Source organism: Citrobacter sp. CK191 (assembly GCF_030333435.1).
GTDB lineage: Bacteria > Pseudomonadota > Gammaproteobacteria > Enterobacterales > Enterobacteriaceae > Citrobacter_B > Citrobacter_B koseri.
Genome location: NZ_JAOWFX010000031.1, coordinates 230686 through 287845, shown reverse-complemented (window position 1 = coordinate 287845; position 57160 = coordinate 230686). Strand labels below are relative to the sequence as shown.

Annotated in this window: 54 protein-coding genes, 1 pseudogene and 1 riboswitch (2 of these 56 running past the window's edge); of the genes and pseudogenes, 20 read left to right on the top strand and 35 right to left on the bottom strand. The window is 53.7% G+C overall.

Annotated features, from left to right (window positions below):
• Together OGV82_RS12935 and OGV82_RS12930 are read left to right on the top strand one after the other, a co-directional pair.
• On the top strand, window positions 1-332 hold the end of the coding sequence (locus OGV82_RS12935; protein ID WP_072025321.1) for an SDR family oxidoreductase. Its footprint begins 418 nt before the window's first position; the window shows 332 of its 750 coding nt (coding positions 419-750); the start codon falls outside the window, past its left edge; its stop codon occupies window positions 330-332.
• An 11-nt stretch (window positions 333-343) separates the two neighbouring features.
• Window positions 344-1951, top strand: a complete 1608-nt coding sequence (locus tag OGV82_RS12930; protein ID WP_047462561.1) for an FGGY family pentulose kinase — start codon at window positions 344-346, stop codon at window positions 1949-1951.
• 61 nt (window positions 1952-2012) lie between these two features.
• On the opposite strand, the gene fbaB is transcribed toward OGV82_RS12930, so the two are convergent.
• Window positions 2013-3065 (bottom strand): class I fructose-bisphosphate aldolase, encoded by a 1053-nt coding sequence (gene fbaB, locus OGV82_RS12925; protein ID WP_012131665.1) that lies wholly within the window; start codon window positions 3063-3065, stop codon window positions 2013-2015.
• A 252-nt stretch (window positions 3066-3317) separates the two neighbouring features.
• On the opposite strand from fbaB, the gene OGV82_RS12920 reads away from it, so the two are divergent.
• Genes OGV82_RS12920 through OGV82_RS12910 form a run of 3 tightly spaced genes read left to right on the top strand, consistent with a single transcriptional unit; the run spans window position 3318 to window position 6558 of the window.
• A complete protein-coding gene (locus OGV82_RS12920) occupies window positions 3318-4595 on the top strand; it encodes a nucleoside permease (RefSeq protein WP_047462559.1) in 1278 nt (425 codons plus the stop codon).
• Entirely contained in the window at window positions 4592-5596 is a 1005-nt protein-coding gene (locus tag OGV82_RS12915; RefSeq protein ID WP_047462557.1) for an ADP-ribosylglycohydrolase family protein, read from the top strand. The genes OGV82_RS12920 and OGV82_RS12915 overlap by 4 nt, the downstream gene beginning before the upstream one ends.
• A complete protein-coding gene (locus tag OGV82_RS12910; RefSeq protein ID WP_047462555.1) occupies window positions 5593-6558 on the top strand; it encodes a PfkB family carbohydrate kinase in 966 nt (321 codons plus the stop codon). Before OGV82_RS12915 ends, OGV82_RS12910 begins: the two co-directional genes overlap by 4 nt.
• Here the strand turns inward: OGV82_RS12910 and OGV82_RS12905 are convergent.
• The 3 genes from OGV82_RS12905 to thiM are packed head-to-tail and all read right to left on the bottom strand — an operon-like array spanning window position 6532 to window position 8908.
• The gene (locus OGV82_RS12905; protein ID WP_012131660.1) at window positions 6532-7278 is read right to left on the bottom strand and encodes a GntR family transcriptional regulator; all 747 of its coding nucleotides are present in this window, start codon (window positions 7276-7278) and stop codon (window positions 6532-6534) included. The two genes, OGV82_RS12910 and OGV82_RS12905, sit on opposite strands and share 27 nt — an antisense overlap.
• 44 nt (window positions 7279-7322) lie before the next feature.
• Complete coding sequence (gene thiD / locus OGV82_RS12900) at window positions 7323-8123, bottom strand: bifunctional hydroxymethylpyrimidine kinase/phosphomethylpyrimidine kinase (protein ID WP_101744016.1); 801 nt, start codon at window positions 8121-8123, stop codon at window positions 7323-7325.
• Complete coding sequence (thiM, locus tag OGV82_RS12895) at window positions 8120-8908, bottom strand: hydroxyethylthiazole kinase (protein WP_101744017.1); 789 nt, start codon at window positions 8906-8908, stop codon at window positions 8120-8122. The genes thiD and thiM overlap by 4 nt, the downstream gene beginning before the upstream one ends.
• 31 nt (window positions 8909-8939) lie before the next feature.
• Window positions 8940-9037, bottom strand: a riboswitch (TPP riboswitch).
• Between the two features lie 281 nt (window positions 9038-9318).
• On the opposite strand from thiM, the gene rcnB reads away from it, so the two are divergent.
• Window positions 9319-9639: a Ni(II)/Co(II) efflux transporter accessory subunit RcnB gene (gene rcnB / locus OGV82_RS12890; protein WP_024130186.1), complete on the top strand. Its 321-nt coding sequence runs from the start codon at window positions 9319-9321 to the stop codon at window positions 9637-9639.
• 73 nt (window positions 9640-9712) lie between these two features.
• On the opposite strand, the gene OGV82_RS12885 is transcribed toward rcnB, so the two are convergent.
• The 6 genes and pseudogenes from OGV82_RS12885 to apbC all read right to left on the bottom strand — a co-directional run bounded on the left by OGV82_RS12885 (window position 9713) and on the right by apbC (window position 16429).
• Window positions 9713-10693, bottom strand: a complete 981-nt coding sequence (locus OGV82_RS12885) for a fimbrial protein (RefSeq protein ID WP_101744018.1) — start codon at window positions 10691-10693, stop codon at window positions 9713-9715.
• A gap of 12 nt (window positions 10694-10705) precedes the next feature.
• Window positions 10706-13192, bottom strand: a pseudogene (locus tag OGV82_RS12880) (fimbrial biogenesis outer membrane usher protein).
• 14 nt (window positions 13193-13206) lie between these two features.
• The gene (locus tag OGV82_RS12875; protein WP_012131654.1) at window positions 13207-13887 is read right to left on the bottom strand and encodes a fimbrial assembly chaperone; all 681 of its coding nucleotides are present in this window, start codon (window positions 13885-13887) and stop codon (window positions 13207-13209) included.
• A gap of 64 nt (window positions 13888-13951) precedes the next feature.
• The gene (gene yehD, locus OGV82_RS12870; protein ID WP_101744019.1) at window positions 13952-14485 is read right to left on the bottom strand and encodes a fimbrial protein YehD; all 534 of its coding nucleotides are present in this window, start codon (window positions 14483-14485) and stop codon (window positions 13952-13954) included.
• A 278-nt stretch (window positions 14486-14763) separates the two neighbouring features.
• Window positions 14764-15045: a YehE family protein gene (locus tag OGV82_RS12865; protein ID WP_112001919.1), complete on the bottom strand. Its 282-nt coding sequence runs from the start codon at window positions 15043-15045 to the stop codon at window positions 14764-14766.
• A gap of 274 nt (window positions 15046-15319) precedes the next feature.
• Window positions 15320-16429, bottom strand: a complete 1110-nt coding sequence (gene apbC / locus OGV82_RS12860; RefSeq protein WP_012131650.1) for an iron-sulfur cluster carrier protein ApbC — start codon at window positions 16427-16429, stop codon at window positions 15320-15322.
• Between the two features lie 165 nt (window positions 16430-16594).
• Here apbC and metG point away from each other — a divergent pair, with 165 nt between their 5' ends.
• Complete coding sequence (gene metG, locus OGV82_RS12855) at window positions 16595-18628, top strand: methionine--tRNA ligase (RefSeq protein WP_101744021.1); 2034 nt, start codon at window positions 16595-16597, stop codon at window positions 18626-18628.
• Window positions 18629-18769: 141 nt separating this feature from the next.
• On the opposite strand, the gene OGV82_RS12850 is transcribed toward metG, so the two are convergent.
• The 3 genes from OGV82_RS12850 to OGV82_RS12840 are packed head-to-tail and all read right to left on the bottom strand — an operon-like array spanning window position 18770 to window position 21688.
• Window positions 18770-19240: a YehS family protein gene (locus tag OGV82_RS12850; RefSeq protein ID WP_012131648.1), complete on the bottom strand. Its 471-nt coding sequence runs from the start codon at window positions 19238-19240 to the stop codon at window positions 18770-18772.
• A gap of 46 nt (window positions 19241-19286) precedes the next feature.
• Entirely contained in the window at window positions 19287-20006 is a 720-nt protein-coding gene (gene btsR, locus OGV82_RS12845; RefSeq protein WP_012131647.1) for a two-component system response regulator BtsR, read from the bottom strand.
• The gene (locus OGV82_RS12840; RefSeq protein WP_012131646.1) at window positions 20003-21688 is read right to left on the bottom strand and encodes a sensor histidine kinase; all 1686 of its coding nucleotides are present in this window, start codon (window positions 21686-21688) and stop codon (window positions 20003-20005) included. Before OGV82_RS12840 ends, btsR begins: the two co-directional genes overlap by 4 nt.
• Window positions 21689-21910: 222 nt before the next feature.
• Here OGV82_RS12840 and mlrA point away from each other — a divergent pair, with 222 nt between their 5' ends.
• Window positions 21911-22642, top strand: coding sequence for an HTH-type transcriptional regulator MlrA (gene mlrA, locus OGV82_RS12835; protein ID WP_012131645.1), 732 nt, complete (start codon window positions 21911-21913; stop codon window positions 22640-22642).
• 109 nt (window positions 22643-22751) lie between these two features.
• Window positions 22752-22859 (top strand): protein YohO, encoded by a 108-nt coding sequence (locus OGV82_RS12830; RefSeq protein WP_047462533.1) that lies wholly within the window; start codon window positions 22752-22754, stop codon window positions 22857-22859.
• On the opposite strand, the gene OGV82_RS12825 is transcribed toward OGV82_RS12830, so the two are convergent.
• From OGV82_RS12825 to bglX, 5 genes are all read right to left on the bottom strand, one after another.
• Window positions 22840-23571, bottom strand: coding sequence for an ABC transporter permease (locus OGV82_RS12825; RefSeq protein ID WP_047462530.1), 732 nt, complete (start codon window positions 23569-23571; stop codon window positions 22840-22842). The two genes, OGV82_RS12830 and OGV82_RS12825, sit on opposite strands and share 20 nt — an antisense overlap.
• Window positions 23555-24502, bottom strand: a complete 948-nt coding sequence (locus OGV82_RS12820; protein ID WP_047463981.1) for an ABC transporter ATP-binding protein — start codon at window positions 24500-24502, stop codon at window positions 23555-23557. The genes OGV82_RS12825 and OGV82_RS12820 overlap by 17 nt, the downstream gene beginning before the upstream one ends.
• On the bottom strand, window positions 24495-25652 hold the full coding sequence (locus OGV82_RS12815; protein WP_047463980.1) for an ABC transporter permease: 1158 nt from the start codon (window positions 25650-25652) through the stop codon (window positions 24495-24497). The genes OGV82_RS12820 and OGV82_RS12815 overlap by 8 nt, the downstream gene beginning before the upstream one ends.
• A gap of 24 nt (window positions 25653-25676) precedes the next feature.
• Window positions 25677-26594 carry a glycine betaine ABC transporter substrate-binding protein OsmF gene (gene osmF, locus OGV82_RS12810; protein ID WP_012131641.1) on the bottom strand — a complete coding sequence of 306 codons (918 nt, stop codon included), beginning with the start codon at window positions 26592-26594 and terminating at the stop codon, window positions 25677-25679.
• Window positions 26595-26795: 201 nt separating this feature from the next.
• Window positions 26796-29093, bottom strand: coding sequence for a beta-glucosidase BglX (bglX, locus tag OGV82_RS12805; protein WP_047462528.1), 2298 nt, complete (start codon window positions 29091-29093; stop codon window positions 26796-26798).
• Window positions 29094-29344: 251 nt separating this feature from the next.
• Between bglX and dld the strand changes: the two genes are divergently transcribed.
• Window positions 29345-31075, top strand: a complete 1731-nt coding sequence (gene dld, locus OGV82_RS12800; RefSeq protein WP_047462524.1) for a D-lactate dehydrogenase — start codon at window positions 29345-29347, stop codon at window positions 31073-31075.
• Between the two features lie 124 nt (window positions 31076-31199).
• On the opposite strand, the gene pbpG is transcribed toward dld, so the two are convergent.
• Window positions 31200-32135: a D-alanyl-D-alanine endopeptidase gene (gene pbpG, locus OGV82_RS12795; protein ID WP_012131638.1), complete on the bottom strand. Its 936-nt coding sequence runs from the start codon at window positions 32133-32135 to the stop codon at window positions 31200-31202.
• A 230-nt stretch (window positions 32136-32365) separates the two neighbouring features.
• Entirely contained in the window at window positions 32366-32953 is a 588-nt protein-coding gene (locus tag OGV82_RS12790; RefSeq protein WP_012131637.1) for a Yip1 family protein, read from the bottom strand.
• A gap of 163 nt (window positions 32954-33116) precedes the next feature.
• On the opposite strand from OGV82_RS12790, the gene OGV82_RS12785 reads away from it, so the two are divergent.
• Window positions 33117-33686, top strand: coding sequence for a DedA family protein (locus tag OGV82_RS12785; protein WP_047462521.1), 570 nt, complete (start codon window positions 33117-33119; stop codon window positions 33684-33686).
• 68 nt (window positions 33687-33754) lie between these two features.
• Here the strand turns inward: OGV82_RS12785 and mdtQ are convergent, their stop codons facing one another.
• The 7 genes from mdtQ to mhbT all read right to left on the bottom strand — a co-directional run bounded on the left by mdtQ (window position 33755) and on the right by mhbT (window position 41470).
• Complete coding sequence (gene mdtQ, locus OGV82_RS12780; protein ID WP_101744022.1) at window positions 33755-35191, bottom strand: multidrug resistance outer membrane protein MdtQ; 1437 nt, start codon at window positions 35189-35191, stop codon at window positions 33755-33757.
• 288 nt (window positions 35192-35479) lie between these two features.
• Window positions 35480-36418 carry a tRNA dihydrouridine(16) synthase DusC gene (dusC, locus tag OGV82_RS12775; protein ID WP_101744023.1) on the bottom strand — a complete coding sequence of 313 codons (939 nt, stop codon included), beginning with the start codon at window positions 36416-36418 and terminating at the stop codon, window positions 35480-35482.
• Window positions 36419-36484: 66 nt separating this feature from the next.
• Window positions 36485-37678, bottom strand: coding sequence for a 3-hydroxybenzoate 6-monooxygenase (locus tag OGV82_RS12770; protein ID WP_047462515.1), 1194 nt, complete (start codon window positions 37676-37678; stop codon window positions 36485-36487).
• Between the two features lie 14 nt (window positions 37679-37692).
• Window positions 37693-38337 carry a maleylacetoacetate isomerase gene (maiA, locus tag OGV82_RS12765; protein WP_024130180.1) on the bottom strand — a complete coding sequence of 215 codons (645 nt, stop codon included), beginning with the start codon at window positions 38335-38337 and terminating at the stop codon, window positions 37693-37695.
• A gap of 8 nt (window positions 38338-38345) precedes the next feature.
• On the bottom strand, window positions 38346-39047 hold the full coding sequence (locus tag OGV82_RS12760) for a fumarylacetoacetate hydrolase family protein (RefSeq protein ID WP_012131630.1): 702 nt from the start codon (window positions 39045-39047) through the stop codon (window positions 38346-38348).
• Window positions 39048-39062: 15 nt separating this feature from the next.
• The gene (gtdA, locus tag OGV82_RS12755; RefSeq protein ID WP_047462513.1) at window positions 39063-40100 is read right to left on the bottom strand and encodes a gentisate 1,2-dioxygenase; all 1038 of its coding nucleotides are present in this window, start codon (window positions 40098-40100) and stop codon (window positions 39063-39065) included.
• An 11-nt stretch (window positions 40101-40111) separates the two neighbouring features.
• On the bottom strand, window positions 40112-41470 hold the full coding sequence (gene mhbT, locus OGV82_RS12750) for a 3-hydroxybenzoate transporter MhbT (RefSeq protein ID WP_101744024.1): 1359 nt from the start codon (window positions 41468-41470) through the stop codon (window positions 40112-40114).
• 126 nt (window positions 41471-41596) lie between these two features.
• Here mhbT and OGV82_RS12745 point away from each other — a divergent pair, with 126 nt between their 5' ends.
• From OGV82_RS12745 to OGV82_RS12720, 6 genes are all read left to right on the top strand, one after another.
• Entirely contained in the window at window positions 41597-42505 is a 909-nt protein-coding gene (locus OGV82_RS12745) for a LysR substrate-binding domain-containing protein (RefSeq protein ID WP_024130178.1), read from the top strand.
• A 129-nt stretch (window positions 42506-42634) separates the two neighbouring features.
• Window positions 42635-43033 (top strand): CidA/LrgA family protein, encoded by a 399-nt coding sequence (locus OGV82_RS12740; protein ID WP_047462508.1) that lies wholly within the window; start codon window positions 42635-42637, stop codon window positions 43031-43033.
• Window positions 43030-43725 (top strand): CidB/LrgB family autolysis modulator, encoded by a 696-nt coding sequence (locus OGV82_RS12735; protein WP_012131625.1) that lies wholly within the window; start codon window positions 43030-43032, stop codon window positions 43723-43725. The genes OGV82_RS12740 and OGV82_RS12735 overlap by 4 nt, the downstream gene beginning before the upstream one ends.
• Before the next feature lie 129 nt (window positions 43726-43854).
• A complete protein-coding gene (gene cdd / locus OGV82_RS12730; protein ID WP_047462505.1) occupies window positions 43855-44739 on the top strand; it encodes a cytidine deaminase in 885 nt (294 codons plus the stop codon).
• 166 nt (window positions 44740-44905) lie between these two features.
• Entirely contained in the window at window positions 44906-45625 is a 720-nt protein-coding gene (gene sanA / locus OGV82_RS12725; RefSeq protein ID WP_012131623.1) for an outer membrane permeability protein SanA, read from the top strand.
• 2 nt (window positions 45626-45627) lie between these two features.
• Window positions 45628-45867, top strand: coding sequence for a DUF2542 family protein (locus tag OGV82_RS12720; RefSeq protein ID WP_012131622.1), 240 nt, complete (start codon window positions 45628-45630; stop codon window positions 45865-45867).
• A gap of 59 nt (window positions 45868-45926) precedes the next feature.
• Here OGV82_RS12720 and mglC read toward each other — a convergent pair whose 3' ends face one another.
• The 6 genes from mglC to folE all read right to left on the bottom strand — a co-directional run bounded on the left by mglC (window position 45927) and on the right by folE (window position 52863).
• Entirely contained in the window at window positions 45927-46937 is a 1011-nt protein-coding gene (gene mglC / locus OGV82_RS12715) for a galactose/methyl galactoside ABC transporter permease MglC (protein ID WP_012131621.1), read from the bottom strand.
• 15 nt (window positions 46938-46952) lie between these two features.
• Entirely contained in the window at window positions 46953-48473 is a 1521-nt protein-coding gene (mglA, locus tag OGV82_RS12710; protein ID WP_047462502.1) for a galactose/methyl galactoside ABC transporter ATP-binding protein MglA, read from the bottom strand.
• A gap of 78 nt (window positions 48474-48551) precedes the next feature.
• On the bottom strand, window positions 48552-49550 hold the full coding sequence (gene mglB / locus OGV82_RS12705; protein ID WP_012131619.1) for a galactose/glucose ABC transporter substrate-binding protein MglB: 999 nt from the start codon (window positions 49548-49550) through the stop codon (window positions 48552-48554).
• 279 nt (window positions 49551-49829) lie between these two features.
• A complete protein-coding gene (gene galS, locus OGV82_RS12700) occupies window positions 49830-50870 on the bottom strand; it encodes an HTH-type transcriptional regulator GalS (RefSeq protein ID WP_012131618.1) in 1041 nt (346 codons plus the stop codon).
• Between the two features lie 152 nt (window positions 50871-51022).
• Window positions 51023-52180 carry a DUF418 domain-containing protein YeiB gene (yeiB, locus tag OGV82_RS12695; protein WP_047462500.1) on the bottom strand — a complete coding sequence of 386 codons (1158 nt, stop codon included), beginning with the start codon at window positions 52178-52180 and terminating at the stop codon, window positions 51023-51025.
• Window positions 52181-52194: 14 nt separating this feature from the next.
• Entirely contained in the window at window positions 52195-52863 is a 669-nt protein-coding gene (gene folE / locus OGV82_RS12690) for a GTP cyclohydrolase I FolE (RefSeq protein ID WP_047462497.1), read from the bottom strand.
• A gap of 337 nt (window positions 52864-53200) precedes the next feature.
• On the opposite strand from folE, the gene fghA reads away from it, so the two are divergent.
• Window positions 53201-54037: an S-formylglutathione hydrolase gene (gene fghA, locus OGV82_RS12685; protein WP_047462493.1), complete on the top strand. Its 837-nt coding sequence runs from the start codon at window positions 53201-53203 to the stop codon at window positions 54035-54037.
• Here fghA and OGV82_RS12680 read toward each other — a convergent pair whose 3' ends face one another.
• Together OGV82_RS12680 and OGV82_RS12675 are read right to left on the bottom strand one after the other, a co-directional pair.
• On the bottom strand, window positions 54038-54415 hold the full coding sequence (locus OGV82_RS12680; protein ID WP_024130176.1) for a helix-turn-helix transcriptional regulator: 378 nt from the start codon (window positions 54413-54415) through the stop codon (window positions 54038-54040).
• A 4-nt stretch (window positions 54416-54419) separates the two neighbouring features.
• Entirely contained in the window at window positions 54420-55787 is a 1368-nt protein-coding gene (locus OGV82_RS12675) for an L-serine ammonia-lyase (RefSeq protein ID WP_072025320.1), read from the bottom strand.
• A gap of 216 nt (window positions 55788-56003) precedes the next feature.
• On the opposite strand from OGV82_RS12675, the gene serB reads away from it, so the two are divergent.
• Together serB and OGV82_RS12665 are read left to right on the top strand one after the other, a co-directional pair.
• Window positions 56004-56891: a phosphoserine phosphatase SerB gene (serB, locus tag OGV82_RS12670; RefSeq protein ID WP_047462487.1), complete on the top strand. Its 888-nt coding sequence runs from the start codon at window positions 56004-56006 to the stop codon at window positions 56889-56891.
• Window positions 56892-56923: 32 nt separating this feature from the next.
• On the top strand, window positions 56924-57160 hold the 5' portion of the coding sequence (locus OGV82_RS12665) for an MFS transporter (RefSeq protein ID WP_012131609.1). 1086 nt of this gene lie beyond the right edge of the window; only the first 237 of its 1323 coding nucleotides appear in the window; its start codon is at window positions 56924-56926; its stop codon lies beyond the right edge, outside the window.

Genomic DNA, 57160 nt, shown 5'->3' with positions numbered 1-57160 from the left:
GCGATATCATTTTCACCAGTTCTATCGCTGGCGTTGTACCGGTCATCTGGGAACCTATTTACACGGCCTCCAAATTTGCCGTTCAGGCCTTTGTCCATACGACCCGCCGTCAGGTGTCCGAACATGGCGTACGCGTCGGAGCGGTGCTGCCGGGGCCGGTAGTGACCGCGCTGCTGGACGACTGGCCGCAGGCGAAAATGGAAGAAGCGCTGGCAAATGGCAGCCTGATGCAGCCGATCGAAGTCGCAGAATCGGTACTGTTTATGGTCACTCGTTCGAAAAACGTCACTGTTCGCGATCTGGTTATCCTCCCCAACAGCGTTGATCTGTGAGGAAAAGCGCCATGAACAGCTTACAGAAAACCGTTATCGGCGTGGATGTTGGTTCAGGCAGCGTCCGCGCAGGCATCTTCGACCTGAGCGGCACGCTGCTCTCTCATGTTACGCAAAAAATCACGACCACTCACCGGAGCGGCAGTCGCGTGGAGCAGTCCAGCCAGGAGATCTGGCAGGCCGTTTGTCACTGCATCCGGGAAGCGCTCAGGCAGTCCGGCGCGGCGCCGGAAAGCGTGGCGGGGATCGGTTTCGACGCCACCTGCTCGCTGGTGGTTCTGGATAAAAACGGCGCGCCGCTCCCCGTGAGCGCCGAAGGCGATGCGGCGCAAAACATCATCGTCTGGATGGACCATCGCGCGACTGAACAGGCTGAACGCATTAACGCCAGCCAACATCCGGTGCTGAACTATGTCGGCGGGAAAATCTCACCGGAAATGGAAACGCCTAAGATTTTATGGCTGAAGGAAAATCGCCGCGAGGTGTACGAAAACGCATGGCAATTTTTCGACCTTGCAGACTTCCTGACCTGGCGCGCCACCGGCGACCTTGCCCGCTCCATCTGTACAGTCACCTGCAAATGGACCTGGCTTGCTCATGAAAACCGCTGGGACCCGGACTATTTCCGCACGATCGGGCTGGCAGAACTGGCTGATGACGAGTTTGCCCGCATCGGACAGCGCATCGTGCCACCGGGTACGCCCTGTGGCGACGGCTTAACCGCACAGGCGGCGCAGGAGATGGGCCTGCCTGCGGGCACGCCGGTCGCCGTGGGTCTGATTGACGCCCATGCGGGCGGCATCGGGACTGTCGGCGTTGAAGGCGGCGCCCTCAATAATATGGCATATGTGTTTGGCACCTCATCCTGCACCATGACTTCAACGAACGATCCCGTTTTCGTTCCCGGCGTCTGGGGGCCGTATTACAGCGCGATGGTGCCAGGGCTCTGGCTTGTTGAGGGAGGGCAAAGCGCCGCGGGCGCGGCTATCGATCAGCTATTGGCGTTTCATCCCGCCGCCGAAGACGCGCGGAAACTGGCGCAGGAGGCAGGATTACCGCTGCCGGTTTATCTTGCCGATCGGGTGTCAGAAAAAGCGCCGCAGGCGTCGGACGCCGTCACGCTGGCGGCGGGTATCCATGTTGTACCGGAGTTTTTAGGCAACCGCGCGCCGTTTGCCGACCCGCACGCACGCGCCGTTATTTGCGGATTGGGTATGGAACGCGACCTGGACAATTTACTGGCGTTGTATGTGGCGGGACTGTGCGGTATCGGTTACGGTTTACGGCAAATTATTGATGCGCAGAATGCCTGCGGCGTACGGAATAAAAATATCGTGATTAGCGGCGGCGCGGGTCAGCACCCTCTGGTGCGGCAACTATTAGCCGATACCTGCGGACTTCCGGTATTAACCACCCAGTGCAGCGAGCCCGTTTTATTAGGTTCCGCAATCCTTGGCGCCGTCGCCGGAAATATTTCCCCCTCGGTTGCCGAGGCCATGACGCAGTTTACGCATGTGGATACCTGTTATTACCCACAGACAGCGTATCAGCCATTACATCATCGTCGTTACGAGGCCTATAAGCAGTTGCAACACATGGCGAAAATGCTCAGAGAGTGATTTTTGCGCCGTCCTGATAACCAATACCCCTCCCCGAAAACCTGGGGAGGGGTACGTGACATCAGGCAATCGTCACTTTATTGTCCAGGTAGACGTCCTGCACGGCGTTAATCAGTTTCACGCCATCCGCCATTGTTTTCTTGAAGGCTTTACGCCCCAGAATCAGGCCCATGCCGCCCGCGCGTTTGTTGATAACCGCAGTACGCACAGCGTCGCTGAGATCGGTCTCACCGCCCGCCGCGCCGCCGGAGTTAATCAGCCCCGCGCGCCCCATATAGCAGTTGGCTAACTGGTAACGCACCAGATCGATAGGGTTATCGCTGGTCAGCTTGCTGTAAACACGATCGTCGGTGTAGCCGAAATTCACCGCCTTATAGCCACCGTTATTTTCCGCCATTTTTTGTTTGACGATATCTGCGCCAATCGTCGCCGCCAGGTGGTTAGCCTGCCCGGTCAGGTCGGCGGAAACATGGTAATCCACGCCGTCTTTTTTAAATGCAGAGTTACGCAAGTATGCCCACAGGACGGTCACCATCCCCAGCTCATGCGCACGTTCAAAAGCGGCGGAAATCTCTTCAATCTGACGACGCGACTGCTCAGAACCAAAGTAAATGGTCGCGCCAACGGCCACGGCGCCCAGATTGAACGCCTGCTCAACGCTGGCATAGAGCGTTTGATCGTACTCCGTTGGGTAGCTCAACGTCTCGTTGTGATTCAGTTTGACGAGGAACGGAATGCGGTGCGCGTAACGGCGTGAAACCGATGCCAGTACCCCATACGTCGAGGCCACGCAGTTACAGCCTGCTTCAATAGCCAGTTCGACGATATTCTTTGGATCAAAATAAAGCGGGTTTGCGGCAAACGACGCCCCGGCAGAATGTTCAACGCCCTGATCGACGGGCAGAATGGAGAGGTAGCCCGTTCCGGCCAGACGTCCGGTATTATACAGCGTCTGCATGTTACGCAGTACGGCAGGCGGACGGTTGTTATCAACCATCACGCGGTCTACGTAGTCATGTCCGGGTAAATAAAGTTGGTCAGAAGGAATGGTCATACAACGATGCTGTAAAAGGCTGTCGGCGTCTTTGCCAAGCAACTGCGCAATATCAGTCATAGCTATGCTCCCGTAAGTTCCGATTGAATACCGGAATGTGGATTGTCCTGACCCGCGTTTTGCGGGCAGCAATAAGCCTGGTACTGACCGGCCATTTTTTCCATCTGTAGCGCATTTTTCAGCGCTATCTGCTGGCACGTTTCAGGTACGAAAAAGTGTTACAGCAGTCAAATTTACGCCCCAAAGGTATTTAAAAGGTATTATTAAGTGGTACTGTCATCACGTACCTTACCTGTCATGAAGGATTTAACGATGAAAACTACAGTGAAACTGTCGTTCATGATGTTCGTGGAGTGGTTTATCTGGGGCGCCTGGTTCGTCCCCCTCTGGCTTTGGCTGAACAAAAGCGGTTTTAGCGCCGGAGAAATCGGCTGGTCTTACGCATGTACCGCGATTGCCGCCATTCTCTCGCCGATTCTCGTCGGCTCACTGACTGACCGCTTTTTCTCCGCACAAAAAGTGCTGGCGGTGCTGATGTTCGCAGGCGCAGTCCTGATGTATTTCGCCGCGCAGCAAACGACATTCGCCGGGTTCTTCCCGCTGCTGCTGGCCTACTCCTTAACCTATATGCCCACTATTGCGCTGACGAACAGCATCGCCTTCGCCAACGTGCCGGACGTCGAGCGCGATTTCCCACGCATTCGCGTGATGGGCACCATTGGCTGGATCGCATCCGGGCTGGCGTGCGGCTTCTTACCGCAAATGCTGGGCTATAACGATATCTCGCCAACCAATATTCCGCTGTTGATCACCGCAGGCAGTTCCGTCCTGCTGGGCGCTTTTGCGTTCTTCCTGCCGGATACGCCGCCAAAAAGCACCGGCAAGCTGGACATTAAAGTTATGCTGGGGCTGGATGCGCTGATCCTGCTGCGCGATAAAAACTTCCTGGTCTTTTTCTTCTGCTCGTTCCTGTTTGCGATGCCGCTGGCGTTCTACTACATCTTCGCGAATGGCTATCTGACGGAAGTCGGCATGAAAAACGCCACCGGCTGGATGACGCTGGGCCAGTTCTCCGAAATCTTCTTTATGCTGGCGTTACCCTTCTTCACGAAGCGCTTTGGCATTAAAAAGGTCTTACTGCTTGGTCTTATCACTGCGGCAATCCGCTACGGCTTTTTTGTTTACGGCGGCGCGGAAGAATATTTCACCTATGCCCTGCTGTTTCTTGGCATTTTGCTGCACGGCGTCAGTTACGACTTCTACTATGTTACGGCCTATATCTATGTCGATAAAAAAGCGCCTGTGCATATGCGTACTGCCGCTCAGGGGTTGATCACCCTCTGCTGTCAGGGGTTTGGCAGCCTGCTGGGCTACCGTCTCGGCGGCGTGATGATGGAAAAAATGTTTGCCTATAAAGAGCCGGTAAACGGCCTCACCTTCAACTGGGCGGGCATGTGGACATTCGGGGCGGTGATGATCGCCGTGATTGCCGTGTTGTTTATGATTTTCTTTCGCGAATCCGACAAAGAGATCACTGCGATTAAAGTGGACGATCGCGATATTGCGCTGACACAAGGGGAAGTTAAATGAAAGCTGAACGTATTCTCGGTGCCCTTTATGGGCAGGCGTTAGGGGATGCGATGGGAATGCCGTCGGAGCTATGGCCCAGAACGCGCGTAAAAGCGCATTTTGGCTGGATTGATCGCTTTCTGCCCGGCCCTGCGGAAAATAACGCGGCCTGCTATTTTAACCGCGCTGAATTTACTGACGATACGTCGATGGCGCTGTGTCTGGCGGATGCGTTGCTGGAGCGCGACGGGCAGATCGACCCGGACCTGATTGGCCGTAACATTCTGGACTGGGCGCTGCGCTTTGACGCCTTTAATAAGAACGTTCTTGGCCCGACGTCGAAAATTGCGCTAAACGCCATTCGTGACGGCAAGCCCGTTGCTGAACTGGAAAACAACGGCGTGACCAACGGGGCAGCCATGCGCGTTTCCCCACTGGGATGCTTGCTTCCGCCACGCGATCTGGATGCGTTTATTGATGATGTAGCCCTGGCCTCCAGCCCGACGCATAAGTCAGACCTGGCTGTTGCTGGTGCGGTCGTTGTGGCATGGGCTATCTCACGCGCGATTGAGGGTGATTGCTGGTCTGATATTGTCGATTCGCTACCGGCTATCGCCCACTATGCGCAGCAAAAACGCATCACGACCTTTAGCGCCTCGCTCTCGGCTCGCCTGGAGATCGCACTGAAGATCGTCCGTGACGCGAACGGCATTGAATCCGCCAGCGAGCAGCTTTACCAGGTGGTTGGCGCGGGCACCAGCACCATTGAATCGGTGCCCTGCGCCATCGCAATGGTCGAGCTGGCCAATACCGACCCTAACCGCTGCGCCATTCTGTGCGCCAATCTCGGCGGCGACACCGACACCATTGGGGCGATGGCAACGGCGATTTGTGGCGCGCTGCACGGCGTGGAGGCCATCGAGCCTGCGCTGAAAGACGAGCTGGACGCGGTAAACCAACTGGACTTCATGCGCTATGCCACCGCGCTGGCGCGCTATCGCCAGCAGCGGGAGGCGGTATGAACACAACGCGCCTGCGGGCGTTGCTGCCCGATTTAACCCGCCGCCAGCCGGTGACGGTCGTGGGCGCTGCGGTCATTGATGTGATTGCCGATGCTTACGCGCTGCCCTGGCGCGGCTGCGATATTGAGCTTAAACAGCAAGGCGTCAACGTCGGCGGCTGCGCGCTCAATATCGCCGTCGCCTTAAAGCGTCTGGGGATTGAGGCCAGTAATGCCCTGCCCCTCGGTCAGGGCGTATGGTCAGACATTATCCGTCATCGCATGGCGAAAGAGGGGTTACACAGCCTGATCGACAACGCAGAGGGAGACAACGGCTGGTGTCTGGCGCTGGTAGAACCGGATGGCGAACGCACGTTTATGTCGTTCAGCGGCGTTGAGAACCAATGGAATGCCGACTGGCTGGCGCAGCTGACAATTCCGCCCGACAGTTGGATCTACTTTTCCGGTTATCAACTCGCCTCGCCATGCGGCGAACTGCTGGTGAGCTGGCTGGAAGGGTTAGAGCGCGTGACGCCGTTTATCGACTTCGGGCCGCGAATTAGCGACATTCCCGACCCGCTAATGGCGCGGATTATGGCCTGCCATCCGCTGGTATCGCTGAACCGTCAGGAGGCAGACATTGCTGCCGAACGGTTTGGCTTTAGTCATGAACCTAACGCGTTTGGCGCCGCCTGGCTTGCGGCGTTTGCCTCACCGGTTATTGTCCGCCACGATAAAGACGGAGCATGGTATTTCAGCCAGCAATCATCCGGCTGCGTGCCGGCATTTGCCACAATGGTCGTCGATACCATTGGCGCGGGAGACAGCCATGCGGGAGGCATGCTGGCCGGGCTGGCATCCGGCTGGGCGCTTGCAGACGCGGTGCTGCTGGGGAACGCGGTCGCCTCCTGGGTGGTAGGCCATCGCGGCGGCGATTGCGCGCCAACGCGCGAGGCGCTACTCCTCGCACACAAAAACGTATAGATCGCTGCGACAGTAGCTGATGCTGTATTCAATGGGCCGCTGTTGCTGGTCAAGCGCCACCTGCTTGATCACCAGCACCGGCACTTTGCTGTCCATCTGAATATGTGACTGAAATTCCGCATCCGGCATGCGCGCGCTGACGCGAGAGCGTGTACGTTGCGGAAAGATATGCTGGCTGCGGAAATAGTCATACAGCGAGATCCCGATGGCGTCCGCATCATGAATCAGGTGCGCAGGCACCCAGGACTCCTCAATGGACACCGCATCCTCATCCACATAACGAATACGTTTGAGCAAGAACACATCGCTGCCTGCGGCGATCGCCAGCTGCTGCGCCACCTCATCCGGGCATTTCACTACCCGCTTGTTGACCCACAGGGTATCCGGCTTTTTACCGCGCAATACCACCTGCTGCGAAAAGCCGCGCGCCTCTTTCAGGGAATATTCGAAGATGTTGTTAATCTGCGTTCCATAGCCACGGGCACGGGTCACGACGCCTTCTTCTTCCAGCGCCTGCATTGCCTTGCGCACCGTAATACGCGAAACGCCGGTCAACTGGCTGAGATCGCGCTCGCCGGGCAAAATGTTGCCATGCTCAAGAATCCCGCTGCGAACGGCATTTTTGACCGTCTCGGCAAACTTCCTGTACAGCGGCGTGTTATCCACCGCGGCAATTCGTTCATTCAGTTGCGCGATAAGCCGGGTATGCGCTTGTTCCATTTATCTTTTTCCAGGCCGACAAGTCTGGGATCAGTATACTACCATTACCACCACGCGTGGAAATGATGTACCGGGCCAATCCCCTCGCCTACCTCCAGCGTATCCGCCTGGGCTAACGCCGCCGAAAGCCAGGTTTTTGCTTCCTGCACCGTATCGGCCCAGTTGCTATGGCGCGGGCGCAGCGCCGCCAACGCCGCCGACAGCGTACACCCGGTGCCGTGGGTATTTTTGGTCATCACCCGTGGGGCGGTAAAACGCTGCTCCCCTTCACGGGTAAAGAGCCAGTCCGGGCTTTGCGCATCATCCAGATGACCACCTTTCATCAGCACGGCGCCACAGCCCAGCGCCAGTAGCGCACGCCCTTGTTCCAGCATTTCCTGCTCCGTGCGGGCGTGCGGCGCATTCAGCAATGCCGCGGCCTCCGGCAGATTCGGCGTGATAATCGACACCTGCGGCAATAGCCGGCTGCGCAACGTTTCCACCGCCGACGGAGAAAGCAGCGGATCGCCGCTTTTCGCCAGCATCACCGTATCCAGCACCACGTTTTGCACCTGGTGACGCTGCAAACGCTCTGCAACAGCTTCAACAATATCCGTTTCCGCCAGCATACCGATTTTGGTGGTGTCGATACGCACATCGCTGAAGACAGAATCCAGCTGCGCTGCGACAAAATCTGGCTCAATGCGGTACACCGACTGCACGCCGCGAGTATTTTGCGCCACCAGCGCCGTAATGACGGAGCAACCATACGCGCCCAGCGCCGAAAAGGTCTTCAAATCGGCCTGAATCCCGGCGCCGCCGCTTGGGTCAGTGCCTGCAATGGTTAACGCGTTAATCCGTTTCATACCTGTTCCTCCGCATTAAGGTGATACAGCGCATCAAGAAAAGCCGGAATAAAGCTCCCGGGCCCCTGACTGCGTTCGGCAGCAGACTGCCCGGCCTGTTTCATCCAGCTACAGGCTGACGCCACATTGTCCAGCGTATTTCCCGGCAGCGCGCAACTGGCCGCCACAATCGCAGATAAGGCGCATCCCGTCCCGACAACGCGCGTCATCAGCACATCGCCGCCGGTAACGCTGACGGTACGCTGCCCGTCGGTGACATAATCCACCTCACCCGTTACCGCAACGACGGCCCCCGTCTGACGCGCCAGCGCCTGAGCGGCCGGTAATGCCGATACCGCCGTATCGGTGGTATCCACTCCACGCCCGCCCGCCGCTAATCCAGCCAGGGCGAGGATCTCCGAGGCATTGCCGCGTATTGCCCTGGGCTTAAGAGACAGCAGTTCCAGACAGAAACGGCGGCGATAATCGAGCGCGCCAACCGCCACGGGATCAAGCGTCCAGGGGGTTTTCGCTATATGGGCCTGCTCTGTCGCAGCGCGCATGGCCTCCGCGCGCGACCGGGTCAGCGTGCCGACGTTAATCAGTAACGCACTGGCGATAGCAGCAAACTGGCGCGCCTCTTCGGGCTCAATCACCATCGCCGGTGAGGCGCCTGATGCCAGTAATGTATTGGCGGTAAAGTTCTGCACGACGTCGTTCGTCATACAGTGGGTCAGCGGAGAAAGGATACGAAATTGTTGTAAGGTATGGGCCGCAAGCGTGCGGCTGTGCAGGTCAGGCTGCATGGTTCAGCTCCTGCCCGCGTGAAGAAGGGACACGAGCAGTGTCAGACTTCCCTACGCTGGCATTATCCAGATCAGGTAATACGGGTATGTCTCAGCCCTTCGTGAAAAGGGGCACCCCGAGTCGTTGAAACCGAAGCATTTATTATGCATGTTTCACCAACAGGATACTGGGTGCGTCAGGGGATGTAAATCAGCGAAATGCCGATATCGCTGGTTCCAGCTCAGGTCAGATAGTTCCCAAAACCGTCATTCGTGATGTGAACTGCCTACGGCATGTGTTGCTTGCGCGCGCTTTCGTTTACACTTTTTACGAAATTATTGGCGTGATAACAAAATAGTTCTTGTCAGACTTGCTGCACAGTGAGAATGATACACGACTGATTTTTATGACCCGAATACGTGGAGAGTTTATGGGTATGAAGAATAAATTTTTAATGGGCGCACTGCTGCTGGCAACCAGCGCAGTCTGGGCCGCACCCGCCGCAACGGGGATTGATCAGTACGAATTGAGCAGCTTTGTTGCCGACTTTACCCATTTCAAACCTGGCGATACCGTTCCTGAGCTGTACCGCACCGACGAGTACAATATTAAGCAATGGAAGCAACGCAATCTGCCAGCGCCCGACGCAGGAACCCACTGGACCTATATGGGCGGCGCTTATGTACTGATTAACGACACCGACGGCAAAATTATCAAAGCCTACGACGGCGAGATTTTTTATCATCGGTAAATGCTTTACTGTAAAAACAACAGACAAAACACGTCCTTTCATTCAGAAAAGGACGCGTTTTCAGAGAAATGACTTAATCATATGAAACAGCAAATATTACTTTGCTTTGCAAATTTCCAGGTCGTAATGGTTCGTTGCTGACTCTGACATATTTTGCGGTGATCGGGATAGTATACTTATCCTCAATACTGGTCATTTTTACCATTGTTCTTAGTATATCACCCTGCATTAAAGGCGTAGTACCTGAGCCACTGTATATCTGAAACCCCACACCTTTTGCACCCTCCGCCAGCGTATTTTTAAGTATCGTGCCGTTTTCATTCCAGTCACCATGAGAAACATTGAAACTCACTGGATTAGTCGTAACATTATATACGCTATCACAGTTTAAAATCAGATTCGTGGTTCCTGTTTTCGTATTATTTCCAGTTATTATCTCATTTAATGTTGTTTCTGGCATCGCAATAACATATTGATTCTGTGAAAAATGGCAGGTCGTAGGTTTATGTTTTACTGTAAAAATAATGTTTTGTGAATAAGAAACATTACTGTTTAGCCTTCCCGTTATCCAACAAATAAGCCATGAGAAAAGATTATTATTACAGGTATTATCAGTAAGAATGCTGATAGCAGGACGGTTTAAGTTAATGCTATTACCTGAAACGGTTAAGTCCGCAGTTCCAGACTTTATATAGTTCGCTTCAAGCGTAAACGACTTCGTATTGATCACATTATCTGTTGTAGTCTCCTGGTTACCAATCGTAACGGGAAACCCATTTCCAGTCAGCTTTAATTGCATAAAAATGGATTTCTGCGACCCTGTCCCTTTAAACTCAACGATATAATTTTGTAAAGGCGTCGCATAGTACATCTTGTCGCTTGACGCATTACAGGTAAACGTATCATGTAAATTAGTTTTGACAGGAATCACCGCAGCACCTGATGTCATATCTATTTCAATAGATTGTTGTGCGGTTGTGTTATTCCCTAGTGAACATTTAGCCTGTGATAAGACAGGGAATAACAGTAATAATATTAACCAATACTTATTCATAGCAAGTCCTTTTCATCGGCAAATATAGGTCTTATTCTCATCAATTACGCCATCAAAAGTAATAATGCAAAACAATCCTTGCTGTTTGTTTGTCGCGACTTTCAAAGAGGCAGGAACATTATCTGTACGGATAAAGAGGCGACTTCCTTGCCCAACTAAGCCAACATTTTTCCCGGAATGATCTTCTACTTCATAACCGAAGGTTAATGGAGAACCATCTGGACGTCGCGCCAGAAAATACCAGGGCTTGCGCCTGTCGGTTTCAAACTCAGCTAACACAACCGCACCACGATAAGGCACAATCCCCTTACGATTACCGCGTAGTTCGACATCACTGTAGGTATGGGAAAGATCCAACGTTAAAAAGTTTTCACGATATGGCGTCAGACTGTCATATATGGCATACCCATTCTTGTCCGTGGTCAGATAACGGTGACCTTGCACTGCTGCCCCTTCTAACCCAGGCGCTTTAATAATGGCAAGTGTATCTGAGAGGCGGTTGGTTAAATGTATGCCATCAGACCAGGCGACAATTCCCCCCTGGATATTCCCACCAGCCTGCCGGTATTTATTAGACTGGCTATAGCTGGCGCCTACCGTCGCAACCGGCGCTCGCCACGTCAGGTTTCCACCTGCGCTTGTTTCATTATTTTGCCGCTGATGCGCAAGATTCGCGCCATAGCTAAATTGATCTCGACCACCCGCAATGCCGCTTAGGCTGGTATTATTCGACTGATAGCCTTCGTTATCAAACGTCGTTGAGTTTGAAACAAAGATATCGCGTTTCGTTGCCGTGACGCCATCGCCCCAAGATAATGGGATGGAAATATAAATATTAAGACGCTTATCCTCCCGATTATCCTCATCATAACTCTGACTCGCAGACTAGGTATAACTAATACGCCGCCAGTCATTAGAATAACTCAACTGATAATCCTTTCCGCTGCCATTGCGTCCCCAATAATCACGCCATAATCCGCTCAGTGCCAGGTTCCCCCATCCCTCTGGTAACCCCTGGTTTATATTGACAGAAAAACTATTCTTACGACCAAAATCATTTTGGTAATAATCAGTGATGTCATACACATCATTGTTATCCCGATGATAGCTGTTTTTATTATTCGCCCAGACATGATCATTAAATGAACGGTAATCACGTGAAGAATAACGATAGGCTGCTAACGCGAACTGCGTACCTGTTTGTGAAACATATTTATTCCACGCTATCTGATAACTTTGACCATTAAAAACATCACCATTATCCTGTTTACTATGAGACTGAGTGGCATCCACAGAAACAGCACCAATATGTGTATTCCACCCTGTGCCTAATGTAAAGGCCTGGTAATGGTCAGACAGCATAGTGCCACCATATAATGTCAGTAGATTATTTAATCCATACTGATAATTGGCTTGCAAAAAATCCGTCTGCTTTGTCGCGCCTTCTATATGGCTACGCCCTGCCGCAATATCGTATTTTGATACGCCAGACTGTAGCATATTAGGTACAGATGAATAAGGCACAAGATAATGGGAAACTGAACCATCAGCTTCTTTTACACTGACATCCAAATCGGCACCACCTCCAGCAAGCTGTAGATCGGCAATCGCAAATGGGCCAGGCGGAACCTCTTTTTGATAGACAATAAAGCCATTCTGTTCAATGGTTACTAAAGCATGACTTTGTGCAATACCACGAACAATGGGTGTAAAGTTTTGTTTCGAATTGGGCAGCATTTGCATATCACGCCAGATACGTATCCCGGTGAAACGTACAGAGTCAAACAGATCGGTTCCGGTATACATATCTCCGGCACGTAGCGTTCCTAATATTTCAGGGATGCCACGTTCCATATACAATGTATTATTTTTCCATTCTCCGCTGTCATCATTACTTTTCGTGAAGTTTGCATTCGAATGTAACTGCCAGCCAAACAGATTTAGCCCACTGTTCAGACTTACGTAGCTGCTTTCATCATTACCAGCACTTTTATAATTACTGTAATACTGACTGGCATAATAAGACATGTATAGAGCATTAATGCCCCGATCCCAGGTTTCAGGTAACATATAACCCGGCTCGTATTCATTCACGTAGGCATGAGGCACCGTCAAATTTAGAGCAAACTGACTGATATCATAGCTAATATCCCCCCCCTGAACTGCGGCTCGTAGCGATACACAATCAACTTTCTTATCCACTTGAAGACCATCGGACTTAATACCAATCTGATGCAACTGAGCTATAGACAAGCAAGTATCATCAGGATCATCCTGGATATTTAATTCGTAACGGCCACGCCACTGATTGTTAAGATAAACATCCATATCATAAAGACCCGGCATCGGTTTATCTCCGTCGATCTGATAACGGGAAACCTTTTCACCTTTTAATCCGCCAAACATAAAGTGTGTGTCAAATGTTTCGGTTTCTCCCCATACCGGGGATATCACCAGCACAGAAAGGATCGCTAACGTAATGGAGTTTATCTTTAACATAACCAATCCTTGGGCTATCTATCCGTTTTTACTTTCTCACTCAAATAATTACCATGATCATCAATAAGTGTGACAGTATAATGATTAACGCCAACAGAAGTGCTTACTAATTTATCTGACCAGGGTGCAAGCACATAAGTTTCTTTATTAATTTTAGTTTTTCCAACAATTTCAGGGATGGTAATCCAGTTTGCTGAATTATTTTTGATGTTTATGCCGTTGTATGATTTACTAATCCGCAGACGAGAAAAGCTATTTTTATCTACAGAAGAAATTCCTTGTGGACGGTAGATAAACTTCACACGGTTTTGCATCGCAAATTTGATTACATTTTTCCCTTCCGTTTCTGCTGAATTTGGCGGGATATCCAACACATTGAGAAAGAACAGACTTTCACGATCACCCGGCAATCTATTTTCAAGTAATTTAATCTTCAGTTGTTGGCCAGAACCCGCAATCACTCGGGCGACTGGCGGTGACAGAACAAATGGCACCTGAATTTTTTCAGGTGGCAAACTGGTATCGCCGTCATCAATCCATGACTGCACCAACGCGCTACGCGTACCTTCATTCATTAACTGTACAGTAATTTCTTTTTTCTGGGCTGGATAAATAATCCGTGTGCCGTAAATATAAATACCTGCCCACGCAGGCATTACAGCACCAGCCAACAATAATGCCATTATCTTTCTCATGGTTAACTCACCTTATTATCAGAGAAATCGGCGGCGACAAAACGCCGCCGACTAAAAGGGTGTGTTAATCAGTTACTACCGTCAGCGTCAAAGAGGAGCTCACCTCACCCGCTGTTACATTATTTTGTCCAGCCAGATTAGCATAACGCGCTGAGAAGCTAAGCTCATATTTCCCATCATCACTTTTTTCCAGAGAAATACCATTATCTGCATTAACCTTAGTCCCGTCATAATAGACAGAAAAACCAGCGCCATTGTTTGATGCAGTATTCCGTGTAACAGAGGTATGTGAACTATCAAACTGTGAACGGGAGAAGGTAATACGAGGTGCATTATCACCCGTACACTCAACTTTCAACGGCGTGATAGTGGAGTTAGAATATCCATCATAAACGCCGCCAGCATTCAGTATATTTAAACGGTCCACCCCCACCTGGTTCATATCAATCTTTGCAGTTGCATCACCAACAAATTTACATGTTGTGCCAACAACTTTACCCGTAATAATCAGTTCGCCATAATCTGCATCCGCCGCAAAAACCCCGGCACTCATAAAAATAGCAGACAATACGGAGGCAGCAATAATTGAACGTTTCATAGTATCTTCCTTAATAAATGAATTTCTATTTGTTAAGAGGGATTAACTCTTGAAACTAAATTCTCACACACAAAACGTTATCGCAATGTAAACGTGTTGTTTTGTTGATTTAAAACAATTTACAGAATGCAATATAATTACAACAAATAAGTTGTACTAATTATCATTTTTAGAATTTATTAATAATCGTGATTTATCATTAAATACATTCAAAATATAAATAAAAAAGCCCACATCATTCATGAAAATAATGTGGGCTTTCTCGTATTCACGTTATTTTAGTCGTAGCGGTTTAAGACTATCTGGCGAGCAGAGCCTCCAGGCAGAGTGATAACTTCCGTTACAACGCCTCTGACCGGCATTGAGGCCGTTTCTCCTGCGTTTGTCAGATAGGTGTTATTACCGCAACGCTGTTGCAACTGAGTATCCACAACGTCAGCGTGACAGGTGGGGGTCGTGACGCTTCCGCTAATCGTGAGCGTCGCGGTATCAGAAGCAAAAACAGGAGAACTCATTCCATAAGCCAGAACTATAATTCCCATCAGCAAAGGATTCTTCATGTTTAGCGTTAATCCTGTCGTAAAAGAGAGCACAGCACAGTTTATCTTCATGGGAAATTATGCTCGCTGGTTCATTGTAAGACCAATCGAGATAATAAATTAATAAGATAGCTATGATCAATTCAAATGATGTATTTGGCGATTTTTTAAGAAAAGCGCCCAAATAATGAAGGGAAAATAAATAATAGCGTGATGATTATTTCATTAATATATTCACCGCATCAATATATTTCTGATGCGGTGAATAGCAGTCATCCTGACGGTTCAGGCGAAATTAAACCGCGCGGAAAGCTATTTCTCCGGGAATAACCTCACCCTGCCAGTACAGTTGCGCCGCAACGCGCCCTGCCAGCTCGCGGTATATCGCGGTAAACTCACTGTCGGGACGGCTGATTACCGTCGGCGTTCCGCGATCGAGATCTTCACGCAGGCTGATATGCAACGGCATCTGCCCCAGCAGTTGGGTGCGGTACTGCTCGGCCAGTTTCTGTGCGCCGCCGGTACCGAAAATCGGCTCATGGTGACCGCAGTTGCTACAGATATGCATACTCATGTTTTCAACAATCCCGAGCACCGGTACTTCGACCTTCTCGAACATCACAATGCCTTTTTTGGCGTCAATAAGCGCGATGTCCTGCGGCGTGGTAACGACAACCGCGCCTGTAACCGGAATGTTCTGCGCCAGCGTCAATTGAATGTCACCGGTTCCCGGCGGCATATCCAGTACCAGGTAATCCAGATCCGGCCACAACGTTTCCTGCAACATCTGCATCAGCGCTTTGCTGGCCATCGGGCCGCGCCATACCATCGCATTGTCATCCGTCACCAGATAGCCGATGGAGTTGGTCGCCAGACCGTGAGACATAATCGGCGCCATATGGGTGCCGTCCGGCGAAGTTGGACGCTGATTCTCAGCCCCAAGCATAGTCGGGATAGACGGGCCGTAGATATCAGCATCCAGAATACCGACTTTCGCCCCTTCCGCCGCCAGCGCTAACGCCAGGTTAACAGCGGTAGACGATTTTCCCACACCGCCTTTACCGGAACTGACGGCGATAATGTTCTTCACGCCGTTAATGCCAGGCTGATTTTTAACGCGCTTCAGCGTCGCGATGTTATGCGACAGCTTCCAGTCAATGGCTTTCGCGCCCGTAATCCGCAGTAAATCGGCGCTGCATTGCTCTTTTAACACCTCAAACGCGCTGTGCCAGACAAACGGCATGACCAGCTCAACGTGCAGCGTGTCATCCAGCCAGGCGACATGGTGCAACGCTTTCAACGTCGTCAGGTTATGCTTCAGGGTTGGGTGCTGAAAATTCGCCAGCGTCCCGGCGACCATCGCGCGCAGGGTCTCTGGTGATTTAGCCTGGGATTGTGCGTTCATCCCGACTCCTTTTTATCGTTATGAAAAGTACAATTGTAACTTTCTAGTTTACTCCTGCGGTAATAATTATTCATTTATGGATTAATGCCCTTATCACTTGGCGTAGTTATTCCCTTTCAGGTAACATCAGAACCCCCTTTTACTAGAGAAGAAGTAATACCTACTATGACTCAAGTCGCGAAGAAAATTCTGGTAACGTGCGCGCTGCCGTACGCCAACGGCTCCATCCACCTCGGCCATATGCTGGAGCACATCCAGGCTGATGTCTGGGTCCGTTACCAGCGAATGCGCGGCCACCAGGTCAACTTCATCTGCGCGGACGACGCACACGGCACCCCTATCATGCTGAAAGCACAGCAGTTGGGTATTACGCCAGAGCAGATGATTGGTGAAATGAGTCAGGAGCATCAGACTGATTTCGCAGGCTTTAACATCAGCTATGACAACTACCACTCAACGCACAGCGAAGAGAACCGCGAGCTGTCCGAGCTGATTTACACCCGCCTGAAAGAGAACGGTTTCATTAAGAACCGCACCATCTCTCAGCTCTACGATCCAGAAAAAGGCATGTTCCTGCCGGATCGTTTTGTAAAAGGCACCTGCCCGAAATGTAAGTCTCCAGATCAGTACGGCGATAACTGCGAAGTGTGTGGCGCGACCTATAGCCCGACCGAGCTTATCGAGCCGAAATCCGTGGTTTCCGGCGCTACGCCGGTGATGCGCGACTCTGAGCACTTCTTCTTTGACCTGCCCTCTTTCAGCGAAATGTTGCAGGCGTGGACCCGCAGCGGCGCGTTGCAGGAACAGGTGGCGAACAAAATGCAGGAGTGGTTTGAATCCGGCCTGCAACAGTGGGATATCTCCCGTGACGCGCCATACTTCGGTTTTGAAATCCCGAATGCGCCGGGCAAATTTTTCTACGTCTGGCTGGATGCGCCGATCGGCTACATGGGTTCATTCAAGAATCTGTGCAACAAGCGCGGCGATCTGACCAGCTTTGACGACTACTGGAAGAAAGATTCTGACGCCGAGCTGTACCATTTCATCGGTAAAGATATCGTCTACTTCCACAGCCTGTTCTGGCCGGCCATGCTGGAAGGCAGCGGTTTCCGCAAACCGACCAACCTGTTCGTTCACGGCTATGTGACGGTGAACGGCGCGAAGATGTCTAAATCGCGCGGCACCTTTATTAAGGCCAGCACCTGGCTGAACCATTTTGACGCCGACAGCCTGCGCTATTACTACACAGCGAAGCTCTCTTCCCGCATCGATGACATCGACCTGAATCTGGAAGACTTCGTGCAGCGCGTCAACGCGGATATCGTCAACAAGGTCGTCAACCTGGCTTCCCGTAACGCGGGCTTTATCAACAAGCGTTTCGATGGCGTACTGGCTGCTGAACTGGCCGATCCCGCGCTGTACAAAACCTTCACCGACGCAGCAGCGGTCATCGGCGAAGCGTGGGAAAGCCGCGAATTCGGTAAAGCGATCCGTGAAATTATGGCGCTGGCGGACATGGCTAACCGCTATGTTGATGAACAGGCGCCGTGGGTTGTCGCGAAACAGGAAGGCCGCGATGCCGACCTGCAGGCGATCTGCTCGATGGGCATCAACCTGTTCCGCGTGCTGATGACGTACCTGAAGCCGGTTCTGCCAACGCTGAGCGAACGTGTGGAAGCGTTCCTGAACACCGAGCTGAACTGGGATGCAATCGCGCAACCGCTGCTGGGCCACAAGGTTAACGCCTTCAAAGCGCTGTATAACCGCATCGACATGAAACAGGTTGATGCGCTGGTTGAAGCCTCGAAAGAAGAGGTGAAAGCGGCGGCGGCGCCAGTTACCGGCCCGCTGGCAGACGACCCGATTCAGGAAACCATTACCTTTGACGATTTCGCTAAGGTCGATCTGCGCGTGGCGCTGATTGAAAATGCTGAGTTCGTTGAGGGTTCCGACAAACTGCTGCGTCTGACGCTGGATCTGGGCGGCGAAAAGCGCAACGTCTTCTCCGGCATCCGTTCCGCGTACCCTGACCCGCAGGCGCTGATTGGTCGCCATACGGTGATGGTCGCCAACCTGGCCCCGCGTAAAATGCGCTTCGGCATCTCTGAAGGGATGGTGATGGCCGCCGGTCCTGGCGGGAAAGATATCTTCCTGTTAAGCCCGGATGACGGTGCGAAGCCAGGCCAGCAGGTGAAATAAACAAAAAAGCCGGAGACATTCTCCGGCTTTTTTATTCCAGTACGCCAGCGAATCACGCCGTAGATCTGGTAAGCGAAGCACCATCAGGCGCAAATGCCGGATGACGGTGCAAACACCTTATCCGGCCTACCGCTTATCTTATTACGCTTTCTTCTCGTGCTGACGCGCCGCCAGCCCGCGCAGGAAATAACGCAAGAACTGATCGCCGCACTCGCGGAAGTTTTTATGCTCCGGGGCGCGCATCATCGCCGTGATTTCCGGCATCGAGACGCGGAATTTTTGCTCCGTCAGAATCGCAAGGATATCGTCGGTTTTCAGCGAGAACGCGATACGCAGCTTTTTCAGCACAATATTATTGTTAACGCGGCGCTCCGGCTCCAGCGCTGGCGCGGACTCATCTTTACCACGCTTTTCGTAAATCAGCCCATTCAGGAAAGCAGAGAGGATGATATCCGGGCAACGTTGAAAGCCCTCTTCCTCTTCTTTACGCAACCAGACAGCAATCTGTTCCGCAGTGGCTTCGGCATTACCCAGCGCCAGAATGCGCACCAGATCGTTATTGTTTGCTTTCAGGATGTAGCGCACGCTACGCAGAATATCGTTACTCAGCATGGGGCCTTCGGGTGTTAATGAGGCAAAAAATCATTTTAGCAGTCTTTTACAGCCCAATCGCCTCTTTTAAACTTTTCAGGTAGCGACGGCTGACAGGAACCGTTAAACCGTTGCGCAAAATCAGCTCGGCCTGACCATTATCCTCCAGACGAATTTCCTGCAACTGCGCCATATTCACCAGATACTGACGATGGCAGCGCAATAACGGTGTGCGGCTCTCCAGCGTTCGCAGCGTCAATTCGGTAAACCCTTCTTTCCCCTCGCTGCTGGTTACGTACACGCCGCTCATCCGGCTGCTGACAAACGCCACGTCATCCATTTGCAACAGATAAATACGGCTGTGTCCGGTGCAGGGAATGAATTTCAACGCTTGTTGATTTTCCGGCAGTACCGAAACGTCCTGCATGTTTCGTTCCTGTCGCAGACGCGCCAACGTTTTCTCCAGCCGCTTCTCTTCAATGGGCTTAAGCAGATAGTCAAAAGCGTGCTCTTCAAACGCTTTAATGGCGTATTCGTCAAAAGCGGTCAGAAAAACAATGTACGGTCGATGTTCTGGATCGAGCATCCCGACCATTTCCAGCCCGCTGATGCGCGGCATCTGGATGTCGAGAAACAGCACGTCCGGGTGCAGCTTATGCACCGCGCCAATCGCCTCTACCGCATTCGAGCACTCACCCACAATCTCAATATCACTTTGTTCCTGTAACAGAATCCGCAGATTTTCCCGCGCTAACGGCTCATCATCCACAATCAGCACTTTAATCATGCGTTTTCCTCCAGGGGAAGTCGTAAGGTTATCCGGGTAAAGAGATCGGGTTCGCAGGCCACGTTGATGCCGTAATCATCGCCAAAGCGTTCGCGCAGCCGCTTATCCACCAGATTCATCCCCAGGCCGCTGGCATTGGTCGTGGGCTGGTACAATCCGGCGTTATCCTCAATGTCCAGCATCAGATGCTGCCCGTCCTGTCTGGCCGTAATGGAGACTTCGCCAGTGCCAAGCAGTTGCGACGTGCCGTGCTTAATGGCGTTTTCCACAATCGGTTGCAGAGTGAACGCGGGCAGTTGCTGGTGCGAAAGTTCCTCCGGCACGTTTAAATTCACCTGCAACCGCGCCTGGAAGCGCGCCTTCTCAATTTGCAAATAGGCATTCACATGCTCAATTTCATCGGCAAGGGTCACAATCTCCGAGGGGCGCTTTAAGTTCTTGCGAAAGAAGGTCGAGAGATACTGCACCAGTTGGCTGGCCTGTTCGCTGTCGCGGCGTACCACCGCTTTAATGGTGTTAAGCGCGTTAAACAGAAAATGAGGATTCACCTGCGCATGCAAAAGTTTAATTTCCGACTGTGTGAGCAGCGCTTTCTGGCGTTCATACTGCCCGGCCAGAATCTGCGCCGACAGCAGTTGCGCAATCCCCTCGCCCAGCGTTCTGTTGATGGAGCTAAAGAGCCGGTTTTTGGCTTCATACAGTTTGATGGTGCCCATCACGCGTTGGTTTTCGCCGCGCAGCGGAATCACCAGCGTTGAGCCTAATTTGCACTGCGGATGCAACGAGCAGCGGTAAGGCACTTCGTTACCATCGGCATACACCACCTCACCGGTCTCAATCGCTTTCAGCGTGTAGCTTGATGAAATAGGTTTCCCCGGCAGGTGGTGATCGTCGCCAATGCCGGTAAATGCCAGCAGTTTGTCGCGATCGGTGATCGCTACTGCGCCGATGTCCAGTTCCTGATACAACACCTGGGCCACCTTCATGCTGTTCACTTCGTTAAAGCCCTGACGAAGGATACCCTCCGTGGAAGCCGCCACTTTCAGCGCGGTGGCGGAAAACGCCGAGGTGTATTTTTCAAACATCGCGCGTTTGTCGAGCAAAATGCGCATAAACAGCGCCGCCCCGACGGTGTTAGTCACCATCATGGGCGCGGCAATACTGCTTACCAGATGCAACGCATCTTCAAAAGGTCGGGCGATCAACAAAATGATCAGCATTTGCACCAGTTCAGCGACGAAGGTAATCGCCCCGGCCGTTAACGGGCTGAAGACTTTATCGGTGCGCCCGCGACGGATCAGCACGCTATGCACCAGACCGCCTAACAACCCTTCGACAATGGTGGAGATCATGCAGCTCAGCGCCGTCATCCCGCCCATCGAATAACGGTGTAAACCGCCGGTGAGTCCGACCAGGCCGCCGACCACAGGCCCGCCCAGCAAGCCGCCCATCACGGCGCCAATCGCACGGGTATTGGCAATGGAATCTTCGATGTGCAACCCAAACCAGGTGCCCATAATGCAGAAAATAGAGAAGACGATATAACAGAGAAATTTATGCGGCAGGCGAACGGTAACCTGCATTAACGGGATGAATAAACGTGTTTTACTCATTAACCACGCAATGACCAGAAACACGCACATCTGCTGAAGCAGCAGCAACACCAGATTAAACTCGTACATACCCGCAAACCACACATCTCTTAAAAACGCGTAACATACATTGGCTGCACTTATCTTTCTTTGAACTGTTGCAAAAAAACATGAATTCGTGAGAACGATCACTCAAAAGCGCACGTCAGGCCACAATCTCACCCGCGCGCTGATTAAAAAACAGACAAAACTACCTGGTTCGTAAAAGAGCGTCTAAAGTAAAACTGGGACCTCGCGAGCAAGGGTGAAACGATGGCGCTTTACACAATAGGTGAAGTGGCTTTGCTTTGTGATATCAACCCTGTCACGTTACGCGCGTGGCAGAGGCGTTACGGATTATTAAAGCCCCAGCGAACAGACGGGGGGCACCGCCTGTTTAATGACGCCGATATCGACAGGATTCGGGAGATTAAACGCTGGATTGATAACGGTGTGCAGGTCAGTAAGGTCAAGGTGCTGCTCAGCAACGATAACATCGATGTGCAAAACGGCTGGCGCGAACAGCAGGAGACGCTGCTGCACTATTTGCAAAGCAACAATCTGCATAGCCTCAGGCTATGGATTAAAGAACGTGGGCAGGATTACCCCGCCCAGACGCTCACCACGCACCTGTTTACTCCTCTGCGACGACGCTTACAGTGCCAGCAACCCACTCTCCAGGCGCTGCTCGGCATCCTTGACGGCATCTTGATCAATTACATTGCGATTTGTCTTGCCTCCGCGCGCAAAAAACAGGGGAAAGACGCGCTGGTGGTCGGCTGGAATATTCACGATACCACCCGGCTGTGGCTGGAAGGCTGGGTCGCCAGCCAGCAAGGATGGCGCGTCGATGTGCTGGCTCACTCGCTGAACCAGCTTCGCCCGGAGCTGTTTGACGGCAGGACGCTGCTTATCTGGTGCGGCGAGACGCAGACGCCCGCGCAGCAGCAGCAACTCAACGCCTGGCGCGCACAGGGGCACGATATTTACCCGCTGGGCCTGTAGCCTTACCGGATGGCGGCACCAATGCGTGATCAGACATTCTGCGCATTTAATGATTCATTAACAAACGTGCTTTACGGTACAATCCTTTTGTTAACATAAGGAGTGCACAATGCGCGCAGCTAAAATCGGTGTGATTACCCTCTTCCTGCTGATGGCTATCGGCGGTATCGGCGGCGTGATGCTCGCTGGCTATACGTTTATTTTACGTGCCGGTTAAGGCGCAGCACCAGACGCTCGAACAGGCGATCGACAATGATCGCCGCCAGCGCGACCAGTAAAGCCCCCTGAATCACATAGGCGGTGTTAAAGCCGCTCAGCCCGATGATAATCGGCGTGCCGAGCGTGCTGGCGCCCACCGTCGAGGCGATCGTCGCAGTCCCAATATTGATGATCACCGAGGTGCGAATCCCCGCCAGAATCACCGGCGCGGCCAGCGGCAGTTCGACTTTCCACAGCTGCTGTCCCCGGCTCATTCCCATCCCGCGCGCCACGCTCATGACGCTGGCGGGAATCGCCCCCAACCCGGCGAGCGTGGCCTGCAATATCGGCAAAACCCCGTAGAGGATCAGCGCGATAATGGCTGGCTCCTGACCAAACCCCATCACCGGAACGGCTATCGCCAGCACCGCGACCGGCGGAAAGGTCTGCCCGACGGCGGCGATGGTTTCCACCAGCGGGCGAAACTCTGCCCCCCATGAGCGAGTGACCAGAATCCCCGCCCCGACGCCAACCGCCACAGCAATCAGGCTTGATACGCCCACCAGCCAGAAATGGGCCAGCGCCAGCGCCATAAAGCTTTCTTGCTGGTAAACCGGTCGTGGTAACTGTGGAAACAGCGCGCCAAACACCGCCTGGCTGTACGGCAGCCCCGCAAGCAGCGCCAGAAAAGCGACAATAAGCCAGAGCAGCGGATCAGACAGTCGTTTCACCGGGCAGCGCCTCCGAAAGCAGATCGCGAAAATGGAGCGTCCCGCAGGGAATACCCTGCTGATCCACCACCGGCAATACGTCGCACCCTCGCGCCACAAAGACAGACAGCGCATCGCGCAGCGTCATCTCTTCCGCCAGCGCGTCACCACCCACTTGCTCATGACGACGCACATAATCCCCCACGCTGCGCAGCGACAGCAGCCGCACGCCCAGTTCGCTGCGCCCAAAAAACGCCTGCACAAAATCATTCGCCGGCGCGGTCAGCATTTCCAGCGGCGTGCCCTGCTGTACCACTCCGCCGCCATCCATCAGCACCAGATGCTCCGCCAGACGCAGCGCCTCGTCGATATCGTGCGTCACCAGCACGATGGTGCGGCCAAGCAGCCGGTGAATACGGGTCATCTCCTGCTGAAGCGCCCCGCGCGTCACCGGGTCCAGCGCGCCAAACGGCTCATCCATCAGCAATACCTGCGGATCGGCAGCCAGCGCGCGAGCCACCCCAACGCGCTGCTGTTGCCCGCCAGAGAGCTGGTGCGGATAACGGTGACGCAAATTCACGTCCAGCCCCAGCAGCGCCATCAGTTCTTCCGTGCGGTCATCAATACGCGAGCGCGACCACTTTTGCAGTTGCGGTACGGTGGCAATGTTTTGCGCCACCGTCCAGTGCGGGAAAAGGCCGATCGACTGGATGGCGTACCCCATGCGACGACGCAGTTCCAGCACCGGCAAGCTGCGGATCTCTTCCCCGGCAAAACGGATCACCCCGCTGTCATGCTCCACCAGGCGGTTAATCATCTTCAGCGTGGTGGATTTTCCCGACCCCGATGTGCCAATCAGCACTGAAAAGCTGCCTTCGCGAAAATGCAGATTGAGGTCGTTGACGGCCTTCTGCGCACCGAAGGTTTTGCTGACATGGCTAAATTCAATCATCATTCGTTACCTTCAGGAGTGCGATCCATAAATCAAACAGCGCGTCGATCAGCACGGCCAGCGCAATGACCGGGATCACCCCCAGCAGAACCAGATCAACGGCGCTGCTGAGCAGTCCCTGAAAGACCAGGGCGCCAAACCCTCCCGCCCCAATCAGGGCGGCGATGACCGCCATCCCCACCGTTTGCACCATGACCACGCGCAGGCTGCGTAAAAAAACCGGCAACGCCAGCGGCAGTTGTACATGGATAAAGCGTTGAGAAGCGCTCATCCCCATCGCCCGCGCGCTTTCCAGCACGTCTCGCGGCACCTGGTTAAGCCCGGCAACCACGCCGCGCACCAGCGGCAGTAACGCATAGAGCACCAGCGCAATCAGGGCGGGCGTTAACCCGGTTCCCGCCACGCCAAGCGTTCCCAGCCAGGGCCACGCCTTCACCAGCCCGGCAAGCGGGGCAATCAGCAGGCCAAACAGCGCAACGGAAGGGATGGTCTGGATAACATTCAGAACGGCAAAGACCGGCCCCTGCCGCGCCGTTGCAAACGAGCACCAGATGCCCAGCGGTACGCCAATCAGCAACGCGGGCAACACGGTTCCCGCCAGCAGCGTCAGGTGCTGAACCAGCGCATTATCAAAAATATCCTGCCGGTTCGCGTACTCTTTGAGTAAAGAGAGATCGTTGAATGCGCCGGTGAGCAGCAGCGCCAGCGGTAAGAGCGCAATTTGCGCATGCAGAAGCCAGCGCCAGAGCGGTTGGGTGGTGATACGGCGAATGGCATCGCTACAGGCCAGCAGGGTAAGCCCAAGACCCAGCCACAGGCCGCTCCCCAGGCTGGTGCGCGCCAGCGGGCTGCCGGCCTGCGCCAGATGCGCTGCCGCTTTCCCCACGCTCCAGAGCATGGCGATCACCAGCGCCTGCGCCAGCACAAGCGTCAGCACGCTGCCCTTTTTTCCAGGGACAAAGCACAACACCAGCAATGCACACCCGGCGCCCGCCAGCAGAGAAACCGAACCCGGCCAGATATCCCAGATCTGACGCCCCTCCCCTGACACCAGGCGATTGGGGGCGTAGTTAACGAAAGGCAGCGCGGCGGCAACCCCCGTCAGGATCACCAACAGCAGCAACACACGGTTAAGACTGACTTTTGACACCTTACTGACCTGATACAAAATATGTTACTTCACCCAGCCTTTTTGCTTCAGGTAATCTGCCGCGACTTTTTTCGCATCCAGCCCTTCAACGGCGATACTGGCATTCAACTGTTGCAGCGTTTTTTCATCCAGGCTGGCAAAGACCGGCTGCAACCATTCCGCCATCTGCGGATATTCTTTTAGCACCGACTCACGAACCACCGGAGCAGGCGCATAGATAGGCTGAACGCCTTGCGGATCGCTCAGTGTTTGCAGCCCCAGCGCCGCAACCGGGCCGTCGGTGCCATAGGCCATTGCCGCGTTTACGCCGGACGTTTGCTGGGCGGCCGCTTTAATGGTCACCGCCGTATCGCCGCCAGCCAGCGACAGCAACTGGTTCTGATTCAATTTAAAATCGTAGGCTTTTTCAAAGGCAGGCAGCGCATCGGCGCGTTCAATAAACTCGGCGGAGGCGGCCAGCTTGAACGTTCCGCCCTCTTTCAGATAGCGTCCGAGATCCGCAAGCGAAACCAGTTTATTCTTTTCCGCAACATCCTGGCGCACCGCAATCGTCCAGGTATTGTTTGCAGGCGCTGGCGTTAACCAGACCAGCTTGTTCTGCTCAGCATCCAGTTTTTTGACTTTTTCAAACCCCGCCTGTGCGTTTTTCCATGCCGGATCGTTTTCGTCTTTAAAGAAGAATGCGCCGTTTCCGGTATATTCCGGGTAAATATCCAGCTCGCCGGAGGTAATCGCGCCGCGTACTACCGGGGTTGTACCCAGTTGCACTTTATTCACCGTTTTAACGCCGTGGCTTTCCAGCACCTGTAAAATCAGGTTGCCAAGCAAGGCGCCTTCCGTATCGATTTTTGATCCGACCGTTACGGGTGATGCGGCCTGCAACGGCAGACTGACCGCCGCTAACAGCAGCAGCGCCCCCGCCCCTGTTTTTGAAATTGTCATGCTGCTTTCCTCATTCTTTTACATCCCTTTTCAGAGACTTGAGGAAAAAGCATAGTTGAAAAATAGCAGAGCGACAAAAGGCAGGAGCAATTCGCAGGCCGGATAAGCGCAAGCGCCATCCGGCAATCAGGCGCACCGGTGCCGGATAGCGACGCTAACGCGTCTTATCCGGCCTACGGAACTGACAGGCATGGCGCGTGGCTACAGCAGTTCAAACTCGCCTTGCTTCACACGGGCGGAATCGACGCCAATAAAGACGTTAAACTTGCCGGGCTCCGCGTCATACTTCATACGCTGGTTCCAGAATTTCAGCGCCTCAATATCAATCGGGAAGCTAACGGTCTGCGTTTCTCCCGGCTTCAGCGTTACCTTCTCAAAGCCTTTCAGCTGTTTTACCGGACGACTCATCGATGCCGTGACATCCTGCAAATACATCTGGATTACCGTCGCCCCCTCGCGCTTGCCGGTATTCGTCACCCGCACGCTGGCCGTTACCGCGCCATCGCGCTTCATGGTGGGCGCAGAGAGCGTCACATCGGAAACGGTAAACGTGGTGTAGCTCAGACCATAACCAAACGGATACAGTGGGCCATTCGCCTCGTCAAAGTAGCGGGAGGTGTACTTGTTCGGCTTGTCGGCGTTATACGGACGACCGGTGTTGAGATGGCTGTAGTAAACCGGGATCTGCCCGACAGAGCGCGGGAAGGACATCGGCAGTTTACCCGACGGGTTATAGTCGCCGAACAGAACGTCAGCAATGGCGTTACCGCCTTCCGTACCGGCAAACCAGGTTTCCAGAATGGCGTCAGCCTGCTGATCTTCTTTCACCAGCGCCAGCGGACGACCGTTCATCAGCACCAGCACCAACGGTTTACCCGTCGCCTTCAACGCCGCGATCAGATCGCGCTGGCTTTGCGGGATCTGAATGTCGGTACGGCTGGAAGCCTCATGCGCCATACCCTGCGCTTCCCCGACAACGGCCACAACCACATCGGACTGTTTCGCGGCATTAACGGCCTCGTCAATCATCGCTTCTGGCGAACGAGGGTCTACTTTCACCGCCTCCTCATACTGGTTGAGGAAATCAACAATGCCTTTGTCATTAGTGACATTCGCCCCTTTGGCGTATATCACTTTGCCTTTGTCGCCCAGCGCGTTTTTAATCCCCGTCAGCACCGTAACGGACTGGCTGGCGACGCCAGCGGCAGACCAGCTTCCCATCACATCACGCTGACTGTCGGCCAGCGGCCCCACCACCGCAATGGTGCCGGATTTATTCAACGGCAGCGTTTCCAGACGGTTCTTCAGCAGCACCAGACTTTCGCGCGCAACGTCGCGCGCGTCTTTGCGATGCAGGCGGCTCTCGGCATTCGTGTCCTGCGGATCGGACTCTTTTGCGCCCAGGTGGCTGTACGGATCGTTAAACAACCCCATGTCATATTTCACGTTCAGCACATGGCGCGCGGCATCGTCCAGTTCCGCCATCGTTACTTTGCCTGATTTGACCAGCCCCGGCAGGTATTTGCTGTAATACTCATCGCTCATACTCATGTTGATGCCGGACTTGAGCGCCACGCGCACCGCGTCTTCCGGGTCGGATGCCGTGCCGTGTTTAATCAGCTCTTTGATCGCGCCGTGATCGGAAACGGTGATGCCTTTAAAGCCCCACTCGTCGCGCAGCACCTCTTTCAACAGCCATGAATCTGACGTCGCAGGCGTGCCGTTCAGTGAGTTGAGCGCCACCATCACCGCGCCGCTGCCCGCGTCCAGCCCGGCTTTATACGGCGGCATATAGTCGTTGAACAGGCGCTGCGGGCTCATATCGACGGTGTTGTATTCCTTCCCGCCCTCAACCGCGCCATAGGCGGCGAAATGTTTCACGCTGGTCATCACCGAATAGCGATCCGCCGGGCTTTTGCCCTGCATCGCCTCGACCATCGTTTTGCCCATGATCGCCGTCAGATACGTATCTTCACCAAAGCCTTCCGACGCGCGTCCCCAGCGCGGATCGCGGGACACATCCACCATCGGCGCCCAGGTCATGTTCAGGCCATCGTCAGCCGCCTCATACGCCGAGACGCGGCCCACGGTTTTTACCGCCTCCAGATTAAACGAGGAGGCCAGGCCAAGGCTGATAGGGAAAACGGTACGCTGCCCGTGCAGCACGTCATAGGCGAAAAAGAGAGGGATTTTCAGGCGGCTCAGTTCCATCACCTGATCCTGCATTTTTCGGATATCCTGGCGGGTGACGGTGTTAAAAATCGCCCCGACCTGCCCGTTTTTGATCATCTCCCGGATGGCTTCTTTCGGGTTGTCGGGCCCAACGCTTATCAAACGCAGCTGACCGATTTTCTCATCAACGGTCATTTTCGTGAGCAATTCAGTGACAAACGCATCCCGAGCTTCAGGCGTCAGCGGATGGTTGCCAGACAACGCTTCCGCCAGCGCTGGCTGCAACGCAAGGCTTACCGCAACACCTACAGAACATAGCCATTTCATCTTGATTCTCTCTTTTTCTTTAGCCCGACGTGGCAGCAAAAATATAACAAAAACCGCAGTTTGCCATAAGCCTAATCGGGAGAGGAGAAGAAAGCTAAGGTTATTCTCTGATTTTTTTAACGTCCCCTGCGCAGGGAGGAGGATCAGGAATACGCTAAGCCTGCACCGAGACAAGTTGCATGAGAAAGCGTATTGTCATACAAAGCGCTATGCTTAGTTCCGATAGTTTGTCCCACCACAAGGAGTGGAGAATGTCTTCCATTACAACGACAGATAATAAAGCCTTTCTTAATGAGCTCACCCGTCTGGTGGGTCATTCGCACCTGCTCACCGATCCTGCAAAAACCGCCCGCTACCGCAAGGGGTTCCGTTCCGGTCAGGGCGAAGCGCTGGCCGTGGTCTTCCCCGGCTCGCTGCTGGAATTGTGGCGCGTACTGAACGCCTGCGTAAACGCCGATAAAATCATTCTGATGCAGGCCGCCAATACCGGCCTGACTGAAGGTTCCACGCCGAACGGCAACGATTACGATCGCGAAATTGTCATCATCAGCACGCTACGCCTCGACAAGCTGCACGTCCTCAGTAAAGGCGAACAGGTGCTGGCATACCCAGGCACCACGCTGTACTCACTGGAAAAAGCGCTTAAACCTTTTGGTCGCGAACCGCACTCGGTTATCGGTTCCTCCTGTATCGGCGCGTCAGTTATTGGCGGCATCTGCAATAACTCCGGCGGGTCGCTGGTACAACGTGGCCCGGCGTATACCGAAATGTCGCTGTTCGCGCGCATTGATGAACAGGGCAAATTACAGCTGGTGAACCACCTGGGCATCGAACTGGGCCAGACCCCGGAACAGATCCTCAGCACACTCGATGATGAACGTATCAAAGATGAAGATGTGCGCCACGATGGCCGCCACGCCCACGATTACGATTACGTGACTCGCGTCAGGGACATTGAGGCCGATACCCCTGCCCGCTATAACGCTGACCCGGATCGCCTGTTCGAATCCTCCGGCTGCGCGGGTAAGCTGGCGGTGTTCGCCGTGCGGCTGGACACTTTCGAGGCGGAAAAAAACCAGCAGGTCTTTTACATCGGCACCAATCAGCCCGACGTGCTAACCGAGATTCGTCGTCATATCCTGGCGAAATTCGACAACCTGCCGGTTGCCGGTGAATATATGCACCGCGATATTTACGACATCGCGGAGAAATATGGCAAAGATACGTTCCTGATGATCGACAAGCTCGGCACCGACAAAATGCCGTTCTTCTTTACGCTCAAAGGCCGTACCGACGCGATGCTGGAAAAGGTAAAAATCTTCCGCCCGCATTTCACCGACCGCGCGATGCAGAAGTTCGGCCATTTATTCCCTAACCATCTGCCGCCGCGCATGAAAAGCTGGCGCGACAAATATGAGCATCATCTGCTGTTAAAAATGGCGGGAGACGGAGTGGCGGAAGCGCAAAGCTGGCTGACCGAGTTTTTCAAAACCGCCGAGGGCGATTTCTTTGCCTGTACCCCGGAGGAAGGCAGCAAAGCGTTCCTGCACCGTTTTGCCGCGGCAGGCGCGGCAATCCGTTATCAGGCGGTGCATGCCGATGAGGTGGAGGATATTCTCGCACTGGATATCGCCTTACGACGTAACGACACCGAATGGTATGAGCATCTGCCGCCGGAAATTGACAGCCAGCTGGTGCATAAACTCTATTACGGTCATTTCATGTGCTATGTCTTCCATCAGGATTACATCGTGAAGAAAGGCATCGATGCCCATGCGCTGAAAGAGCAAATGCTGGAACTGCTGCGCCAGCGCGGCGCGCAATATCCGGCAGAGCATAACGTTGGTCATTTGTACAAAGCGCCGGAGACGCTGGCGCGTTTTTATCGGGAAAATGACCCCACCAACAGCATGAATCCGGGTATTGGTAAAACAAGTAAGCTGAAATTCTGGAAAGAAGCGGCGTCCGACGAGACGCATTGATTTCTCGTATTTACAGCGATGGAGCTGTTTTAAATATCGTGCCGGATGGCGGCGCAAGCGCCTTATCCGGCCTACAAACTGTAGGCCGGATAAATGAAGCGCCATCAGGCACATATCAACAAACTCAATCGTTTTGCGCGGTCTGCTCGCCTGCTGCGGCCATCTGCGCGGCTTTCTGCTTTTTATAACTCAACGCGGCGGCCGGAACGGGCATCGCTTTGCCGGTTTCAATCCAGGTGCGTAAACGGCTGGCATCGGCAAAATGGGTATATTTGCCAAAGGCATCCATCACCACTAACGCCACCGGTTTGTTGTTGATCATCGTGCGCATCACCAGGCAATGACCGGCAGCGTTGGTAAACCCGGTCTTGGTCAACTGAATATTCCAGTTATCGCGGTACACCAGATGATTCGTATTGCGAAACGGCAAGGTGTATGCCGGGTTTGCAAAGGTCGCCATATCCTCACGCGTGGTGCTTAACTGACCAATCAGCGGGTACTGCTTGCTGGCAATCAGCAGTTTCGTCAGGTCACGGGCGGTCGATACGTTATGAATCGACAGTCCCGTCGGCTCCACAAAACGGGTGTGGGTCATGCCCAACGCTTTGGCTTTAGCATTCATCGCTTTAATAAAAGCGTTATAGCCACCCGGATAATGATGCGCCAGGCTTGCCGCCGCCCGGTTTTCCGAAGACATCAGCGCCAGCAGCAACATATTTTTACGGCTGATTTCACTGTTCAGACGCACGCGTGAGTAAACGCCTTTCATTTCCGGCGTCTGGCTGATATCGACTTTCAGTTTTTCATCCAGCGGCAGTCGCGCATCAAGCACCACCATCGCCGTCATTAATTTGGTGATCGACGCAATCGGACGCACAAGATCCGGGTGGTTCGAATAGATCACTTTGTTGGTGTTCAGATCAACAATCATCGCGCTTCCAGAAGCAATTTCCGGTTGAGACGCTACGGCGGCAGCCGCGGTTTTCGCCACAGCGTGTGGCGCAAAAGGGACAGCCAGCATCAGGGCAAGGCTAAATAATGAAACTCGGAATTTCAGCATGATGAGATTTCTGATAATGATTCACGCACGTAGAACGTACACCGCCTGAGCCAGGATTTTACTCAAGCTAGCTCCGGCATCATAGCGACCCGACAGCGTTGTCGCCATAAGAGAATCGTCACGAAATGCTGCATGCTGGCTTTTACACCCGTCTCTTCCCTGTTTCGGGCCGCAGGCGCGCTGCTGTTGTCCATTTATCGCCCTCCTGCGACCCGAATTCTTTTCATATCTCAGAATAACCGGTATCCATATCCCCACAGGATCACCGTCATCGCCAGCAGCACTTCCAGTACCAGCACGCCGATAGCCAGCGTCGAACTGGAAAAGCTCAGACCTTCCTCTTTACTGATATTCAGGAATGTCGGGATGCCGAGATACAGCAGATAACCGGTATAAAACAGTGCGACAGTACCGACTAACGCACAGAGCCACACCAGCGGATAAAGCGCCACCAGACCACTTAAAAACAGCGGCGTTGCGACATACCCGGCAAAGACCATACAGTGTCCCAGGGAAGGCCGTTGCGGGTAGTTGCGCGCCATCCACCAGATGACCCGCCCCATCACGGCAACCCCGGCCAGCATCATGCCGTAAAACAGAACCGCGAACGCCAGCCCCGTAAACAGAGACAAGCGCAGCACATTGCCATCACCAAAATTCCAGCCAATTTGCGTGGTGCCGATAAAGGCGCAAATCACCGGGATCGCCGCCATCAGCAGCACATGGTGGGTATAGTGATGCGACACCGTTTCGTTTTCGCTTTTGATCACGCGCATTTCACGATCGGGATGGGAAAATAGCCCCCAGACATGGTTCATACCGCCCCCCTGCTTGTCAGCTCTGGATCTCAACACTTCAAGTATAATTCAGCTTTCGATTATTTTATGTACAGCGCATAAAAACCGATGCGCTAACGTCGCGCCTTTTCCGGCCATAAACATTGATAGGGTGTATGCTAAAAGCGGGAGGTCGTTTTCACGTATGGATATCAACAGTCTTATCACGCATTACGGTTATGCCGCGCTGATTATTGGCAGTATGGCGGAAGGCGAGACCATCACCCTGTTAGGCGGCGTGGCAGCCCATCAGGGATTGCTTAAATTCCCTCTGGTGGTGCTCTCTGTCGCACTCGGCGGCATGATTGGCGATCAGGTGCTCTATTTGTTGGGTCGTCGCTATGGCGGCAAAATTTTGCGGCGCTTTTCCCAACACCGCGCCAAAATTCATCTGGCGCAGAAAATGATTCAGCGTCGCCCGTACCTGTTTGTGATCGGTTCCCGATTTATGTACGGCTTTCGCATTATTGGGCCGCTATTGATTGGCGCCAGCCACCTGCCGCCTAAAATCTTTCTGCCGCTGAATATTCTGGGGGCGATGATCTGGGCTTTGCTGTTTACCACCCTGGGCTATATTGGCGGCGAGGTGATCGCGCCGTGGCTGCACAGTTTCGACCAGCATATAAAGCATGTGATTTGGCTGGCGCTGGTGGTTGGGCTGGTTTTTGGCGCTCGCTGGTGGTTAAAACGGCGCAATAAGCCTGATGCGCCTTAGCGCTTCACGCCGGATGGCGGCGTGAACGCCTTATTTGGCCTGCATTAAAGCGCCATCCGGCACGACGCTCAAAGATGATAACCGCCGCCCAGCGCGCTGGTGAGCTGGATGGACGCATCCAGCCATTGCCCTTGCAAAATCAGGCCGTTGCAATGTTCCCGCAGCGCCGGGATCTTCGCCTGGCTGACGCGGGAGCCCGCAATAATTCCGGCATTAAACCGCGCCTGTGCCAGACCAACCACCCGCTGTGCGTCATGCTCAATCTGCCGTTGGTGCTGATTTTTTTCAGCCATCGTTTCAACCTGACTGGCGGCGCGCGCCACATCATTCACCGCATCCACCACCGCTTTGTTGTAATTCGCGACAGAGAGATTACTTTGCGCTTTCGCGATATCAAGACTGGCGTTCAGCCTGCCGCTGTCAAAGATCGGCAGCGTCAGCCCGGCGGTGACGCCCATCTGCTGTGCGGAATGGCGAAACAGATCGCTCAGGTGCAGGGCGTCCTGTTGCAGAAACGCCATCAGGTTGATATCGGGATAAAACGCCGCTTTTGCGGCGTCAACGCTGCCTAAAGAGGACTCAATGTACCAGTGCGCCGCCTGTAAATCGGGTCGGCGAGCCAGAAGTTCATAGCTCAACTGAGCGGGCAACTGGCTTTCAGTCACTGGCAGAGCAACCGTATGCAGGGTCAGCGGGGCCGATTGCGCATTGGTCAGCGCACTCAGACGCGCCTCAATAATCTTCATTTTACCGGCCACATCATTTAGCTGCTGCTGCGTTTTACCGGCATCAATATCGGTTTCCACCCCTTCGACCGAGGAGGTAATACCGTTTTGATACAGCTGGCGATCAACCGTAATGACGTTTTGCTGTTCATGTTCGATTTGCGTCAGCACCGCTTTAAGCGCCGCCTGCGTCTGCCATTCCCAGTATAAACGCGCGACGCCGCTTGCCAGCAGTTGCCGGGTTTGCGCCTGTTCCGCTTCACGCGCTTTCACTACGCCGATTCTCGCGCTGACTTCAGCCCGATTCTTGCCCCAGAGATCCAGATCCCAACCGGCGGTTAAGCCGAACGTCCCGTTGGTGTACCACGGCCCGGTGGTTCCCGCCGCCGGATCGGTGATGGCAAACGGCCCCATCAGCCCTTCCGCAGACATTTTCTGGCGCTCAACATCCGCAGAGAAATCCAGCCGGGGGCCATCCTGCGCTTCAACCGCCTTCGCCTGCGCCTCGGCGAGCTGTATACGCTGTTCAGCCACCTGCATATCAGGAGAATGCTGTAATGCGTTGTTAATTAAGGCATCAAGCTGGAGATCGTGGTACGCCTTCCACCACTGGCTGTCCGGCCAACCGTTTTTTATTGCCGTCGGTAATGGTGAATCAACCTGTGCAGCAGGCGTTTGTCGCATCAGCGACTGGCGGGTATCGTGCATCGGCGCGCAACCCGCCAGCAGCGTAAAAAGAGACAGGCACACCGTTGTGGCCAGGAGAAAATCGCGGTTCATGGAGACGTTCTGGTAAGAAAAGGTGCGCAGAGATTACGTGGTGTTGCGTCCTGTTTTTTAGTTACGCGTGGCAATACATCTTTGGAAAAGGAAAAATATAATTAGAAAATTATAATTGAAACAAATGATTATGATTAAAGTATTTCATGAAATGATATTTACCCTTTGCGTAGTTCCCTGTCGAACCGCTGACCGCTGCCGGATGGCGACGTACCGTCTTATCCGGCCTACACAGTCTGTAGGCCTGATAAGCGAAGCGCCATCAGGCACGCGGCCAGATAAGGCGATTTAAATATCAATGGACTGAATGGCGCGAGCAATATCGGGGGAATTATTAAGCGCTCGGATTTCCTGAAATAGCGCGGTGGCTTCCGTATATTCCTTACGCAAATACCCCAGCCACTGCTTAATACGCGCGACATGATACAGCCCGGTATCCCCCTGCTTTTCCAGCCGGGTGTATTTTTGCAGCAGTAAAACCACTTCCGGCCAGGGCATACGCGGTTCGTTATATTTCACCACGCGGCTGAGATTCGGGATGTTTAACGCTCCACGTCCCATCATCACCGCGTCGCAGCCGCTGACCGCCATACACTCTTGCGCGCTCTGCCAGTCCCAGATTTCACCATTGGCGATAACCGGAATAGTGAGTCGCTGGCGGATCTCGCCAATCGCCTGCCAGTCAATATGTTCGGCTTTATAACCCTGCTCTTTGGTGCGCCCATGCACGACAAGCTCTGTCGCCCCTGCCTGCTGGACGGCATCGGCAATTTCAAATTTTCTTTCGCCGCTGTCCCAGCCCAGACGCACCTTCACCGTGACCGGTAAATGCGCAGGCACGGCTTCGCGCATCGCTTTTGCCCCCTGATAGACAAGCTCAGGATCTTTGAGCAACGTCGCCCCGCCTCCGCTGCCGTTCACCATTTTCGACGGACAGCCGCAGTTTAAATCCACGCCATATGAGCCCAGCTCCACCGCGCGGGCGGCGTTTTCCGCCAGCCACTGCGGGTATTGCCCCAGCAGTTGAATACGCACGACTGTGCCGGACGCCGTGCGGCTGGCATTGTGCAGTTCCGGGCAGATGCGATGAAACACTTTTACCGGCAGAAGCTGATCCACCACGCGCAAAAACTCCGTGATGCACAGATCGTAATCATTAACCTCGGTCAGTAGCTCGCGCACCAGAGAGTCGAGCACGCCTTCCATCGGCGCCAGTAAAACACGCATAGCATTTCGTTACCTGCAAAAAAAGAGGCTCTATGGTAGCGCCTCTGTGGTGCGGTTTAAAGTCTCTCAGCGCGGCTCAAGGCAGTTATCTTCCTTCCAGCCATACAGCCACTCAATGCCGCGATAAAACTCCTGCTGGGATTTGCCTTTCCACAGCAGATTACGCACCTGTCGCTCCACGCCTGCGGCATGGTAGACGCGCCCCATCTCGCGGGTTGACCAGACAATTCGCGCCGTGCGGGGAATACGCACCAACTCATACAACGCAAAGGCCTGCTGCGCATCACCATGACAACGCTCCAGCGCTTTACCCAGCGTAACGGCATCTTCCAGCGCCATGCAGGCACCCTGCGCCATATATTGCGCAACCGGGTGCGCGGCGTCGCCCACCAGCGTGATGCGGTCGGTTCCCCATTTCTCTACCGGTTCCCGGTCAGCGGTCGCCCAACGGCGCCAGGAGGTGGGTTTGTCGAGCATTTGACGCGGACGCGGGTGAATCCCGGCAAAATAAGAGAGCACCTCTTCTTTGCTTCCGTCTTTCACGCCCCACTCCTCCTGCTGACGGCTATGGAACGTCACCACCAGATTGTACTGTTTCCCGCCGCGCAACGGATAATGCACCAGATGGCAGTGCGGCCCGGCCCACAGTACCGGCGCGTTGATGCGCAAATCTTCCGGCATGTCGTCGCACTCCACCACGGCCCGGTACACCACATGCCCGGTCACGCGTGGAGTATCGCCAAGAAGACTCTGGCGCACGACCGATTTCACGCCATCGCAGCCCAGCAGAATATCTGCCGTCCAGCTATTCCCCTGCTCGTCAAACACCGTTACATCGTCCGGCGTCTGGCGGATATCGACAATATTCGTCGAAGTCCGGTACTCCACGCCCGGATGGGTCAGCGCCGCTTCCCAGACGGTGGCATGAATATCCACCCGGTGAATCACGGCATACGGGCCGCCAAAATGGTCGCGAAAGGCCTGGCCGGTTTCAATGCGCACGACCTCTTCGGCATTCACGGCGTCCATCATCGTAATATGATCGGTAAAGACCGCGCGCTGGCGAGCCACTTCACCAACGCCGAGGCTGTCCAGCGCGGAAAACGCATTCGGCCCGAGCTGAATCCCCGCCCCAATCTCACCAATTTCATGAGCCTTTTCCAGCAGCATCACTTTAATGCCCTGGCGCGCCAGCGACAGCGCGGTCGCTGCGCCGCCAATACCGCCACCCACGATAATTGCGCTTGTCACTTTAGCCATTGTCGTTCTCCTTATCAGGCTGAAATTTTGTCTTGTTGATTTTCGGGGGCAGCGGCGATAAAGGCCGGAAGCCGGGTACAGGCGTCATAAACCGCCTTGCAGCGCGGATAACCGCTCAGGTCGCATCCCATTCGCAGCGCATTGGCCCATTGTGGAATCAGGCAGCAATCCGCCAGCGTGGGCGCATCCCCCACGCAAAACTGCCCGGACTGCCCCTGGCGCAACAGTTGTTCCACCGCGCTAAGCCCTTGTTGCACCCAGTGGGCGTACCAGCGTTTCTTGTCTTCTTCGCCGATCTTCAGCTCGTCAGTCAGGTAGCGCAGTACGCGCAGGTTGTTCACCGGGTGAATATCACAGGCAATGGCATAGACAATTTCCAGCGCCTGGCTGCGCGCCGGATCGACCAGCGGCAGCAACGGCGTCTGCGGGAAGTGGCGATCCAGCCAGTCGATGATTGCCAGCGATTGCCCGAGAGATTCACCGTCATCAGTCACCAGCGTCGGCACCAGCCCGATCGGGTTCATCCGTCGATAGCTCAGCGCATTCTGCTGGCCGATACGAATGTTGACGCCCACCGTCTCATAATCGATGCCTTTTAATGCCAGCGCGATACGCACGCGATAAGACGCCGAGCTATTAAAAAAACTGTACAGCTTCATCATGCACCTCAGACAATCTTCACGGCGATCGGCGTTAACCCTTCCACATTGCCGGTAATCACATCCCCTTTCACCACTGCCCCGACCCCTTCCGGCGTGCCGGTGAAAATCAGGTCGCCCGGTTGCAGTTCAAAAAAGCCGGACAGGTAGCTGATGGTTTCATTGACGGACCAGATCAGATGGCGAATATCGCTGCGCTGATGATCTTCCCCGTTTACCTGTAACCAAATCGGCGCGTTGTTGACGTCTGCCACATCGGTCGCTTTATGCAGCGGCGCAATCGGCGCGGACAAATCAAACGCTTTGCCAATTTCCCACGGGCGCCCCATCTGACGCATTTCCATCTGACGGTCGCGGCGGGTCATATCCAGCCCGGTGGCATAGCCCCAGACATACTCATGCGCCTGCTCAAGCGGAATATCGCTGCCCTGTTTGCCTATCGCCACCACCAGTTCAATTTCATAGTGATAGTTATCGGTCTGCGACGGATAGGCCAGCGCCAGCGTTTCGCCAGCCGCAACCGGTACGACCGCATCGGCCGGTTTGCAGAAGAAGAACGGCGGCTCACGATCGGGATCGAACCCCATCTCACGGGCATGGGCGGCGTAGTTACGGCCAACGCAGTAGACGCGGCGAACCGGGAATTGCTCATCGCTGCCAACAACCGGCACCGCGACTGGCGCCTGAGGTTCGAATACATATTTGCTCATCTTTTCTCTCCCAATTTAATCACGCGCTTCGCGGAACAAGCCGAGGGCTTCCTGAACCGGTTTGTCCGAAAAACTGAATAAAACGGTATCTTCCGTGGTCTGGAACGACACCCCGTGCCATGTCGGCACCACAAAGATATCTTTCGCCGTGAAGTGGAACGTCTCATTGCCAATGATGACCTGCCCGGAACCTTCCACAACGTGATAAATGGTGCTGTCGGTCGTGCGCGCCACGCGCGACGCAAACCCTTTCGGCAACAGTTGCAAAAACGCGCCCATCGAAGGCATCGGATAGCCCCCGGTGACCGGGTTGACGTAGCGCATCTTGTAGCCATCCCACTCGTCAGGTTCCCCCATCCGGGTCAGGTCATGCAGCGCTTCACGGCTACGGTCGTAGCGGTAGTTGAAAATCGGCGAGGAATTGCCGACCTGGTGGCGTAGCGGCAGCATGTTGGCGGCGTAGCGCGGCAGGTAATCGCCTTCTTTGCGCGTCACCGGCTGCTGTTCTTCCGGGTAATCTTCCGCAAACCCGCAGCCCAGCGTATTCACCAGCGGCAGATCCAGACCGTCCAGCCATACCACCGGCTCGTCGCCAGGGTTGCCGTGATCGTGCCAGCGCCACTGCGGCGTCAGAATAAAGTCGCCCGGGTGCATCTGCGTCCGCTCGCCGTCAACGGCGGTGAACGCGCCTTGCCCTTCCACAATAAAACGCAGCGCCGACTGGTTGTGGCGATGACTCGGCGCCACCTCGCCCGGTAAAATCAATTGCAGCCCTGCGTACAGCGTCGCGGTAATTGACGACTGTCCGCGCAGCGCCGGGTTTTCCAGCACCAGCACCCGGCGGACAGCCTCTTTCGCGCCAATCAGGTTGCCGCTTTCCAGCAACAGCGGGCGGATCTCCTGATAGTTCCAGTACGCAGGCGCGCAATTGGCGTTCGGCGTTTGCGGCACCAGGTGGTGCAGCGACTCCCAGAGCGGCGTCAGGTTTTGCCCGGAAATGTGCTGATAAAACTGCTGACGGTTGTGTTTAACATCCTGATTCACTTCAGACATGGAGGTTCTCCTTATTCGTTCACGACGCCTGCCCGGGGCAGCACGTCAGGTTCAGAGGCAGAGTGGCGGACAACCGCCGTCAACATGGCGAGCATCGCCGCGCTAATGGCTGCCGGGATCGCGATGACGAAAAACAGCGTATCGAAAGAGAAATTCATCGCCATCATCATGCCGCCGGAGAGCGAACCGACAATGGCGCCGCAGCGCCCGACGGCATTGGACCAGCTCACGCCGGTTGCACGGCTTTGAGTCGGGTACAGCGTCGCAGTTAAGGCATTCAACCCCACCTGCGATCCGCTGATGCCAATGCCCGCACCAAAAATCGCCAGCGCCATCAGCCACAGTCCGTTTTCGCTCAGGCCAATCATCACGATGCAGACCGCGCCCAGCGCGTAGCTCACGGCCAGCACCCGGAACGGATTGTGTTTGTCCATCAGTACGCCGAGTAACAGCGCACCGAGCGTACCGCCGACCTGGAATGCGGCAGTGACCCAGGAGGCATGCTGCAAATCGATTCCCCGGTGATTCAGGAGCGTCGGCATCCAGCTGGAGAGCAGGTAGATAATGAGCAGGCTCATGAAGAACACGACCCATAACATCAGGGTAATGGGAAGCTGACGCCCAACAAAAAGCTGGTGGATACTGCCTTTTGAAATGGCGGCGGCTTCATGAAGATAGAAATGCGTATTGTCGTAGCGTTCGCCGGTGATGGCGCTAACCGTTCTGGCAATCGCCGCCTGCGGGCGCTGACGACGCACCTGCCAGCGTGGCGACTCGGGCAGAACAAACAGCAAGGCGAAGAACAGCATTAAGGGCAATACGCCGCCGAGCACCAGAATGCCGTGCCAGCCAATCAGCGGCACCAGTTGCGCGCTGACGATGCCGCCCATCGCCGAACCGAGGGTAAACCCGCAGAACATCAGCGTTACCAGCGCGCCGCGACGGCGGGCGGGAAGATATTCCGACGTCATCGTGATGGTATTCGGCATCGCGCCGCCCAGCCCTAGCCCGGTTAAAAAGCGCAGTACCACCAGCGTTTGCAAATCCGGCGAGAAGGCGGAAAGCAGGCTCAAGGCGCCAAACAGCGCCACGCACAGTTCAATCACCCGTTTACGGCCAAAACGGTCTGACAGCGGGCCGCACAATAGTGCCCCTGCCGTCAGCCCCAGCAGACCCGCGCCGAACAGCGGTGCCAGATCGCTGGCGCTCAATTGCCAGTGCGTACGGATATCCGGCGCAATAAAGCCAATTGCAGCCGTATCAAAACCGTCGAGCATTACCACCAGAAAGCAGCAGATGATAACGCGCCACTGCATTTTGCCGACGGGGGCGGCGTCAATCAGTGCTTGTAGATCACGTCGTTGAGTCATAGTGAATGCCTCGGTGCAGGTAAGGTAGATGTCATTTTTGTTTTTTGTATGTTGCAAGTTTGTAATCATGGCGATGAAATGTACAATGGCATTTCGGGCAGAGGCATAACCTGGGGGTTATATCAAATGGCGAATTGGGCGCAAAAATTGAAGCTGCACCACCTGCAAATGCTGGTCGCGCTGGGGGAACAAGGGAATCTGACCCACGTTGCGCGAATGATGAACATCACCCAGCCCGCGCTGTCGAAGTGGCTGTCACAGCTTGAAGATGAGATCGGAATCACGCTTTTTGAACGCCACAGCAAGGGGTTACGCCCTTCAGAAGGGGGCAAGCTGTTGCTCCAGCATGCGCAGCGGCTCATCAACGATATGGAACGTTCGCAGTATGAGATCGCGCGCTTTAAGCAAGGTGGGCTGGTGGGAAGCCTGAAAATCGGCTGTTCACCGGTCGCGACAGATTGCGTGTCGCAGGCGATCCTCTGCCTGCTCAATGAGATGCCGACGCTGCACCTGAATATTGAAGAGAAAGTCATGACCCCGCTTTTACACGATCTGCTCGCCGGGTCGCTGGACGTGGTGGTAGGCCGCGTGGGCGGTCGGGCGCTCCAGCTACCGTTAAATTATCAGGTGCTCTACACCGAACCGGTCTGCTTTGTCGCCCGCCCCCATCATCCCCTGGCCTCACACGCCACGCTTTCCTGGAACGACCTCGCCCACTGGCGCTGGATTGTCTGGCCGACCGGTACGCCAATTCGCATCAGCATTGATAACGCCCTGGTGGACAACGGCGTGATGCTGCCGGAAAACACCATCGAATCCGCCTCGATGAACGTCAGCACCAATTTGCTGCAAAGCAGCGATATGATCTCTATTCTTTCTCTACGCCTGGCGCAACGCTATGCCAGCCAGGGCCAGTTGGCTATCTTAAACCTACCGAAAATAGAACAGAAAGGAAGCGTGGGCATGTTCTGGCGCAAGAACGAGACCCCTTCTCTCGCGTTGAGTCGTTTTCTGCATTTTCTGGCGCAGGTTTAGCGCGGGCAACGGGGCGTTGCCCGATGTTCCCGTTGTCTATTTCCACTATGCTCAGAATTCATGATGTGATCGGTAGCACGTTTTAAAGTTTAATTGTATGATGAATCTGTTTCATCAAGGGCTTTTACCATGAGTAAATCACTGAATATCACCTGGCAGTATTTACGCGCATTTGTACTGATATATGCCTGTTTGTATGCGGGTATTTTCATTGCATCGCTGCTTCCTATCACGATTCCCGGCAGCATCATCGGCATGTTGATTCTGTTTGTTTTACTGGCGCTACAAATTCTGCCAGCGAAGTGGGTAAACCCGGGATGCTATGTCCTGATCCGTTACATGGCGCTGCTGTTTGTGCCGATTGGCGTCGGCGTCATGCAGTACTTCGATTTGCTGCGCGCGCAGTTTGGCCCGGTGGTGGTCTCCTGTGCGATCAGTACGCTGGTTGTTTTCCTGGTCGTGAGCTGGAGTTCGCATATCGTACATGGTGAACGAAAAGTGTTAGGGCAGAAAGGATCGAAAAAATGATGTCGTATATCTGGTGGTCGTTACCCCTGACGCTGGCGGTCTTTTTCGCCGCCCGCAAACTGGCTGCGCGCTTTAAGATGCCGTTGCTTAACCCGTTGCTGGTTGCCATGGTGGTCATCATCCCGTTTCTGATGCTGACCGGCATTCCTTACGATCACTATTTTAAAGGCAGCGAGGTGCTCAACGACCTGCTGCAACCCGCCGTCGTGGCGCTGGCGTACCCTTTATATGAACAACTGCACCAGATCCGCGCCCGCTGGAAATCCATCATCACGATCTGCTTCGTCGGCAGCGTGGTCGCCATGGTGACCGGAACCACTGTCGCCTTACTGATGGGCGCCACGCCGGAAATCGCCGCGTCGGTATTACCGAAATCGGTCACAACCCCAATCGCAATGGCGGTGGGCGGCAGCATCGGCGGCATTCCCGCCATTAGCGCCGTCTGCGTTATTTTCGTCGGGATACTGGGCGCCGTATTTGGTCATACCCTGCTCAACCTCATGCGTATCCGTACCAAAGCCGCACGCGGTCTGGCAATGGGAACCGCCTCGCACGCCCTGGGCACTGCGCGCTGCGCCGAGCTGGATTACCAGGAAGGGGCATTCAGTTCGCTGGCGCTGGTGATCTGCGGGATCATCACCTCGCTGCTGGCGCCGTTTCTCTTCCCGATTATTCTGGCGGTAGCGGGTTAAAATTTGCGATGCGTCGCGCATTTTTAATTTAAGTTTCACAAGTTGCAATCACAATGAGATTTGGATCACATATAAAGCCGTAACAGCTCCGTAAACTACGATTCCATTACATTGTTATGAGGCAACGCCATGCATCCACGTTTTCAAACTGCTTTTGGCCAACTTGCGGATAATCTGCAATCAGCGCTGGCGCCGATTCTGGCAGATGAGCATTTTCCCGCCATACTGACTGCGGAGCAGGTCTCGACGCTTAAGCGTGAATCGGGGCTGGACGAAGACGCGCTGGCTTTCGCGCTCCTGCCGCTGGCTGCCGCCTGCGCACGCACCGACCTTTCCCACTTCAACGTTGGCGCTATCGCGCGCGGCATCAGTGGAACCTGGTATTTCGGTGGGAATATGGAGTTCCTGGGCGCGACGATGCAGCAAACCGTTCATGCCGAGCAAAGCGCGATCGGCCATGCCTGGCTGCGCGGTGAAAAAGGGCTCGCCGCCATCACGGTTAACTACACCCCTTGCGGTCATTGCCGTCAGTTTATGAACGAACTGAACAGCGGCCTGGATCTGCGTATCCACCTGCCGGGGCGCGTACCGCATACCTTACGCGACTATCTGCCTGACGCTTTCGGCCCGAAAGACCTGGAGATCAAAACGCTGCTGATGGACGAGCAGGATCACGGTTTCGCGCTGGAGGGCGACGCGCTGACTCAGGCAGCGATTGCCGCCGCCAATAAATGTCATATGCCTTACAGCCACTCCCCAAGCGGCGTGGCGCTGGAATGCAAAGACGGGCGTATTTTCACCGGCAGCTATGCCGAGAACGCCGCCTTTAACCCTACGCTGCCGCCTTTGCAGGGCGCACTGAATCTGCTGAACCTGAACGGGTATGACTATCCAGATATTCAGCGCGCAATTCTGGCGGAGAAAGCCGACGCGCCGTTAATCCAGTGGGACGCCACCGCCGCCACGCTGAAAGCGTTAGGCTGCAATAATATCGACCGCGTACTGCTGGGTTAAGCCCTGGAACACGCAATGTGCGTAGGCCCGATAAGCGCAGCGCCATCGGGCAACATGCAAATGGCAAGAATGTCTAAAATCCCCCCAATCAGACTGCTGTTTCTTGCGCTTCGACAGCGGGTACAGTAGCCTGATTGAAATTTCATCCCTTTATCGAGTTCTCTGCATGTTAAAGCGCGTGTTTTACAGCCTGTTAGTCCTGATCGGCTTGCTGCTGTTGACTGTGCTTGGTCTCGACAGATGGATGAGCTGGAAAACCGCGCCCTATATTTACGACGAATTACAGGATCTCCCCTACCGCCAGGTGGGAGTGGTATTAGGCACCGCAAAATACTATCGCACCGGCGTCATTAATCAGTATTACCGCTATCGCATTCAGGGCGCGTTAAACGCCTACAACAGCGGCAAAGTCAATTATCTGCTGCTCAGCGGCGATAACGCGCTGCAAAGCTATAACGAACCGATGACGATGCGTAAGGATCTGATCGCCGGGGGCGTTGATCCTGCCGACATCGTGCTCGATTATGCCGGTTTTCGCACGCTGGACTCCATTGTGCGCACGCGCAAAGTGTTTGATACCAACGACTTCATCATCATTACCCAGCGTTTTCACTGTGAACGCGCACTGTTTATTGCGCTGCATATGGGAATTCAGGCTCAGTGCTATGCGGTGCCGTCGCCAAAAGATATGTTAACGGTACGCGTACGTGAATTTGGCGCCCGATTCGGCGCGCTGGCGGACCTCTATATTTTCAAACGGGAACCTCGCTTCTTAGGCCCGTTAGTTCCCATTCCAACAATGCATCAGGTGCCGGATGACGCCCAGGGCTACCCGGCAGTAACGCCTGAGCAATTGCTGGAACTGCAAAAGAAACAAGGAAAATAAGCGTGGAAGGGAAAACGATCTTTGTGGTCATCGCCGTCCTGATGGTGATGCTGTTTAGCTTACGGGAAGCCTACAAAGGCTGGCGCTCTGGCGCCGTGGATAAAATCGTCAGGAACGCCCGCGAACCCGTATACGCCTACCGTGCAGAAACCCCTCTCCTTTACTGGAGCTACATCGGGTTATATCTGTGTATGTCGGTTTGTACGCTCGCCGCAGGCATTTATTTTCTGTTCTTTAGATAACGCGCAGAAACAAAAAAGCCCGAAACAGTTACCTGCTTCGGGCTTTTTCATGTCGGTAATTACTTCTTACGGGCGTATTTCAGCGAGTCCAGCGCCACCGCGAAGATAATGATGCCGCCTTTAATGATGTACTGCCAGTAAGGGTTCACGCCGATATAGGTCAGGCCGTAGTTGATGACGGTAAAGATAATCACACCGGTCACAACGCCGAATACCGTCCCGACGCCGCCGCTAAACGACACGCCGCCGACCACGCAGGCGGCAATCGCATCCAGCTCATACATAAAGCCGAGGTTGTTGGTCGCAGAACCGATACGCCCCGCTTCCAGCAAACCGCCGAATGCGTAGAACACACCGGACAACGCATAGATCATCAGCAGGTTCAGCCCCACGTTAACGCCGGACACTTTTGCCGCTTCCGGGTTGCCGCCGATAGCGAAAATGTTCTTACCGAAACGGGTTTTATTCCACAGGATCCAGACAAACGCCACCGCAATCAGCGCATAGAAGGTAATGTAGGAGAGCCGGAAACTGCCCAGCGCAATAAAGCCCTGCGCAAACGTCGAGAACCCGCTATCAAACCCCGAAATCGGCGACGCCCCGACGAAGTCGTAATACAGGGAGTTGATGCCATAAACGATAATCATCGTGCCCAGGGTCGTGATGAACGGCGTCACATTAAGGTACGCAATGATAATACCGTTAAGCAGACCAATGACGGCCCCAATTGCGCAGACAATCAGGATCACCAGCGGAATCGGCATGGTGGCCATTTCCGGGAAGACCTTATTGGCGTTTTCCACGGACTGCAACAGCGTTGCGGCGACCACGGCCGCCAGGCCAACCTGACGCCCCGCAGACAGGTCAGTCCCCTGGGTGACAATCAACCCTGCCACACCCAGCGCGATAATAATACGCACGGAGGACTGCGTCAGAATGTTACTTAAGTTCAGCAGACTTAAAAATGTAGGGTCCTGGAAAATAATAATGGCCAGCAAGACTAAAAGAACAACGTAAATTCCGCCTTCTTTCAGATAAGTAAGAAAACTTTTCTTATTTAACGCACTCATGAGGAGCCCCTGATCTTAAAGGTGCAAAGACGCAAGACGCAGAATTTCGTTTTGCGTTGTTGTTTTTGTGTCAACAATCCCGGCAACAAGGCCATTGCTCATTACCAGAATACGATCTGTAATCCCTAACAATTCCGGCATTTCGGAAGAAATGATAATAATCCCCTTCTCTTTTTTCGCCAGTTCCGCAATCAGTTGATAGATTTCAAATTTTGCGCCGACATCAATACCGCGCGTTGGCTCATCCAGCATTAATATTTCTGGCTGCGTTAACAGCCACCGGCCAATAATGACCTTCTGCTGGTTGCCCCCCGAAAGAGAGCCAATTTGCGTGCGATGACCTGGCGTTTTCACGCGCATTGAGTCAATAACCCACTGGGTATCGCTCTTCATGCGGGAATTATCCAGCAAACCGACTTTATTTCTGTAATTGCGGATGTTGGAAATTAAAGAGTTAAAACCAATATCCAGATACGCGTAGATCCCGGTTGAACGACGTTCTTCCGTTACCAGCGCGAAACCGTGATTAATGGCTTCGTTCGCGTTGTGGTTATTAATCTTTTTGCCGTGCAGCGTAATCGTACCCGATGATTTTTCCCGGATACCAAAAAGCGTTTCAACAATATCGGTACGCTTTGCCCCTACCAGACCCGCAATCCCGAGAATTTCCCCTTTATGCAGATCAAAAGAGACATCGCGGATCGACGGCTGGCGCAGAGACGTCAGGTTACGCACTTCCAGAATGACCTCTCCCGGCTTGTTTTGCTTGTCCGGGAAACGCTGGTTCAGGGAACGACCCACCATCATGGCGATGATCTTGTCCATATCCAGCCCTTCCAGCGGCTGCGTCGCAATCCACTGGCCGTCGCGCAAGACGGTAACTTCATCGCACAGCTGGAAAATCTCTTCCATTTTATGCGAGATATACACAATACCGCAGCCGCGCTCCTTCAGTTTGCGAATAATAGTGAACAGATGGTTAACCTCTTTTTCCGTTAATGAAGAGGTCGGCTCATCCATGATCACAATCTTGGCATTGTAGGAAAACGCCTTCGCAATTTCGATCATCTGCATTTGTGAAACGGATAATGTCCCGACACGCGCACGCGGATCGATATCAATATCCAGTTCATCAAATATCGCTTTGGTATCCCGGTACATTTTATCCTGATCGACAAACATACCTTTGGTTGGGTAACGCCCTAACCACATGTTATCCATGACGGAGCGCTGTAACACCAAGTTTAGCTCCTGGTGAACCATCGAAATACCATTCTCCAGGGCTTCTTTGGCAGAATGAAAATCGATCTCTTTCCCCTGAAATAAAATGCTACCGGAATCTTTTTGATAGATCCCAAAAAGGCATTTTAATAATGTTGATTTTCCTGCGCCATTCTCCCCCATTAAGGCGTGAATCGAGTGCGGGCGGACTTTTAAATTAACATTATCAAGTGCCTTTACGCCGGGAAAAGACTTGTTGATGCCGCTCATTTCCAACAAGTATTCGCCTGACGACGGAGTAGTAGTGCTGACCATAATTATACCTTGTTGGCCTCGCAGAGTGCGTTAATAAAGGGCGCAATGTTATTGCGCCCAAAGAAAACGATATACGAATTACTTGTTGGTAAACTCAGCCAGATTGTCTTTATCAACACCTACGTACGGAACGCGAACAATTTTGTTCTCGATTTTCCAGTCGGTGCCGTCAGCCGCGCCTTTACCATCGGCCAGGTTTTTCGCCAGATCAAAGGTGGCTTTCGCCTGGTTGTTGGCATCGTTCAGCACGGTACCTGCCAGCGCACCGGATTTCACCAGTGCCAGCGCTTCAGGTAACGCATCCACGCCGAATACCGGAACGCTGGTTTTATTGTGCGCTTTCAGCGCTTCTACCGCGCCCATCGCCATTGCGTCGTTATTCGCGATAACCACTTCAATTTTGTTGGCGTTCGGGCCGGACAGCCATGCGTCCATCTTGTCTTTCGCCATTGCGGTATCCCACATCGCGGTATCCATTTGCAGCTGCTCAGTTTTGATGCCTTTGTCGTTCAGCTCTTTGATAACATAGGTGGTACGCGCTTCAGCATCCGGGTGGCCCGGCTCGCCTTTCAGCAGTACGAACTGGATTTGGCCATCTTTGTTCAGATCCCAACCCTGGTTAGCCTGCCAGTGTTTAGCGATCAGATCGCCCTGGATGATACCGGATTCTTTGGAGTCAGTGCCGACGTAATAGGCTTTGTCATAGCTATCCAGCGCTTTGCGGGAAGGTTCTTTGTTGAAGAACACAATCGGGACATTCTGACCACGCGCTTTCTCAATTACCGTACCTGCCGCAGCCGGGTCAACCAGGTTGATCGCCAGCGCTTTTACCCCTTTTGCCAACAGCACGTCGATCTGGTCGTTTTGCTTGGACTGATCGTTCTGCGAGTCATTCATCAGCAACTGCACATCAGGCGCCGCCTGGGCGTCTCTTTCGATAGCCTTACGCACGACGGACATAAAGTTATCGTCATATTTATAAATCGTCACACCAATGCGAGTATCAGCAGCGTGCGCAGCCGCGCCAAATAACATGCTTGCCATCACAGCAGACAGAGTTAACGCCTTCTTATTCATGGTATCTCCGGTTTTATTATGCAGGGTAGTACTTGAGAAAAATGCTCGGCAGGGCAGAACGTTAATGAAGTGTTACTGAACGCCGAAGCTCACTGTTAAAAAATCTTTCTTCCGTGCCCGGTAACGCTCCAAAAATATGCTTTAATTGCTGTTTAATGCCCTGACGATGCGTTAAAAGTGATTATTCACCGTTACATAGTATTTACAGTGCTTCAAACGGTGCCATCATAGCTATCGTATTGTTAAGATACTGTGAATTTACTCACATATTGAAAGCGGTTACATCCCCTGACGTTGCTGGTTAGTGATCGGGGCCGCATTCTGTCTTAGCGCAACCGAATGACGACGCACCAGCGTTGGCATAAAACAGTGCGTCGCCGTTGAATCCAGCGTGCCGGCCGCGCCCTGCAACGCCAGTTCCGTTGCCATTTTCGCCATCGAAGCAATGGGATAACGCACCGTGGTCAGTTGCGGGTCGGTGTAACGGGCAATAGGAATATCATCAAAACCGATGATGGAAAGATGTAACGGGATGGCAATGCCATTGTCTTTTAACGCCGTGAGCGCGCCAGCGGCCATGCTGTCGTTATAGGCGAATACGGCGGTCAGTTGCAGGTTTCGCCCCAGCAGTTCCACCATCGCCGCTTCACCGCCCTGCATGTCCGGGGAACCCGTGCCAATCCAGCTTTCTGGCGGCGTAATCCCCTGCTCCTGCAACGCGCTCAACCACCCTTCTTTACGCATCGTGTCATCTTCAATGCGGTGGCTGGAAGCCAGATAACCAATCCGTTGATGACCATTATTGAGCAGCATGCGGGTCGCCATTTTTGCGCCGCTGATATTGTCCAGGCACACGCAACGGTGGGCATAACCCGGCACAATACGATTGATCAGCACCATGCCTGGGATCTGGTCCATAAACGCTCCCAGCTCCTGGTCACTTAACGCTTTCGAGTGAACAATCAATGCGTTACAGCGCTGTCGAATCAGAACCTCGATGGCATGACGCTCTTTTTCAGCCTCATGATAACTGTTGCCGATCAGCACATATTTGTTGTGTTGTTGGGCAACCACATCCACCGCTTTGACCAGTGCGCCAAAAAACGCATCTGACACGTCCATCACCACCACGCCGATGGTGTCGCTTATCTGCGTCGCCAGCGCTTGCGCATTAGCATTAGGACGGTAACCCAGCAGAGTGACCGCCTTCATTACCGCTTCGCGCGTATCGGGACTGACCAGCGCACTGTTATTCAGCACGCGAGAAACGGTCGCTACGGAAACGCCAGCCTGACGTGCCACATCACGAATGGTTACCATATTCACTACCCTGTTTGAGATTGCCGTTGCTCACAGACACCCTGTGTTTAGCAGGTGGGTATTTTGTCAGCGCTTCGTTCAGGACTACGTGAGTAAGGTCACAGGGCTGGAAACGGTTACATGCGTTTTGTTAATGAATGTGATCCAGATCGTTATCTGGATGTTCCCGATAATGACGTCCCGGAAGCACGGAGGGTTAATTGCCGCCAGAGCCATTCCACCGGCCCTTGCCGATAGAAACGCAGCCAAATCCAGGAGAAAAGCAGGTTCGCCAGCCAGACAGGAATGACAAATATCAGCAGCGTCAGTCGGTCGAATTTCATAAATAAACCGAACTGGTAGAACAGCGTGGTGCAGATCAGCGTCTGCAACAGATAGTTGCTCAACGCCATCCGCCCTACGCAGGCAATGGCAATGACCAGTTTAAAACGGCTGAGCTGCGGCCAGAATCCCAGCATCAACGCGGTGTAACCTATAGTCTGAAACGGCGCGCTCAATTCACGCGGCGCCTGTAACAGAAAAGCGCACCAGCGATACGCCCAGTCCAGCCGCCACTGTACAATAATGGCCGGAAGGTTAATCAGCACGCCGACGACGACAAGCAATACGCCCGTACGCCGGTAGTGTTGCAGACTGTACTGGCCCTTCAGCCAGCCGCTGCGCATCAGCGCCGCGCCCAGCAGCATCATTCCCGCCAGTTGCCAGCCATACTGCGCCCCCAGCGCCAGCAGACTGTTCGATAGCAGATCGACCCGGTTGCTGACCGCCTCCATGCCGCCGTTAATCTTCCAGTATTTTTCATACAACAAGGCAGAGGCATCCGGCGTCCAGGCGCGGCTGGTTTCACTCGCCGAGATGGACCCTAACAGCAGCAACACGCCAATCCCCGCCAGATAGAGCAAAATACCGGTATTAAATAAACTTTTTACCGACGGCGCGTCGCGCACCAGCCGCCAGCAAATCAGGCCGACAAGGCCATACGCCAGCAGAATGTCGCCATCCCAGAACAGCAAACCGTGGATAAAGCCCAACAGGACGAGCAGCGTCAGACGCGACTGAATCCAGCGTTTGCCGCGCGGCAGCAGCATTTGCAGACCCGCGCCGAATAACAGCGCAAAAAGCGTAAGAAATTTTACCTGCGCGAACAGGTCGAGGATCGCCCACGTCCATGCGTCAGACGCGGTGATCTTGCCATACCAGGCGGGATTAAGGTAAGCCGCCTTTGGCAAGCCAAAGGCGCTGATATTAAGAAGCAGGATACCGAGGATGGCGACGCCACGAATAAAATCCAGCGTGACATTACGCTCCATACTCCCTGCCCTGATCAGTTATAGTGACGCACGGCGCGCAGGAACTCCTGGCGCGTGTTCTGGCTGGATTTAAACAATCCGCCGAGGGAAGTCGTGGTGGTGGCGCTGGTCGCATCGCGAATGCCGCGCGCTTTCACGCAGTAATGCACAGCGTCGATTGAGACCGCGACGTTATTGGTGCCAAGCAGCGTTTGCAGCGCGGTCAGAATCTGTTGGGTCAGACGCTCCTGAACCTGCGGGCGCTGCGCAAAAAACTGCACAATACGGTTAATCTTCGACAGGCCAATCACCGAATCTTTCGGGATATAGGCCACCGTCGCTTTCCCGTCGATCGTGACGAAATGGTGTTCGCAGGTGCTGGTAAGCGTGATATCGCGCACCGTCACCATTTCATCCACTTTCATCTTGTTTTCAATCACGGTGATCTTCGGGAAATTGGCGTAATCAAGGCCGGAGAAAATCTCATCGACATACATTTTAGCGATGCGATGCGGCGTTTCCATCAGACTGTCATCGCTCAAGTCGAGATTCAGCAACTGCATAATCTCGGTCATATGCCCCGAAATAAGACGTTTGCGCGTTTCGTTATCCATCTCATGCACGGGCGGGCGCAGCGGCGTTTCCAGACCACGCGCAACCAGCGCTTCATGAACCAGGGCCGCTTCTTTACTGAGTGATGACATTTATTCTTCTCCTGCAGGTGTGGCGCCTCTGCCCTGCGTGGGGCAAAGTTTTTAGGCTGTTGGCAGCCCGTTTATTGTGCGTGAGGCGGCGCACATAATCCAGTATTCACAACGATAATTATTGAAATCGCTGCTGCCTTTCATGTCCCGGATTCCCCACGGCGGTTCCGCGCGCTAAATCTGACGGGCCATGACGCCAGGTGTGAATGTAAAGTTGTGTAGATGATGAAGCATGTTAGATAAATGCGGAAGTGAAAGTTACTCACAGCACAATGAATAATCTGTATTATGGGGAAATTGCACGACTCATTCAGGTTCAACACAAAAGGAGCCACGCATGGATATGCTCGAAGAGCACCGTTGTTTTGAAGGCTGGCAGCAACGCTGGCGACACGACTCCACCACGCTGAATTGCGCCATGACATTCAGCATCTTTCTCCCGCCGCCCCGCAGTACAACGCCGCCTCCGGTGCTGTACTGGCTGTCAGGGTTAACCTGTAATGATGAGAACTTCACCACCAAAGCCGGTGCGCAACGCATTGCCGCCGAACTGGGCATTGTGCTGGTGATGCCGGACACCAGTCCGCGCGGCGAACAGGTCGCCGACGACGAAGGTTATGATTTAGGTAAAGGCGCGGGATTCTATCTCAACGCGACGCAGCAGCCCTGGGCCGCGCATTTCCGCATGTACGACTACCTGCGCGATGAACTCCCGGCGCTGATCCAGTCGCAGTTTAACGTGGGTGAACGTTGCGCGATCAGCGGACATTCAATGGGCGGACACGGCGCATTGATCATGGCGCTGAAAAATCCGGGGAAATACACCAGCGTTTCCGCCTTTGCGCCCATCGTGAATCCGTGCCGCGTACCGTGGGGAGAAAAAGCGTTTACGGCCTATCTGGGGGAAGAGAGATCGGCCTGGGTTGAGTGGGACAGTTGCGCGCTGATGCTCGCCAGCCAGCCGGAACACGCCATTCCAACGCTGATTGATCAAGGCGATAACGATCAGTTCCTCGCCGATCAGTTACAACCGGCGGTACTGGCCGAAGCCGCGCGCCAGAAGGACTGGCCGATGACGTTACGTATTCAACCGGGCTACGACCACAGTTATTACTTTATCGCCTCGTTTATTGAGGATCATCTGCGCTTCCATGCACAGCATCTGCTGAGCTGATCACCAGTACACGGCTTTTTCCAGCGCCGCAATATCGTTATTGTCATCGGCTTGCGGCGCAGACGATTTCCGGTTTAAATCAGCAACCTGCTGGCGAATCTGAAGTCGCCCGGCACTCTCGCTCTCGCTAAAATTGCGCATTTCTGATTCAAACAAAATCGCATCCAGATTGTGCAGTTTATCAAGCGCGCGCAGGAGAGAAATCAGCGTATCGAGGTTCAGGCCAGCGCCTTTCTCAATACGCTTGATCGTCGCGATGCCTACCTGCGCGCGATCGGCAAGCTGCTGTTGCGTCATAGACAGGGAAATCCGCGTTTCCTTGATACGCGCGCAGAGCGACCAGACGATCTCGTCATTATTCATTGTTTGGTATTTCAATGTACTAGCACCTTTTTCTTGGCTGAATTTTTCCGAGGCATCCGTGGTAAGTCTCGCGATATTTTGCGCTCATGTCTTTGCCGGTTTCATACATGGCGGCAATAATTTCATCCAGAGAAATACAGGGCTCGCTGATGCGGCTCATCGCCATCGTCGCCGCATTAATGGCTTTTACGGCAGAGATGGCGTTTCTTTCTATACAGGGAATTTGTACCTGCCCGCCAACCGGATCGCAGGTCAACCCCAGATGGTGCTCCATCGCAATTTCCGCAGCGCTTAATACCTGCCCGACGGATGCGCCCATCAGCTCCGCCAGCCCTGCCGCCGCCATCGAACATGCGACGCCGATTTCCCCCTGGCATCCCACTTCCGATCCTAAAATCGACGCATTCTGTTTAAACAACAGCGCGACGGCACCTGCCGTAAGAAAAAAACGGGTGATGGCGCCCGCGTCCAGCGGACAAACAAACTTATCGTACCAGCTTAGTACCGCCGGAATAATGCCGCTTGCGCCATTCGTCGGCGCCGTGACAATCTGCCCGCCTGCCGCATTCTCTTCACTCACGGCAATAGCAAACACGTTAACCCAGTTCAGGGTCGTCAGAAAATCCGCTGCCGAAGGCTTCATACACAACGATTTATGCAATGCGCAGGCCCGACGCGGGATCTGATAAGGGCCGGGAAGCAGCCCTTCGGTATGCAGGCCACGGTGAACGGCCTGCTTCATAACCTCCCAGACCTGCGTTAAATAGCGCTGTAATGAGGGCTGAGAATGGCTGTTCAGCTCATTTTTCATCATCAGCGCCGCAACGGAAAGCCCGTTGCGTTGGCACAGCGTCTGCAACTGCGCGGCGTTGCGAAAGGCAAAGGGAGAGGCGCGTGTCTGATCTGTCGCCACGGGCGCAGACTCACCGTATTTTCGTACCTGCCCGGCGCCGGTCGAAAACCACGTCTCCTCGTATAACGTAAAGTAATCATCTTTGGCGCGAAAGGTCATCGCATAAGGATGTCCGGGATGCGCATGGTGATTCGCAATAATTTTCACCGCCACTGTCACCGTACTGTTCGCCGGGGCTGGCACGTCAAGCATACCGTCATTTTCCGCACGCCTGATGGCGGTCAGTTGCATACGTAAATCCACCTTCTCCGGCTGATTTCCCAGCAACCCCAGATAAAGCGCGGCATCAACATTGTGGCATTTACGGCTTAACGATAATGCGCCAAACAATTCAATTTCAATATTCCTGAGTAACGGCAGCGTATCCTGCCGTTTTAGCTGCGAAATGAAATTGCAAGCCGCACGCATTGGCCCCACGGTTCTTGAACTGGATGGACCTATCACAATTTTGAATATATCAACGCAACTTTCCATTTTTATATATGTATTCCTAAAAAAAGCGCAGGGTGGGATGGCGATAATATACCGTAATCAACATATTAAAAATGATACTTTTCATGCTTATTCATTATCAGGTATTAAAAACAATACCATTTTATCTTTTCTTTAACATTCATATCTGTGATAGCACGACGCACAAGAAACAAACGCCGCCCATTATAATAAAGCGCAATGTAAAGGAGCAACATGATGGCAATAACTTACTTCGTCACATCAACAAACACAGAGCAACTTCAGGCGTGGTTATATAATGATTTTCTTCGTTCTCACGCAATGCAATGTCATTATTTATTAGAGCGTCGGCATCTGGCATTAATCAATAAGGATTATTTAAAACTTACGCTACCCGATGAAATGCTGACGCAGGCTATTTATCAGAAATTACGCGCTGCATCACTGCAATTGCAGTTTGATTTTTTTGTCAAACCTCAGAGCATCCCCACAAAGGGACTGATTGCATTTGATATGGACTCAACGTTTATTGAAGAGGAAGGCGTGGATGAAATCGCTCACACGCTTGGCATCTCTGCGCAAATCGCGGAGATGACCCAACAGGCGATGGAAGGGAAAGTAGATTTCGACACCAGTTTTACCCGCCGTATTCGCATGCTAAAAGGCACGCACTGTGATGTCCTCAATGCCGTTTGCGATCGAATGACGATTTCCCCCGGCCTTGCCGCTATGTTGCCGGTACTGAAAAACAAAGGGTTTAAAACGGCCATTATTTCCGGTGGTCTGGATATTTTCACCCAACGACTGAAAGAAAAGTATCAGCTCGACTACGCCTTTTCCAACACGGTTGAAATAAAAGATAACGTCCTGACGGACAATATTACCTTCCCGATCATGAATGCCGGGAAAAAGCGGCAAACGCTCTCTGCGCTGGCAACACAACTCAACCTCGCTGTACACAACATTATTGCCTGCGGCGACGGCGCAAACGATCTGCCGATGCTAACGTACGCGGGAACCGGTATCGCGTGGCGGGCAAAACCCGTTGTCAGAGAAACAATCCATCACCAGATTAATTTTCATGGATTCGAATCACTTCTGTTCTTTATTGAAGATGAATTATAACCACATTTCCGTCGCCGGAAGGGAAACTCACGATGAACATAAAAGCATTTATTTTCAGTCAGGCCGATCGGCCTGTTATGAACGCGAAAAAAGAGATTGATCATACTTATAAAAAATTTCGCACAGAGATCATCACCTCGGTATTTATCTCTTATGCCGTATTCTATCTGACCCGTAAAAACTTTTCTGCTGCGATGCCAGCCATGCTGGCGGATACGTCGCTAACCGCAGAAGATTTCGCCATCATGTCCTCCATTTTTTACATTCTT

What these genes read in the sequence shown, in the direction of transcription:
- rcnB (WP_024130186.1), top strand. Translation starts at nt 9,319, where the DNA reads ATGGGTATGAAGAATAAATTTTTAATGGGCGCACTGCTGCTGGCAACC.
- fghA (WP_047462493.1), top strand. Translation starts at nt 53,201, where the DNA reads ATGGATATGCTCGAAGAGCACCGTTGTTTTGAAGGCTGGCAGCAACGC.
- mglA (WP_047462502.1), bottom strand. Translation starts at nt 48,473, where the DNA reads ATGGTCAGCACTACTACTCCGTCGTCAGGCGAATACTTGTTGGAAATG.
- mdtQ (WP_101744022.1), bottom strand. Translation starts at nt 35,191, where the DNA reads ATGAACCGCGATTTTCTCCTGGCCACAACGGTGTGCCTGTCTCTTTTT.
- OGV82_RS12840 (WP_012131646.1), bottom strand. Translation starts at nt 21,688, where the DNA reads ATGTACGAGTTTAATCTGGTGTTGCTGCTGCTTCAGCAGATGTGCGTG.
- mglC (WP_012131621.1), bottom strand. Translation starts at nt 46,937, where the DNA reads ATGAGTGCGTTAAATAAGAAAAGTTTTCTTACTTATCTGAAAGAAGGC.
- folE (WP_047462497.1), bottom strand. Translation starts at nt 52,863, where the DNA reads ATGTCATCACTCAGTAAAGAAGCGGCCCTGGTTCATGAAGCGCTGGTT.
- maiA (WP_024130180.1), bottom strand. Translation starts at nt 38,337, where the DNA reads ATGAAGCTGTACAGTTTTTTTAATAGCTCGGCGTCTTATCGCGTGCGT.
- OGV82_RS12885 (WP_101744018.1), bottom strand. Translation starts at nt 10,693, where the DNA reads ATGAATAAGTATTGGTTAATATTATTACTGTTATTCCCTGTCTTATCA.
- dld (WP_047462524.1), top strand. Translation starts at nt 29,345, where the DNA reads ATGTCTTCCATTACAACGACAGATAATAAAGCCTTTCTTAATGAGCTC.
- OGV82_RS12910 (WP_047462555.1), top strand. Translation starts at nt 5,593, where the DNA reads ATGAACACAACGCGCCTGCGGGCGTTGCTGCCCGATTTAACCCGCCGC.
- osmF (WP_012131641.1), bottom strand. Translation starts at nt 26,594, where the DNA reads ATGACAATTTCAAAAACAGGGGCGGGGGCGCTGCTGCTGTTAGCGGCG.
- bglX (WP_047462528.1), bottom strand. Translation starts at nt 29,093, where the DNA reads ATGAAATGGCTATGTTCTGTAGGTGTTGCGGTAAGCCTTGCGTTGCAG.
- dusC (WP_101744023.1), bottom strand. Translation starts at nt 36,418, where the DNA reads ATGCGTGTTTTACTGGCGCCGATGGAAGGCGTGCTCGACTCTCTGGTG.
- OGV82_RS12920 (WP_047462559.1), top strand. Translation starts at nt 3,318, where the DNA reads ATGAAAACTACAGTGAAACTGTCGTTCATGATGTTCGTGGAGTGGTTT.
- yeiB (WP_047462500.1), bottom strand. Translation starts at nt 52,180, where the DNA reads ATGGAGCGTAATGTCACGCTGGATTTTATTCGTGGCGTCGCCATCCTC.
- OGV82_RS12745 (WP_024130178.1), top strand. Translation starts at nt 41,597, where the DNA reads ATGGCGAATTGGGCGCAAAAATTGAAGCTGCACCACCTGCAAATGCTG.
- sanA (WP_012131623.1), top strand. Translation starts at nt 44,906, where the DNA reads ATGTTAAAGCGCGTGTTTTACAGCCTGTTAGTCCTGATCGGCTTGCTG.
- mglB (WP_012131619.1), bottom strand. Translation starts at nt 49,550, where the DNA reads ATGAATAAGAAGGCGTTAACTCTGTCTGCTGTGATGGCAAGCATGTTA.
- mhbT (WP_101744024.1), bottom strand. Translation starts at nt 41,470, where the DNA reads ATGACTCAACGACGTGATCTACAAGCACTGATTGACGCCGCCCCCGTC.
- thiM (WP_101744017.1), bottom strand. Translation starts at nt 8,908, where the DNA reads ATGCAGCCTGACCTGCACAGCCGCACGCTTGCGGCCCATACCTTACAA.
- OGV82_RS12735 (WP_012131625.1), top strand. Translation starts at nt 43,030, where the DNA reads ATGATGTCGTATATCTGGTGGTCGTTACCCCTGACGCTGGCGGTCTTT.
- OGV82_RS12865 (WP_112001919.1), bottom strand. Translation starts at nt 15,045, where the DNA reads ATGAAGAATCCTTTGCTGATGGGAATTATAGTTCTGGCTTATGGAATG.
- OGV82_RS12905 (WP_012131660.1), bottom strand. Translation starts at nt 7,278, where the DNA reads ATGGAACAAGCGCATACCCGGCTTATCGCGCAACTGAATGAACGAATT.
- OGV82_RS12790 (WP_012131637.1), bottom strand. Translation starts at nt 32,953, where the DNA reads ATGAACCATGTCTGGGGGCTATTTTCCCATCCCGATCGTGAAATGCGC.
- OGV82_RS12785 (WP_047462521.1), top strand. Translation starts at nt 33,117, where the DNA reads ATGGATATCAACAGTCTTATCACGCATTACGGTTATGCCGCGCTGATT.
- OGV82_RS12675 (WP_072025320.1), bottom strand. Translation starts at nt 55,787, where the DNA reads ATGGAAAGTTGCGTTGATATATTCAAAATTGTGATAGGTCCATCCAGT.
- OGV82_RS12830 (WP_047462533.1), top strand. Translation starts at nt 22,752, where the DNA reads ATGCGCGCAGCTAAAATCGGTGTGATTACCCTCTTCCTGCTGATGGCT.
- yehD (WP_101744019.1), bottom strand. Translation starts at nt 14,485, where the DNA reads ATGAAACGTTCAATTATTGCTGCCTCCGTATTGTCTGCTATTTTTATG.
- OGV82_RS12760 (WP_012131630.1), bottom strand. Translation starts at nt 39,047, where the DNA reads ATGAGCAAATATGTATTCGAACCTCAGGCGCCAGTCGCGGTGCCGGTT.
- metG (WP_101744021.1), top strand. Translation starts at nt 16,595, where the DNA reads ATGACTCAAGTCGCGAAGAAAATTCTGGTAACGTGCGCGCTGCCGTAC.
- OGV82_RS12915 (WP_047462557.1), top strand. Translation starts at nt 4,592, where the DNA reads ATGAAAGCTGAACGTATTCTCGGTGCCCTTTATGGGCAGGCGTTAGGG.
- btsR (WP_012131647.1), bottom strand. Translation starts at nt 20,006, where the DNA reads ATGATTAAAGTGCTGATTGTGGATGATGAGCCGTTAGCGCGGGAAAAT.
- cdd (WP_047462505.1), top strand. Translation starts at nt 43,855, where the DNA reads ATGCATCCACGTTTTCAAACTGCTTTTGGCCAACTTGCGGATAATCTG.
- OGV82_RS12740 (WP_047462508.1), top strand. Translation starts at nt 42,635, where the DNA reads ATGAGTAAATCACTGAATATCACCTGGCAGTATTTACGCGCATTTGTA.
- pbpG (WP_012131638.1), bottom strand. Translation starts at nt 32,135, where the DNA reads ATGCTGAAATTCCGAGTTTCATTATTTAGCCTTGCCCTGATGCTGGCT.
- OGV82_RS12770 (WP_047462515.1), bottom strand. Translation starts at nt 37,678, where the DNA reads ATGGCTAAAGTGACAAGCGCAATTATCGTGGGTGGCGGTATTGGCGGC.
- OGV82_RS12850 (WP_012131648.1), bottom strand. Translation starts at nt 19,240, where the DNA reads ATGCTGAGTAACGATATTCTGCGTAGCGTGCGCTACATCCTGAAAGCA.
- thiD (WP_101744016.1), bottom strand. Translation starts at nt 8,123, where the DNA reads ATGAAACGGATTAACGCGTTAACCATTGCAGGCACTGACCCAAGCGGC.
- serB (WP_047462487.1), top strand. Translation starts at nt 56,004, where the DNA reads ATGGCAATAACTTACTTCGTCACATCAACAAACACAGAGCAACTTCAG.
- apbC (WP_012131650.1), bottom strand. Translation starts at nt 16,429, where the DNA reads ATGAACGCACAATCCCAGGCTAAATCACCAGAGACCCTGCGCGCGATG.
- OGV82_RS12875 (WP_012131654.1), bottom strand. Translation starts at nt 13,887, where the DNA reads ATGAGAAAGATAATGGCATTATTGTTGGCTGGTGCTGTAATGCCTGCG.
- OGV82_RS12930 (WP_047462561.1), top strand. Translation starts at nt 344, where the DNA reads ATGAACAGCTTACAGAAAACCGTTATCGGCGTGGATGTTGGTTCAGGC.
- mlrA (WP_012131645.1), top strand. Translation starts at nt 21,911, where the DNA reads ATGGCGCTTTACACAATAGGTGAAGTGGCTTTGCTTTGTGATATCAAC.
- fbaB (WP_012131665.1), bottom strand. Translation starts at nt 3,065, where the DNA reads ATGACTGATATTGCGCAGTTGCTTGGCAAAGACGCCGACAGCCTTTTA.
- OGV82_RS12820 (WP_047463981.1), bottom strand. Translation starts at nt 24,502, where the DNA reads ATGATTGAATTTAGCCATGTCAGCAAAACCTTCGGTGCGCAGAAGGCC.
- galS (WP_012131618.1), bottom strand. Translation starts at nt 50,870, where the DNA reads ATGGTAACCATTCGTGATGTGGCACGTCAGGCTGGCGTTTCCGTAGCG.
- gtdA (WP_047462513.1), bottom strand. Translation starts at nt 40,100, where the DNA reads ATGTCTGAAGTGAATCAGGATGTTAAACACAACCGTCAGCAGTTTTAT.